The organism is Rhodobacter sp. TJ_12 (assembly GCF_020023995.1).
In the GTDB taxonomy this organism is placed as follows: Bacteria; Pseudomonadota; Alphaproteobacteria; order Rhodobacterales; family Rhodobacteraceae; genus Rhodobacter.
Genome location: NZ_NRRD01000008.1, coordinates 57,672 through 114,514, shown reverse-complemented (window position 1 = coordinate 114,514; position 56,843 = coordinate 57,672). Strand labels below are relative to the sequence as shown.

The 56,843-nt window shown below is 61.2% G+C and carries 51 protein-coding genes (1 of these 51 only partly in view); 17 read left to right on the top strand and 34 right to left on the bottom strand.

Translation table 11 applies throughout. From position 1 onward, the window contains the following. Positions 1–39: 39 nt before the first annotated feature. Positions 40–2,514 carry a penicillin acylase family protein gene (locus CKO11_RS08520; protein WP_223636414.1) on the bottom strand — a complete coding sequence of 825 codons (2,475 nt, stop codon included), beginning with the start codon at positions 2,512–2,514 and terminating at the stop codon, positions 40–42. 131 nt (positions 2,515–2,645) lie between these two features. Between CKO11_RS08520 and CKO11_RS08515 the strand changes: the two genes are divergently transcribed. Beyond that, positions 2,646–3,518: an NAD(P)-dependent oxidoreductase gene (locus tag CKO11_RS08515; protein WP_223636411.1), complete on the top strand. Its 873-nt coding sequence runs from the start codon at positions 2,646–2,648 to the stop codon at positions 3,516–3,518. Positions 3,519–3,586: 68 nt separating this feature from the next. On the opposite strand, the gene ssb is transcribed toward CKO11_RS08515, so the two are convergent. Continuing rightward, a complete protein-coding gene (gene ssb / locus CKO11_RS08510; protein ID WP_223636408.1) occupies positions 3,587–4,111 on the bottom strand; it encodes a single-stranded DNA-binding protein in 525 nt (174 codons plus the stop codon). Between the two features lie 186 nt (positions 4,112–4,297). On the opposite strand from ssb, the gene CKO11_RS08505 reads away from it, so the two are divergent. Continuing rightward, positions 4,298–4,912, top strand: a complete 615-nt coding sequence (locus CKO11_RS08505) for a lytic transglycosylase domain-containing protein (RefSeq protein ID WP_223636404.1) — start codon at positions 4,298–4,300, stop codon at positions 4,910–4,912. Positions 4,913–5,003: 91 nt separating this feature from the next. Here the strand turns inward: CKO11_RS08505 and CKO11_RS08500 are convergent, their stop codons facing one another. Beyond that, positions 5,004–5,561, bottom strand: a complete 558-nt coding sequence (locus tag CKO11_RS08500; protein WP_223636401.1) for a YSC84-related protein — start codon at positions 5,559–5,561, stop codon at positions 5,004–5,006. A 106-nt stretch (positions 5,562–5,667) separates the two neighbouring features. Continuing rightward, complete coding sequence (hemB, locus tag CKO11_RS08495) at positions 5,668–6,666, bottom strand: porphobilinogen synthase (protein WP_223636398.1); 999 nt, start codon at positions 6,664–6,666, stop codon at positions 5,668–5,670. Between the two features lie 141 nt (positions 6,667–6,807). Between hemB and CKO11_RS08490 the strand changes: the two genes are divergently transcribed. The 6 genes from CKO11_RS08490 to CKO11_RS08465 all read left to right on the top strand — a co-directional run bounded on the left by CKO11_RS08490 (position 6,808) and on the right by CKO11_RS08465 (position 14,583). Next, positions 6,808–7,341, top strand: coding sequence for a component of SufBCD complex (locus CKO11_RS08490; RefSeq protein ID WP_223636395.1), 534 nt, complete (start codon positions 6,808–6,810; stop codon positions 7,339–7,341). 53 nt (positions 7,342–7,394) lie between these two features. Beyond that, on the top strand, positions 7,395–10,832 hold the full coding sequence (gene mfd / locus CKO11_RS08485; RefSeq protein WP_223636379.1) for a transcription-repair coupling factor: 3,438 nt from the start codon (positions 7,395–7,397) through the stop codon (positions 10,830–10,832). Positions 10,833–11,105: 273 nt separating this feature from the next. Beyond that, positions 11,106–12,107 carry an ABC transporter substrate-binding protein gene (locus tag CKO11_RS08480; RefSeq protein ID WP_223636376.1) on the top strand — a complete coding sequence of 334 codons (1,002 nt, stop codon included), beginning with the start codon at positions 11,106–11,108 and terminating at the stop codon, positions 12,105–12,107. Between the two features lie 72 nt (positions 12,108–12,179). Beyond that, positions 12,180–13,091: an ABC transporter permease gene (locus CKO11_RS08475; protein WP_223636373.1), complete on the top strand. Its 912-nt coding sequence runs from the start codon at positions 12,180–12,182 to the stop codon at positions 13,089–13,091. Further along, positions 13,084–14,202 carry a glycine betaine/L-proline ABC transporter ATP-binding protein gene (locus tag CKO11_RS08470; RefSeq protein WP_223636370.1) on the top strand — a complete coding sequence of 373 codons (1,119 nt, stop codon included), beginning with the start codon at positions 13,084–13,086 and terminating at the stop codon, positions 14,200–14,202. The genes CKO11_RS08475 and CKO11_RS08470 overlap by 8 nt, the downstream gene beginning before the upstream one ends. A gap of 3 nt (positions 14,203–14,205) precedes the next feature. Continuing rightward, positions 14,206–14,583: a multiprotein-bridging factor 1 family protein gene (locus tag CKO11_RS08465; protein WP_223636367.1), complete on the top strand. Its 378-nt coding sequence runs from the start codon at positions 14,206–14,208 to the stop codon at positions 14,581–14,583. Positions 14,584–14,666: 83 nt separating this feature from the next. Here CKO11_RS08465 and CKO11_RS08460 read toward each other — a convergent pair whose 3' ends face one another. The 3 genes from CKO11_RS08460 to CKO11_RS08450 form a co-directional block, all read right to left on the bottom strand. Beyond that, positions 14,667–15,890 (bottom strand): multidrug effflux MFS transporter, encoded by a 1,224-nt coding sequence (locus CKO11_RS08460; protein ID WP_223636364.1) that lies wholly within the window; start codon positions 15,888–15,890, stop codon positions 14,667–14,669. Positions 15,891–15,977: 87 nt separating this feature from the next. Further along, on the bottom strand, positions 15,978–16,601 hold the full coding sequence (locus CKO11_RS08455) for a DsbA family oxidoreductase (protein ID WP_223636360.1): 624 nt from the start codon (positions 16,599–16,601) through the stop codon (positions 15,978–15,980). After that, entirely contained in the window at positions 16,598–18,133 is a 1,536-nt protein-coding gene (locus CKO11_RS08450) for a class I adenylate-forming enzyme family protein (RefSeq protein WP_223636357.1), read from the bottom strand. Before CKO11_RS08450 ends, CKO11_RS08455 begins: the two co-directional genes overlap by 4 nt. Before the next feature lie 45 nt (positions 18,134–18,178). On the opposite strand from CKO11_RS08450, the gene CKO11_RS08445 reads away from it, so the two are divergent. After that, complete coding sequence (locus CKO11_RS08445) at positions 18,179–18,802, top strand: helix-turn-helix domain-containing protein (RefSeq protein ID WP_223636354.1); 624 nt, start codon at positions 18,179–18,181, stop codon at positions 18,800–18,802. 43 nt (positions 18,803–18,845) lie between these two features. Here CKO11_RS08445 and CKO11_RS08440 read toward each other — a convergent pair whose 3' ends face one another. From CKO11_RS08440 to CKO11_RS08430, 3 genes are all read right to left on the bottom strand, one after another. After that, positions 18,846–19,163 carry a hypothetical protein gene (locus tag CKO11_RS08440; RefSeq protein WP_223636351.1) on the bottom strand — a complete coding sequence of 106 codons (318 nt, stop codon included), beginning with the start codon at positions 19,161–19,163 and terminating at the stop codon, positions 18,846–18,848. A 100-nt stretch (positions 19,164–19,263) separates the two neighbouring features. After that, positions 19,264–19,380 (bottom strand): entericidin EcnA/B family protein, encoded by a 117-nt coding sequence (locus CKO11_RS08435; RefSeq protein ID WP_223636348.1) that lies wholly within the window; start codon positions 19,378–19,380, stop codon positions 19,264–19,266. Beyond that, positions 19,377–21,221 (bottom strand): extracellular solute-binding protein, encoded by a 1,845-nt coding sequence (locus CKO11_RS08430; protein WP_223636345.1) that lies wholly within the window; start codon positions 21,219–21,221, stop codon positions 19,377–19,379. The genes CKO11_RS08435 and CKO11_RS08430 overlap by 4 nt, the downstream gene beginning before the upstream one ends. A gap of 266 nt (positions 21,222–21,487) precedes the next feature. Here CKO11_RS08430 and CKO11_RS08425 point away from each other — a divergent pair, with 266 nt between their 5' ends. Next, positions 21,488–22,261, top strand: coding sequence for a 3-hydroxybutyrate dehydrogenase (locus tag CKO11_RS08425; protein ID WP_223636342.1), 774 nt, complete (start codon positions 21,488–21,490; stop codon positions 22,259–22,261). Between the two features lie 47 nt (positions 22,262–22,308). Here the strand turns inward: CKO11_RS08425 and CKO11_RS08420 are convergent, their stop codons facing one another. From CKO11_RS08420 to CKO11_RS08410, 3 genes are all read right to left on the bottom strand, one after another. After that, complete coding sequence (locus tag CKO11_RS08420) at positions 22,309–23,079, bottom strand: DUF502 domain-containing protein (protein ID WP_223636339.1); 771 nt, start codon at positions 23,077–23,079, stop codon at positions 22,309–22,311. A gap of 66 nt (positions 23,080–23,145) precedes the next feature. Continuing rightward, positions 23,146–24,063, bottom strand: a complete 918-nt coding sequence (locus CKO11_RS08415; protein WP_223636337.1) for a pseudouridine-5'-phosphate glycosidase — start codon at positions 24,061–24,063, stop codon at positions 23,146–23,148. Then, the gene (locus tag CKO11_RS08410) at positions 24,060–24,956 is read right to left on the bottom strand and encodes a PfkB family carbohydrate kinase (protein ID WP_223636334.1); all 897 of its coding nucleotides are present in this window, start codon (positions 24,954–24,956) and stop codon (positions 24,060–24,062) included. The genes CKO11_RS08415 and CKO11_RS08410 overlap by 4 nt, the downstream gene beginning before the upstream one ends. A gap of 320 nt (positions 24,957–25,276) precedes the next feature. Here CKO11_RS08410 and rpsB point away from each other — a divergent pair, with 320 nt between their 5' ends. Together rpsB and tsf are read left to right on the top strand one after the other, a co-directional pair. Further along, on the top strand, positions 25,277–26,038 hold the full coding sequence (rpsB, locus tag CKO11_RS08405; RefSeq protein ID WP_223636331.1) for a 30S ribosomal protein S2: 762 nt from the start codon (positions 25,277–25,279) through the stop codon (positions 26,036–26,038). Positions 26,039–26,133: 95 nt separating this feature from the next. Further along, positions 26,134–27,042: a translation elongation factor Ts gene (gene tsf / locus CKO11_RS08400; protein WP_223636328.1), complete on the top strand. Its 909-nt coding sequence runs from the start codon at positions 26,134–26,136 to the stop codon at positions 27,040–27,042. Between the two features lie 326 nt (positions 27,043–27,368). Here the strand turns inward: tsf and CKO11_RS08395 are convergent, their stop codons facing one another. The 12 genes from CKO11_RS08395 to CKO11_RS08340 all read right to left on the bottom strand — a co-directional run bounded on the left by CKO11_RS08395 (position 27,369) and on the right by CKO11_RS08340 (position 38,929). After that, positions 27,369–28,118: a LuxR family transcriptional regulator gene (locus CKO11_RS08395; protein ID WP_223636325.1), complete on the bottom strand. Its 750-nt coding sequence runs from the start codon at positions 28,116–28,118 to the stop codon at positions 27,369–27,371. 195 nt (positions 28,119–28,313) lie between these two features. Next, entirely contained in the window at positions 28,314–28,754 is a 441-nt protein-coding gene (locus CKO11_RS08390) for a TIGR01244 family sulfur transferase (RefSeq protein WP_223636314.1), read from the bottom strand. Positions 28,755–28,806: 52 nt separating this feature from the next. Next, positions 28,807–29,490 carry an HAD family hydrolase gene (locus CKO11_RS08385; RefSeq protein WP_223636293.1) on the bottom strand — a complete coding sequence of 228 codons (684 nt, stop codon included), beginning with the start codon at positions 29,488–29,490 and terminating at the stop codon, positions 28,807–28,809. Further along, complete coding sequence (locus CKO11_RS08380) at positions 29,481–30,140, bottom strand: phosphoglycolate phosphatase (RefSeq protein ID WP_223636290.1); 660 nt, start codon at positions 30,138–30,140, stop codon at positions 29,481–29,483. Before CKO11_RS08380 ends, CKO11_RS08385 begins: the two co-directional genes overlap by 10 nt. Next, the gene (locus CKO11_RS08375) at positions 30,140–30,691 is read right to left on the bottom strand and encodes a thioredoxin family protein (protein WP_223636287.1); all 552 of its coding nucleotides are present in this window, start codon (positions 30,689–30,691) and stop codon (positions 30,140–30,142) included. The genes CKO11_RS08380 and CKO11_RS08375 overlap by 1 nt, the downstream gene beginning before the upstream one ends. A gap of 15 nt (positions 30,692–30,706) precedes the next feature. Beyond that, complete coding sequence (gene rpe / locus CKO11_RS08370) at positions 30,707–31,393, bottom strand: ribulose-phosphate 3-epimerase (RefSeq protein WP_223636271.1); 687 nt, start codon at positions 31,391–31,393, stop codon at positions 30,707–30,709. 57 nt (positions 31,394–31,450) lie between these two features. Next, on the bottom strand, positions 31,451–32,827 hold the full coding sequence (locus CKO11_RS08365) for a ribulose-bisphosphate carboxylase (RefSeq protein ID WP_223636269.1): 1,377 nt from the start codon (positions 32,825–32,827) through the stop codon (positions 31,451–31,453). Between the two features lie 17 nt (positions 32,828–32,844). After that, positions 32,845–33,909 carry a class II fructose-bisphosphate aldolase gene (gene fba, locus CKO11_RS08360; protein ID WP_223636266.1) on the bottom strand — a complete coding sequence of 355 codons (1,065 nt, stop codon included), beginning with the start codon at positions 33,907–33,909 and terminating at the stop codon, positions 32,845–32,847. Between the two features lie 79 nt (positions 33,910–33,988). Continuing rightward, positions 33,989–34,990 carry a type I glyceraldehyde-3-phosphate dehydrogenase gene (gap, locus tag CKO11_RS08355; protein ID WP_223636263.1) on the bottom strand — a complete coding sequence of 334 codons (1,002 nt, stop codon included), beginning with the start codon at positions 34,988–34,990 and terminating at the stop codon, positions 33,989–33,991. A 9-nt stretch (positions 34,991–34,999) separates the two neighbouring features. Continuing rightward, positions 35,000–36,973, bottom strand: coding sequence for a transketolase (gene tkt, locus CKO11_RS08350; protein WP_411742002.1), 1,974 nt, complete (start codon positions 36,971–36,973; stop codon positions 35,000–35,002). Between the two features lie 76 nt (positions 36,974–37,049). Continuing rightward, positions 37,050–37,928 carry a phosphoribulokinase gene (locus tag CKO11_RS08345; protein ID WP_076483503.1) on the bottom strand — a complete coding sequence of 293 codons (879 nt, stop codon included), beginning with the start codon at positions 37,926–37,928 and terminating at the stop codon, positions 37,050–37,052. Between the two features lie 5 nt (positions 37,929–37,933). Next, positions 37,934–38,929 (bottom strand): class 1 fructose-bisphosphatase, encoded by a 996-nt coding sequence (locus CKO11_RS08340; RefSeq protein ID WP_223636258.1) that lies wholly within the window; start codon positions 38,927–38,929, stop codon positions 37,934–37,936. A gap of 93 nt (positions 38,930–39,022) precedes the next feature. Here CKO11_RS08340 and cbbR point away from each other — a divergent pair, with 93 nt between their 5' ends. The 3 genes from cbbR to CKO11_RS08325 are packed head-to-tail and all read left to right on the top strand — an operon-like array spanning position 39,023 to position 41,377. After that, positions 39,023–39,955, top strand: a complete 933-nt coding sequence (gene cbbR / locus CKO11_RS08335; RefSeq protein ID WP_223636256.1) for a LysR family regulator CbbR — start codon at positions 39,023–39,025, stop codon at positions 39,953–39,955. Between the two features lie 45 nt (positions 39,956–40,000). Next, entirely contained in the window at positions 40,001–40,405 is a 405-nt protein-coding gene (locus CKO11_RS08330) for a carboxymuconolactone decarboxylase family protein (RefSeq protein WP_223636253.1), read from the top strand. Beyond that, positions 40,406–41,377, top strand: a complete 972-nt coding sequence (locus CKO11_RS08325) for a quinone oxidoreductase family protein (protein WP_223636250.1) — start codon at positions 40,406–40,408, stop codon at positions 41,375–41,377. 304 nt (positions 41,378–41,681) lie between these two features. On the opposite strand, the gene CKO11_RS08320 is transcribed toward CKO11_RS08325, so the two are convergent. The 6 genes from CKO11_RS08320 to CKO11_RS08295 are packed head-to-tail and all read right to left on the bottom strand — an operon-like array spanning position 41,682 to position 52,683. After that, on the bottom strand, positions 41,682–43,307 hold the full coding sequence (locus CKO11_RS08320; protein ID WP_223636247.1) for an alpha-D-glucose phosphate-specific phosphoglucomutase: 1,626 nt from the start codon (positions 43,305–43,307) through the stop codon (positions 41,682–41,684). 10 nt (positions 43,308–43,317) lie between these two features. Continuing rightward, entirely contained in the window at positions 43,318–45,327 is a 2,010-nt protein-coding gene (glgX, locus tag CKO11_RS08315; protein WP_223636244.1) for a glycogen debranching protein GlgX, read from the bottom strand. Next, positions 45,324–46,757 (bottom strand): glycogen synthase GlgA, encoded by a 1,434-nt coding sequence (gene glgA, locus CKO11_RS08310; RefSeq protein ID WP_223636241.1) that lies wholly within the window; start codon positions 46,755–46,757, stop codon positions 45,324–45,326. The genes glgX and glgA overlap by 4 nt, the downstream gene beginning before the upstream one ends. 59 nt (positions 46,758–46,816) lie before the next feature. Continuing rightward, a complete protein-coding gene (glgC, locus tag CKO11_RS08305; RefSeq protein ID WP_223636238.1) occupies positions 46,817–48,088 on the bottom strand; it encodes a glucose-1-phosphate adenylyltransferase in 1,272 nt (423 codons plus the stop codon). 10 nt (positions 48,089–48,098) lie between these two features. After that, positions 48,099–50,279 (bottom strand): 1,4-alpha-glucan branching protein GlgB, encoded by a 2,181-nt coding sequence (glgB, locus tag CKO11_RS08300; RefSeq protein ID WP_411742001.1) that lies wholly within the window; start codon positions 50,277–50,279, stop codon positions 48,099–48,101. 7 nt (positions 50,280–50,286) lie between these two features. Then, a complete protein-coding gene (locus tag CKO11_RS08295; protein WP_411742000.1) occupies positions 50,287–52,683 on the bottom strand; it encodes a glycogen/starch/alpha-glucan phosphorylase in 2,397 nt (798 codons plus the stop codon). Positions 52,684–52,830: 147 nt separating this feature from the next. Here CKO11_RS08295 and CKO11_RS08290 point away from each other — a divergent pair, with 147 nt between their 5' ends. Then, positions 52,831–54,426: an alpha-amylase family glycosyl hydrolase gene (locus CKO11_RS08290; RefSeq protein ID WP_223636235.1), complete on the top strand. Its 1,596-nt coding sequence runs from the start codon at positions 52,831–52,833 to the stop codon at positions 54,424–54,426. 87 nt (positions 54,427–54,513) lie between these two features. On the opposite strand, the gene CKO11_RS08285 is transcribed toward CKO11_RS08290, so the two are convergent. Then, entirely contained in the window at positions 54,514–55,560 is a 1,047-nt protein-coding gene (locus tag CKO11_RS08285) for a sensor histidine kinase (protein WP_223636232.1), read from the bottom strand. A gap of 247 nt (positions 55,561–55,807) precedes the next feature. Here CKO11_RS08285 and CKO11_RS08280 point away from each other — a divergent pair, with 247 nt between their 5' ends. After that, positions 55,808–56,125: a hypothetical protein gene (locus CKO11_RS08280; RefSeq protein ID WP_223636210.1), complete on the top strand. Its 318-nt coding sequence runs from the start codon at positions 55,808–55,810 to the stop codon at positions 56,123–56,125. Positions 56,126–56,128: 3 nt separating this feature from the next. On the opposite strand, the gene CKO11_RS08275 is transcribed toward CKO11_RS08280, so the two are convergent. Together CKO11_RS08275 and gmk are read right to left on the bottom strand one after the other, a co-directional pair. After that, positions 56,129–56,650, bottom strand: coding sequence for a gamma carbonic anhydrase family protein (locus tag CKO11_RS08275; RefSeq protein WP_223636207.1), 522 nt, complete (start codon positions 56,648–56,650; stop codon positions 56,129–56,131). Next, positions 56,647–56,843, bottom strand: the end of a protein-coding gene (gene gmk, locus CKO11_RS08270) for a guanylate kinase (RefSeq protein WP_223636451.1). It continues 439 nt past the right edge of the window; 197 of the gene's 636 nt are visible here — the last part of the coding sequence; its start codon lies off the right edge, out of view; it ends in the stop codon at positions 56,647–56,649. Before gmk ends, CKO11_RS08275 begins: the two co-directional genes overlap by 4 nt.

Sequence of the window (56,843 nt, the reverse complement as noted above, 5' to 3'; positions counted from 1 at the left end):
CCGCAATACAGGGTATTAGGCGCCGACCTTCAGAGGCGCCTAATCGCTTTGGCGGACCGGTTCCAGCCGTGTGATCCCTGAAGCGGCTGCCCGGGCCAACTCTGGGTCGAGCGACATCGGCACATATTCGCCGCGCCGCCACAGATCGGCCAGATCGTCATAATGGCGCGATAGCGGATGGCCCGATTGCCCGGTCGAAATCACAAAGACCGAACTGTCGGGATCGGCAAAATCATAAACACCGCGATAGCCCGCGCCGTGGACATTGGCGAAAGGCTCCGCCCCTTTGCCCGCCGTGACGCCACGGTTGAGCGTGAAATCCCCGCCCGAGGTGGATTGCCGAATGTTCATGATCCAGCCCAAAAGGCTGTTGCGCCCCAAGGTGTCGTGCAGATGCACCGCCTCATGCGCATCGCCCCAGCGCCAGCTTTCGATTTGCGGGCCGTAGGTTTCGCTCAGGCTCAACAGCGCAGCATCGAGGGAAATCCGCGCGATATCGGTGCAGGTTTCTCGGGGCGCGGATTGCAGCACATCACACCAGCGCGCCGCGCCATCGGTGTTGCGCAAGACGCGTTCCACAAACAGCGGGCGCAGATGGGTGAATTTTGCGGCCAGCACCGGGCCAAGTTCGTCACGCAACAGACGGCTTTGGAATTCACGCATCCACGCCGCATAGATCAACGGCTCGGGCAGATGCTCGTTCATGTCGCCATCCCACGCGGCCAGCAGTTCCAGCGCGCGCTGGCGGAACCGCTCGGGCGTGCCTTCGGGCGCTGGCTGGCCGGTGAACCACAGATCGGCCCCCACCAGCGGCAACAGCCCCCGTGCGGCGGGCGAGACGGTATCAAGCTGTGCGGCGATGAAGCTTTCGCGCGAATGCACCTCGCGTTCGCCCATCAGCCGGGTCAGCCGCGCGACACGTTCGGTATCGCCCCAATCATGGCTGACATGGTTGGGAAAGGCGCGGTCGGTGACCTTGTTATTGGTGTTGATGACGATCCCGCCCGCGGGCGCGATCACGCGCGGGTTTTGCGCATAGGGCAGGCGGCCCTGCCAGCGGCTTGCCGCCAGCCAGCCGGGCGCGGGCATGCGCCCTTGGGTTGGATGTGCTGCATCGCGTCGGGGCAGGGCGCCCAAGGTGACCAGACCCACGGTTTCCTGATCCGCCAAGGTCAGGTTCATCGAGGGAGCAATCAGCCCTTCGCCCGCCTCGATCGCTGCGGCGACGGTTTTCGATTTCATGATCTCAAGCGCCGCACTCATCGAGGTATCGGCGGGCGAAAGCGCCGACCAGGCAAGGCTCATTACATGGCCGGGGGGCGTGACAGTGCCCAGATCGAAATGGCCCGGCGGCAGGACGGGGCCGTTTTCGCTCCACCGCAGGGTCAGGGTGATCGGGGTTTGGTCTTTCACCTCGACGATCACCCGGCGGGTTCGAAACTCGGCCCAGCCGCTGGGGGTGCGGTAGCGTTCGGGGGTCGCGGGATCGACTTCTTCGACGAACAGATCCTCGTCATCGGCATAAGAGGCGGTGATGCCCCAGCCAAGCTCGGCGCTGCGGCCCGACAAAATGATCGGCACGCCCGGGATCGTGGCGCCGATCACCCCGCCCGAGGCAAGTTCCAGCCGGGCAAGATACCAAAGCGAGGGCGCGCTTAGCGCGACATGCGGATCATTGGCAATCAACGCACCACCGGCGGCCGAGCGCGCAGGCGCGGCGGCATAGGCATTCGAGGCCGCGGCAAATTCAGGCGCCCCAAAGGGCGAGAGCGGGCCTTCGCGATCCGCTTCGGCGTGGCGGCTGTCGCGCGGGGCGGTGGGGAATAGGCTGGCGTAATCGGGCAGCGCCATGACCCCGGTGCCGGGCACCAAGGGCATCAGATCCTCGGCCCAACCTTGCCCCAAAAGTGACAGCCGTGCCTGCAAAACCTCGGTCTGGATTTGCGTCGCCCCCTGCGCCGCCATCAGTTTCAAGATCGCGATGGAATCGGCGGGCGTCCAATAGGGAATTGGCGCATCGAACACGAAAAACTCGGGCGCGCCACGCCCCAAGGCCTGATCGTTCACCGTCTCGACCCACGCGTTGACGCCGCGCGCGTAAGCCTCCAGCGCCAATTGCGCATAGGGGCTTTGCGCGCTGACCGAGGCCATGGCAGCGCCGTAAAGATCCAGCCTGCGCATCAATTCATCGGTCTTGAGCGTGTCGGGGCCGAACACCTCGCTGAGCCGGCCCTGCACGGTGCGGCGCAGCATCGTCATCTGCCACAGCCGGTCTTGCGCATGGGCAAGCCCCAGCGCGAAATAAACATCGGCATCGGTGGCGCCAAAGATATGCGGCACATTTTCGGTCGAGCGCACGATTTCCACCGGCGCCGAGATCCCCGCGAGCCGGTAAGAGGCATCGTAATCGGGCAGCGAGCGCGCGGCGAAATACCAAACCCCGCTGACCCCCAGCACAAAGGCGGCAAGCGCAAAGGTGACAAGACGAACCATCCAGCGAAAGAAGCGATACATCGAAACCCTTTCGAAGGCGCGGCGTTGACGAGACAAGCGTTGACGGGGCAAGCGTTGACGGGGCAGGCGCAGGCGTTACTAAGTCAGGGCAGGCAAAGTTTCAACGCGCAAACGCGTGCAGGGAGGCGAGGATGGCGAAGCTGGCATTTCTGGGGCTGGGGGTGATGGGCTACCCGATGGCGGGACATCTGGCGCGCAAGGGCCATGCGGTCACGGTTTACAACCGCACCGCCGCCAAGGCCGATGCTTGGGTCGCGCACTATGGCGGGGCGATGGCGGCCACGCCCGCCGCCGCCGCGCAGGGGGCCGATTTCGTCATGGCCTGCGTGGGCAATGACGATGATCTGCGCGCGGTGTGTTTGGGCGAGGCGGGGGCCTTTGCCGGTATGGAGACGGGCGCGATCTTTGTCGATCACACCACTGTTTCGGCCAAGGTCACGCGCGAGCTTGCGCAACAGGCCGATGCTTTGGGCTTGGGCTTTGTCGATGCGCCGGTGTCTGGCGGGCAGGCGGGCGCGGAAAATGGCGTTTTGTCGGTGATGTGCGGTGGGGCTGAGGCGCATTATGCGGCGGCAGAGCCGGTGATTGCGGCTTATGCCAAAATTTGCCGCCGTCTGGGTGAAAGCGGCGCGGGGCAAATGGCGAAGATGTGCAACCAGATTGCGATTGCCGGTTTGGTGCAGGGGCTCGCGGAATCGTTGCATTTCGCCGAAAAGGCGGGGCTCTCGATCCCGGATTTGGTCGAGGTGATTTCGCAAGGCGCGGCGGGCAGTTGGCAGATGGCGAACCGCGCCCAGACGATGGCCGAGGGGCAATTCGACTTTGGTTTCGCCGTGGATTGGATGCGCAAGGATCTGGGCATCTGTCTGCAAACGGCGAATGAAACCGGGGCCAGCCTGCCGGTCACCGCGCTGGTCGATCAGTTTTACAAGGATGTGCAGAAGATGGGCGGCAGCCGCTGGGATACGTCGAGCCTGATCGCGCGGCTGCGCAAGCTGGAGTGACGGCGCCGCGCGCTTTGCTTCAAAAAGGGTGTGCATGAAAAAGGGGGCCGATCACGGCCCCCTTGGATTTAGAACGGGATGTCGTCGTCGAAATCGGGGCGCCCGCCGCCCGAGGGCGCACCACCCCCGCCCGAGGGGCCGCCGCCATAGCCGCCGGGACCGTCGTCATAGCCGCCGCCGTAACCGCCCCCGCCTTGGTTGCCGCCACCATAGCCACCACCACCGGCGCCGCCACCGTCACCGCGCCCGCCCAACAGCGTGAGCTCGCCGCGATAGGGGCGCAGAACCACCTCGGTGGTGTAGCGGTCTTGCCCGCTTTGATCTTGCCACTTGCGCGTTTCAAGCTGACCTTCGATGTAAACGGTCGAGCCTTTGCGCAGATATTGCTCGGCGATGCGCGCAAGCGGCTCCGAGAAAATCGCCACGCTGTGCCATTCGGTGCGCTCTTTGCGCTCGCCGGTTTGCTTGTCGCGCCAGGTTTCCGAGGTGGCGATGCGCAGGTTGCACACTTTCCCGCCATTCGAGAAGCTGCGCACCTCCGGGTCGCGCCCGAGGTTACCCACCAAAATCACCTTGTTGACGCTGCCAGCCATAACACTCCCTCGTGCGATTCAGATTTGGCGGCCACCCTACAGAAGGGCGCGGGCGACGGAAAGAGGCTGGCGGGGCAGGGCGTGGGCAAAAGCGTGCCGCCCGCCGCGGCAGTGACCTGCAAGGCTCTGGGCAAAAGCGCCGTACTTTTCTATAGTGCGCGCGATTTTAACGGTTTGGATGGTGGGATGCGCAGGTTTGCCGTAACGTTTGGACTTGGCGCCGTGCTGGCCCTTGGGCCGGTTGCCGCGCCGTTGGCACAGGCCGAAGGGCTTGTGTTGGGGCGGAAATCCTCGAAATCGCAGGCCCATGTACGGGCCAGCCAATTCGCGCTTCTGGATGGGCGGCTGTCAGGGCAATATTCGAATTCCGCGCGGCTGCGCCCCGATACGCCGAAGGTGGGCGGCAGCTCTGCGACGCCGCGCTATAGCGGCAAATATCGCGGCCAATATTTGGGCCATGCCCGTGCGGCGGCGGCGCGCCATGGCGTTCCCGAAGATCTGTTCTTGCGCCTGGTGCAGCAAGAAAGCGGTTGGAACCCCGGCGCGGTCTCGCCCAAGGGCGCGCGCGGGCTGGCGCAGTTGATGCCCGCCACGGCGGCGAAACTGGGTGTGGACCCTGCCGATCCGATGCAAAACCTTGAGGGCGGCGCGCGCTATTTGCGGATGATGTATGACCGGTTCGGCAATTGGCGGCTGGCGCTGGCGGCTTATAACGCGGGCCCTGAAGCAGTGGCGAAATATGGCGGTGTGCCGCCTTACAAAGAGACAAAGAATTACGTCCGCATCATCTATGGAAGCTGACCGCGGTTCCTAAGCTTTGCCGTGTAAGAATAGGAAAAGGCGCGGATATTTCCCGCGCCTTCTGCATTTTCTGGCGTGTCTGAGTCGCGTTTTAGGGCAGGATGCGGGTGTATTTCGTGCCCGCCAAAGAAGCCCCCACGATCAGGCCCGATTGGCCAAAGACCTGCACCACCACGGGGGCCAAGGTCGTCGTCGTATCGGTGCCGATTGCGGCGCCATGATCGGGCAAGGCATAGCGCGCATCGGCGCCCAGTTCCCAACCATCGGCACGACGGAAATCGGCCAATGCCTTTTGCGTCATGAAAAACAGCGCATGGGAATATTGCTGCGCGCCGATCTGGAAGCCGAAGCTGGCTGAGGCGGCGGAATAGTAATCCACCGTCACATTGTTGATGCGCAGCGCACCCCGGCCAAAGGCCCCGCCAACACCAAAGCCCGCCTCGGTCATCACCGGCATGTAAAGCACGCCCACCGATTTTTCGAGCAATTGCTGCGACGAGGGGAAGTTGCGCATCATATAGGCGCGTGTTGCATCGACCCGCGCGTCGATTTTCGCCCCTGCATTCGAGCCCACGCCATTACCGCAGGCCGCCAGCCCAAGGCTTGCGCCGCCCGCCAGAAGAAGGGTCCGTCTGGAAAGATTTGTCATCTGCTCGCTCCGTATGGTGCCGGATTTTCTCCGGTTCGCGCAAGAGATTAGCCCAGCCCGCCGCGCTTGTCATGCCCAAGGCGGCGGGGCGGCGCGCTTTGCGCGGTCAAGCGCCGATCAGCCGGGCCGCTTTGGGGGCAAAATAGGTCAACACGCCATCACAGCCCGCGCGGCGGAAGCCGGTCAGGCTTTCCAGCATCACCTTGTCATGATCCAGCCAGCCGTTTTGCACCGCCGCCATCAGCATCGCATATTCGCCCGACACCTGATAGGCATAGGTCGGCACGCCAAAGGCGTCCTTCACCCGGCGCACGATGTCCAGATAGGGCATGCCGGGTTTGACCATCACCATATCGGCGCCCTCGGCAATGTCGCGCGCGACGTTGCGCAGGGCTTCATCCGAATTGCCCGGGTTCATCTGATAGGTTTTCTTGTCGCCCTTCAACGCGCCAGAAGCCCCCACCGCATCGCGGAACGGGCCATAGAAGGCCGAGGCATATTTGGCCGCATAAGACAGGATCGTGATATCCTTATGCCCCGCCGCCTCCATCGCCGCGCGGATCAGGCCGACGCGGCCATCCATCATATCGGAGGGGCCCAGAATATCGGCCCCGGCCTCGGCTTGGGCGAGCGCCATTTTCACAAGCGCCTCGACGGTTTCATCGTTCAAGATGATGCCGTCACGCACCAGACCATCATGGCCGTTGGCATTATAGGGATCGAGCGCGATATCGGTCATGATCGCCACTTCGGGCACCGCCGCCTTCATCGCGGTGATCACCCGGTTGGTGAAATTGTCCGGCTGCCACGCCATTTCGCAGGTTTCGGTCTTCACCGACGGATCGGTATAGGGAAAGAGGCAAATCGCGGGAATGCCCAGTTCTGCCGCCTCTTCTGCCGCCCTGATCGCGCCCTCCATCGTGCGGCGCATCACGCCCGGCATCGAGGGAATTTCCACATCCGCCCCGGGCACATCGGTGATGAAAATCGGCCAGATCAGGTCCTTCACACTCAGCCGGTGTTCTTGGGCAAGGTCGCGCAGCGCGGCAGAGGCCCGCATCCGGCGCGGGCGGTTGGTGGGGAAGGGCGGGGTGATCAGGGTCATGGCTATCTCCTTCTTGGGACTTCGGTGCCATGGATTGCGGGGGTTCTCAAGCCCCTCGATGTCGCGCCCCAAGGTGCGCCCGGCTTGCAACCGGGCCGTGAATGCGCGAAACCGTAAGCGAACAGTAAAGCGAGCATCCCGTTGAACATCCTGCAAACGGTCTTCGACCTGATCGACATGCGGTCGTTTTCGAACCTGTGGTATTGGATCGCGCTTGCGGTCACTTGGTCGACGGCCTCGCATTGGGTGCTGGGTGTGCCCTTTGACATGGTGGTGCAGGCGCGCCGCAAGGGCGGGCAGGCGGCTGAAGATATGCTGACCCTGACGGCGGTGAATTCGCGCCGGTTGCTCAATATCGGGCGCGAGGCGGGGGTGACGCTAAGCTTTGGCGGCTCGTTTCTTTTGTCGGGCGTTGTGGTTTTGGGCTTTGTCTACGGGTTCGAATTTGCCCAGGCCGTTGCGTTGATTGCCGTGCCGCTGGCGATTGTGGGCGCGATGAGCCTGCGCACCGCCGCGCAGATCGCGCCGATGTTTGAGCAAACGCCCGATCCCGAAGCGGTGGCGCGGATGCTGGCGCGGCATCGGGTGGCGGTGCAGGCGGTCGGGCTGGTCACCATCACCATCACCGCGCTGTGGGGGATGTTTCAAAACCTGCAGCTATCTGTTCTACGTTAAACTATCCCCTGCGCCGCCCATGGTGGCGCGCTTTGGGCTGAAAGACGACCGCGATGGACCATTTTCTTCTTTCCGGCGCCCCCGAGGGCTATGATGCAAAGCTTTTGGCCAAGGAATTGGCGCGCGGGCAAAGCGTCATCCATGTGGCGCGCGATGACCGTCGGATGGAGGCGATGCGCGCGGCCTTGGCCTTTTTCGACCCTACGGCGGTGGTGCTGACCTTCCCCGCATGGGATTGTTTGCCCTATGACCGGGTGTCGCCCAACCCCGATATTTCCGCCGCGCGGATGGCGTGCTTGGCCGCTTTGGCCTCTGGCGCGGTGCCAGGGCCGTTTGTTTTGCTCACCACTTTGTCGGCGGCCACGCAGCGTGTTCCGGCGCGCGACTTGGTGGCCAAATCCAGCTTTTCCGCCCGTGTCGGGCAGCGTATCGATGAGAACTCTCTCAAGCAATTCCTTGTTCGCATGGGGTTTTCGCCGGTTTCCACCGTTTCTGAGCCTGGTGATTATGCGATCCGGGGCGGGATCATCGATATCTATCCGCCGGGCGAGGCGGGGCCGGTCCGGCTGGATCTGTTTGGCGATGTGCTTGATGGCGCGCGCCGGTTCGACCCGGTCACGCAACGCACCACCGAGAAGCTGACCGCGATTGACCTTGCCCCGGTGAGCGAGGTCATTCTGGACGAGGCCGCGATCACCCGGTTTCGGCAGAACTACCGCGTGGAGTTTGGCGCGGGCGGGGCGGAAGACCCGCTTTACGAGGCGGTGAGCGCGGGGCGCAAACAGGCCGGGATGGAACATTGGCTGGGCTTCTTCCACGAGCGGCTGGAGACGCTGTTCGATTACCTGCCCGATGCGACAGTGATGTTGGATGATCAAACCGAACCGCAGCGCCAGTCGCGTTGGGAGGGGATCGCCGATCAGTATGACACGCGGCGCGAGGCGATGACCCGGCGCGACCGGCTCGATACCGTTTACAAACCGGCGCCGCCGGACTTGCTTTACCTTGACGGTGCGGCTTGGGACGCGGAACTGGCGCGCCATCGGGTGTTGACCCTGCAAGTGCTGCCCGCCCCGCCGGGGCCCGGTATTCTGAATGCAGAGGCCGTGATCGGGCGCAATTTCACGCCCGAGAGAAAGCTGGAAAATGTTAGCCTTTTCAGTGCTCTGAAGGACCATATTCAGGACAGGATGAAGGCCGGGCCAGTGGTCATTGCCAGCTGGTCAGAGGGCGCGCGTGAACGGTTGAAAGGTCTTTTGGAAGACGAAGGGCTGACCGGTGCCGTTCTTATAAACGATGCGCGCGGCATCACGGGGCTGAGCCTTGCGGTCTGGGCTTTGGATGCCGGGTTCGAGGCGGAAGGGCTGACGGTGATCTCGGAACAGGATGTTCTGGGTGATCGTCTGGTGGGCAAACCGCGCCGAAAGCGCAAGGCTGAGAACTTCCTGACCGAGGCACAGAGCCTGAGCCCCGGCGATCTGGTCGTTCACGTTGATCACGGGGTTGGGCGCTATAAGGGGCTTGAGACGGTTTCGGCGCTTGGCGCACCGCATGAATGCGTTTTGTTGGAATATGCAGGCGGCGATCGGCTGTATCTGCCCGTTGAAAACATTGAACTTCTTAGTCGGTATGGCCATGAAGAAGGGCTTTTGGACAAGCTGGGTGGCGGCGCGTGGCAGGCCAAGAAGGCGAAGCTGAAGGAACGGATCCGCCAGATTGCCGACCGGTTGATGCGGATCGCGGCGGAGCGGCTGTTGCGGCAAGCGCCGATGCTGGAAGCGCCGCATCACGAATGGGAGGCCTTTGCCGCGCGGTTTCCCTATTCGGAGACCGAAGACCAGATGGCCGCGATCGAGGATGTGGTCAGCGATCTCGGCTCGGGTCGGCCGATGGACCGGCTGGTGGTGGGCGATGTGGGGTTTGGCAAGACCGAGGTGGCGATGCGCGCGGCGTTCATCGCGGCGATTTCCGGCTTGCAGGTCGCCGTTATCGCGCCGACCACGCTGCTGGCCCGGCAGCATTACAAAACCTTTTCGGAAAGGTTCCGGGGCACGGCGCTGACGGTCAAACCGCTGTCGCGTTTCGTATCCGCGAAAGAGGCCAATAAGACCCGCGAAGGGCTTGCCGAAGGCACGGTCGACATTGTTATTGGAACGCATGCGGTCTTGGCCAAAGGTGTAAAATTCCGCAACCTCGGCCTTCTTGTCATTGATGAAGAACAACATTTTGGCGTTCAGCATAAAGAGCGGCTCAAAGAGATGCGCTCGGAAATCCATGTGCTGACGCTGACCGCGACGCCGATCCCTCGAACCTTGCAATTGAGCCTGACAGGGGTGCGCGATCTTTCGATTATTGGCACGCCGCCCGTCGATCGCTTGGCGATACGCACTTATGTGAGCGAATTCGATGTGGTGACGATACGTGAAGCGCTTTTGCGCGAACATTATCGGGGCGGGCAGAGCTTTTACGTTGTGCCAAGAATCTCTGATCTGGCCGAGGTCGAAGAATTCTTGCGCACTCATGTGCCCGAGGTCACCTTCATCACCGCGCATGGCCAAATGGCCGCGGGCGAGCTGGATGACCGAATGAACGCCTTTTACGATGGCAAATATGATGTGCTTTTGGCCACGACCATCGTCGAATCCGGGCTTGATATCCCCACGGCGAACACGATGGTGGTGCATCGCGCCGATATGTTCGGCCTGTCGCAGCTTTATCAAATTCGCGGCCGCGTGGGGCGGGCGAAATTGCGCGCCTATTGCTACCTGACCACGAAGCCGCGCCTGCCGCTGACCCCACAGGCGACCAAAAGGTTGCGGCTGTTGGGCAGCCTCGACAGCCTTGGCGCGGGGTTCAATCTGGCCAGCCAGGATTTGGATCTGCGCGGGGCGGGCAATCTGTTGGGCGAAGAGCAATCGGGCCATATCAAGGAGGTTGGCTACGAGCTTTATCAAGCCATGCTGGAGGAAACCATCTCCAAGCTGAAATCGGGCGAATTGACCGAGGCGGGCGATGACAGCGATTGGTCGCCGCAAATCAACCTTGGTGTTCCTGTCATGATTCCAGAGGCTTACATCCCTGATCTTGATGTGCGTCTTGGGCTCTATCGGCGGCTGTCCAGCCTGACCACAAAGGTGGAATTGGAAGGGTTCGCGGCCGAACTGATCGACCGTTTCGGCACGCTGCCCAAGGAAGTGAACACACTTTTGCTGGTCGTACGGATCAAGGCGATGTGCAAGCGCGCGATGATTATGCGCATGGATGCGGGGCCGAAAGGCGCCACTGTTCAGTTCCACAATGACAAATTCCCGAACCCGGCTGGGCTGGTCGAATTCCTTACCGATCAGCGTGGGCTCGCCAAGATCAATGGCAACAAGGTCGTGGTGCGCCGCGATTGGAAAAGCGATGGCGAGCGGATCAAGGGCGCCTTCGCCATTGCCCGGGATCTGGCGGAAAAGGTGCGCGCGGGCAAGAAGGCCGCGCAAGGCTGAGGCCAACCTGTCCAAAAGCCAGCCGTGGCGGACGCAAGGTCAAGCCCGATAGGGTTGCGCGCTGGGATTGTATCATTTACGAATCTTCTGTCGGCTCTATCCGACCGTGTGCGCCCTTGCGCACCTTGTGACCGGCTGCCCGAATTTGTGGCCGGTTGTCGTGGCCCCGTGCGCTTCGGTGCTTTCCCTGCGGGCCCAAAAAATCAAACGGATTTCCAGCGTAAGCGGCGCGTTGGTTATCGTCAAATGAACGCCGCAGACAGGAGAAAGCCCATGACGAAGCGTCTCGCTTCTGCTTGGCTTGCCGTGCCTTTCGCCGCTTTTGCCGTTCCGGCAATGGCTTCGGAAGAGTGTGGCCGGGTGAGCATTGCTGAAATGAACTGGGCCTCGGCCGGGGTTGCGGCCCAGGTTGACAAGATCATTCTTGAAGAAGGCTATGGTTGCACCGTCGAGCTGGTTGCCGGCGACACCATGCCGACCTTCACCTCGATGAACGAAAAGGGCGAGCCGGATATGGCGCCCGAATTGTGGGTTAACGCGGTGCGCACGCCGTTGGACGCTGCCGTCGGCGAAGGCCGGATGGTGATCGCGGCGAAAATTCTGGAAGATGGCGGCGTCGAAGGCTGGTGGATTCCGAAGTATATCGCCGAAGAACATCCGGAAATTGACTCGGTTCAAGCCGCGCTGGAACATCCCGAACTGTTCCCCGCGCCCGAAGATGCCTCGGTCGGGGCGGTGCACAACTGCCCGTCGGGCTGGAACTGCCAAATCTCGACCGCCAACCTGTTCCGTGCGCTGGATGCCGAAAGCAAGGGCTTCACCTTGGTCGACACCGGCTCGGCGGCCGGGCTCGATGGTTCGATCGCGAATGCCTATGAACGCGAACAAGGTTGGTTCGGCTACTATTGGGCGCCGACCGCGATCTTGGGCAAATACGAGATGGTGCCGCTGCCGTTTGGCGTGGAAACCGACAAGGAAGAATGGGACAGCTGCACCGCCGTTCCGGACTGCCCCGATCCGAAGGTCAATTCTTATCCGGTCTCGGACGTGTATACGGTCGTGACCAAGGAATTTTCGGAAAAAGCTGGCGTTGCAATGGATTACGTTTCGAAGCGTAAGTGGTCCAACCAAACCGTCGGCAAGATCCTCGCTTGGATGGATGACAACCAAGGCACCAATGAGGATGCGGCTTACTACTTCTTGGAAACCATGCCCGAGCTGTGGCAATCGTGGCTTCCCGAAGATGTTGCCAAGCGCGTTGCCGACGCGCTTTGATCACCTGTGATCTTTGCGGCCGGGTCCCGTTGGGCCCGGCCGTTTCCTGCTAGATAAGCTGAAAGGAACGGGATGGCCGCGACTTGCTGGAGCTTGCCCGATGCCCTGTGCCGTTTTCCGGCATTAGACAATGGAACACTGCGCGAAGTGCGCAAGACTGTCGACGGGGGGTTTCGTGACCTCGTCAGAAACTATTCCGACTGGATCGATGCGGCCACTGCGCCGCTTCAGGTGTTTTTGAACACGCTTGAGCGGACCTTCACCAGCACGCCTTGGCTGATTGTGCTGATTGTGCTTTTGGTGCTGGTCTGGGCGTCTTCGCGCAGCATGAAGATCGTCGGTGGGACCGCGATTGCCATGGTGCTGATCGGCTGGATGGGTCTTTGGGAAGATACGATGGTGACGCTGGCGATGGTGTCGGTTTGTACCATCCTTGCCGTGATCCTTGGGTTGCCGATCGGGATCATTGCCGCCCGGTCTGACCGGATGCAGCGCCTTGTGAACCCGGTGCTTGATGTGATGCAGACGTTGCCAAGCTTCGTCTACCTGATCCCGGTTGTTGTGATCTTTGGCATCGGCAAGGTGCCCGGCGTGATTGCCGTTGTGATCTATGCGGTGCCACCGATGATCCGCCTGACCAATCTGGGCATTCGCATGGTTGATTCCGAGGTTCTGGAAGCGGCCGAGGCGTTTGGCTCTTCACCGCGCCAAAAACTGTGGAACGTGCAATTGCCGCTGGCGCTGCCTGCGCTGATGACCGGGGTGAACCAGACCATCATGATGTCGCTGTCGATGGTGGTGATCGCCTCGATGGTGGGGGTTGGCGGCCTTGGCAAGAACGTGCTTCAGGCGATCAACAACCAGTTCTTCACGATGGGTTTTTTGAACGGTTTTGCGCTGGTCGCGATTGCCATCGTCTTCGACCGGGCCTCGCAGGCCTTTGGTCACCGTCTGCAAAAACACCGTGAGGTGCGCCATGACTGATGCAGCCACGAACACGGCCGATCTGCAGGCCAATACCGATGACGACGAATTTGTTCCGGCTGGCCCCGGCATCGAAATCAAGAACCTTTACAAGATCTTCGGCCCCGACCCTAAGAAATGGATTGGGGCGGTCAAAGGCGGTATGGGCAAAGAAGAGCTTAACCGAAAGCACGGCCATGTGCTGGGGTTGACCGATATTTCTTTGTCGATGCCGCCGGGAAAGATCACCGTGATCATGGGGCTTTCTGGGTCGGGGAAATCGACCTTGATCCGCCATGTGAACGGGCTGATCGACCCCACCGCGGGGGAGATCATCTGCGACGACGCCGATGTGTGCCAGATGTCGGTCGAAGAGCTGCGGAACTTCCGGCGCGCCCGCACGGCGATGGTGTTTCAGAAATTCGCGCTGTTGCCGCATCGCACGGTTTTGGAAAACACCTGCTATGGGCTCGACATCCAAGGTGTGCCGCGTGCCACCTCGGAACCCGTTGCCCGGCGCTGGATCGACCGTGTCGGCCTGAAGGGCTTTGAGGATAACTATCCCTCGCAGCTTTCGGGCGGGATGCAGCAACGGGTGGGCCTTGCGCGCGCCTTGGCGACCGATGCCGATATCTTGCTGATGGACGAGGCGTTTTCGGCGCTGGACCCGCTGATCCGGCTCGATATGCAGGCGGTTTTGCTGGAACTGCAAGAAGAGCTGCAAAAGACCATCGTCTTCATTACGCATGACCTAGACGAGGCCTTGCGCCTGGGCGATCGGATTGCGATTTTGCGCGATGGGCGGCTTGAACAGGTCGGCTCCGGGCAGCAGATCGTGCAACATCCGGCGAATGACTATGTCTCGGCCTTTGTGCGCGAAGTGAACCGGGGTAGGGTGCTGCAAGCTGCCACAGTTGCGCGGCCGCTTCCGCAAGATAACCTACCCGATATGCAACTGCCCGGGAAAATCGTTCTGGAAGAGGCGGCACGGCGCATGATTGCGGCCGGCGCTTCGCAGGCATTGGTGGTGGGCGCGCGCAACAAACCGCGCGGCGTGTTGAATGTGTCCGACGTTTTGACCGCGATGGTGCAGCCCACCGAGACCAACTCTTCTCAACCAAAAGGAGGTTAGAGAATGGACGCGGAAGACCCCGATCATTGGTTTGACGAAGCTGTCGCGACCTTTGGCGATCGGCTTTCGGCGGCGCGTGATGCCGCCATGCACAGCCGCGCTTCGCTGGCAGAAAAACTGGGCGTGGCGCCCGACATCTATGACAGCTGGGAGGATGACTCGGCGATGCCGCGCGCCAACCAGATCCAGATGCTTTCGGGCATGCTGGGGGTGTCGCTTGCTTGGCTGCTGACGGGCGAAGGCCCTGGCATTCCGGCCCCGCATGATGCCGCACAGGCAGAGGCGGAACTGGAGCGTCTGACCGAAGATCTGCATGCGACGCAGGCGCGGATGGAGCAGCTTGAAGAGCGCGTCCGCCAAATGATGATGCGGCTTGAATAAAGCCTAAAAAACACCATCGTTTCAAAATATTACGGCGCGGCCCTTAACTAGGTCGCGCCGTTTTTCATGGCCTGTTTGTGGGGTTAGCTCGGATCGTCAGTATAACCCATAATCAAGAAAGCCAGCGCCGAGCAGGTCAGCGTTGCGATCACCAAAGGCAGGGGTGTGCCGTTGAACAAAAGCCCCACCGGCACCGCGATCACCACTGCCCCCACGGTCGAAATCGCCGAAACGACCGAGGCGGTCATGCCCGCCAAATGGCCCATATGCTGCATCGCTAGCGCGTTCAGATTGCCAAAGGTGATGCCCGCCATCATGAAAACGGTGATCGACCAGAAAAACAGGAACACGAACCCGGTGGGCGGGGCCACCGCGCCGGTCAGCACCAAGATCAGCATTGTCGCCGAGGAGATGATCTGCAACAAATACGCCCCGCGCACGATCCGGCGCATGCCCAGACGCATCACGAAAAACGCGTTGAAGGCATTGCCCGTGCCCGCGATCACCGCCATCAGCGCGAACCAGCGTGGGAAGCTTTCGACAACATCAAAAGCGGCGAAAACTTGCTGCGCGCTCGACAGCATGGCGAACATCTGCCCAAAGCCAAGCGTCAGGACCAGTATATAAAGCCGCACCTCACGATGGCCCAAAACCTCTTTCGCACCCGCGATCAAATAGGTCGGATGCAGCGGGCGGCGCTTTTCACGCGCAAGGGTTTCAGGCTGGCGCAGGCTGAGCCAGGTCAGCCCGATCAGCGCAAACAGGATGAAGGCGTAAAATACCCCGCGCCACCCGGCAAAGCCGATGATCACCTGGCCCGCCGAAGGGGCGAGCGCGGGCACAAGGATAAACACCATCATGATGAAGGCGGTGACCTTGGCCATTTCGCGCCCAGCATAAAGATCGCGCACCAGCGCCATCGGCACGATGCGCGGGGCCGCTGCGCCAAAACCTTGCAAAAACCGTGCTGCCAGAAGCACTTCGAGGCTGTCGGCCTGCGCCCCGATGAAAGCGCCAATGACAAAGACCACCGCGCCAAGCAACAGCGTCAGCTTGCGCCCGATCGCATCGGAAAGCGGCCCGGTCAGGAATGTGCCCACCCCCATCCCGCCAACGAAAGAGGTCAGCACAAGCTGCGCGCGGTTCACCGCCTCAGGGCTGAGCGATTGCGCGATCTCGGGCAGCGCGGGCAGCATCGCATCAATGGAAAAGGCGACAGTGGCGGCCAAAAGCGCCATCATCGCAGTGAATTCATACATCGGCAGGCGGCGCACCGGCGCGGTGTCCGGGGTCTGGGGGTCGGTCATTCAGGTGCCTTTCGGGAGTGGCGCCACCTTAGCGCAGCGGGCGCGGAAGGCCAGAGGTGCGGGCGGGATTTCCGGTGCTTTGCGCGGTCACTGTGCCGTGATCTCGTCGATCACGTTTTGCCAGAACTCCGCGCTTTGCGCCCCTGTAACGGCATGTTGATTGGCAATGATAAAGGTCGGCACGGCGGTGATGCCGCGCTCGCGCGCATGCGCCTCTTTCGCGGCGATCGTGTCGAGATCGGCATCGCTGGCCAGCAGCCGCACCACAAGCGTAAGGTCCAGCCCGACCTCGGTGGCCAGATCGCACAGCACGTCATGGCTGCCGATGTTGCGGCCCTCGCGCCAATAGGCGCGCATCAATGCGGCCATCATCGGGCTTTGGCGCCCCTCGATCCCGGCCCAATGCACCAGCCTGTGCGCGTCGCGCGTGTTGGGCACCCGGCTGATCCCGGGCAGATTGAACTTCACCCCATTGGCCCGGGCTGCCTCGATTATCGGCACGTCAGCGCGCTCTGCCTCTGGGCCGAACCGCGCCTTGAGCCATGCGATACGCTCCATCCCTTCGGGCGGCAGGCTGGGGTTCAACTGGAACGGATGCCACGCTATGACAAAGGGATGATCGGGCCGTGCCTCAAGCGCACGGTCCAGTGCCGCTTTGCCAATGTAGCAATAGGGGCAGCTTGGATCTGCGAATATATCTAGCGAAATCATTTTGTTGCGCCCCTTTGTTGTAGCGGTGGCCATGTCGTGCGCAGGGTCTTGCGATCGATCTTCCCATTGCGATTGTGCGGCAGGCTGTCGAGATGGCGCAACTCGCGCGGTTGCTTGTAGCGCGCCAGATGGGCCTGCGCATGGGCGGTCAGTGTCTCTGCCGTGGCTGCCCCCGTATAGGCCAGCGCGATGATCGAGGTTTCTTCAGAGACACGCAATTCTACCGCCGCGACTTCGCCCGCGTCCGGGCAGGTCGCCATCGCGGCTTCGACCTCAAGCGGGCTCACGCGGAAGCCGCCCGCATTCATCATGTCATCGTCGCGGCCCTGATAGGCAATCGCGCCTTCCGGGGTCATGCGCACCATATCGCCGGTGCGGAACCAGTGACCATCGGCGCTGAATTTCGCCTGTGCCTCGGCCTCGGCGCCGACATAAGTCAGAAACAGGCCCGGGTCACTGGCATGCACTGCCAATTCACCGGGCACGCCGCGCGGCACGGGGGTGCCCGCCGCATCCAAAACGGCGATGTGGCGGCCCGGCTGCGGCCAGCCCATCGCGTCTGCGGGGGCCGGATGATCGGGGCAAGACGAGATGAAAGTGGAACATTCCGACATGCCAAGCGCTTCGTAAATCGCGGTTCCGGTGGCCGCGCGCCAATGGCTGCGGGTGCGCGCGGGCAGGGCCTCGCCGGCGCTCAGCCCATGGCGCAAACGGGGCAAATCAAGCTGTGAATGGTGCTTTAGAATCTGTCGGTAAACACCTGGCACGGCAGCGAATATCGTTGCATCAAAGCGTTTGAGCAAAAGCGGCAGCGTCGCCGGGGCGACGCCCTCTGCCGGGATCAAGGCGGTGGCCCCAATGGACCATGGGTCCATCAAACCCGTGCCCAAAGTATAGGTCCAGTTGAACGCGCCCGCATGCAAAAGGCGGTCGCTTTCCCCCAAGCCATACCAACCGCTATGCATCATCTGCCGCGCCCAGATCGCGCGATGCGCATGGGCGACGGCGCGGGCCGTTCCAGAGGTGCCAGAGGTGAACACGATATAGGCGAGATCGTCGGGGGCCCCCATCCGATAATCGCATGGCGGCAGCGTTTCAAAGTCGCGCAGCGCGGCCTCGGGGATAATCTTTGCCGGTGCGTCAGGCAGTGCGATCCCGTCGCCCGCAAGCACTGCCGCCGGGGTGATTTGCGCCGCCATCTTGGTGATCTCTTCGCGCGTCAATTGGGCCGAGGTCGGCACTGGCACCAGACCCGCGGCAATCGCCCCCAAAAAGGCCACGGGAAATTCGGGCGTGTTGCCCAGCCGCAAAAGCACCCGGTCGCCGGGGCGCAGCCCCGCCGCCAAAAGCCCCGTGCCCGCGCCGCGCACCGCCGCAGACAACCGACCATAGGACCACCGCTCTGCCCCGGTCGGGCGCAAAATCTGTAGCGCGGATTTTTCGGCCAGCCGATCAGCATGAGCCAGAACATGGGCCGCCATGTTGAAGGCAGCCGGCGGGGCGGGGAAGGATGATACATGGACAGACAGCATGGCCCCTGCTACGCCGCAAGAGATTATGTTGCAAGCGGGGGCGCGATGGGAGAGAGGGACGAGACACGGCTCATTCGCATCGCGCGCGAAAACGGTGCCGATGATCAAGCCGAACCGGTGGATCTGGCGGATCGGCTTCGCGAATTGCGCCGGGCGCGCGGCTGGACCTTGGAACGGGCGGCCTCCGCCACGGGGCTGGCGCGGTCAACCCTGTCAAAGATCGAAAACGGGCAGATGTCGCCCACCTATGACGTGCTGCGCAAGCTGGCCGAGGGGCTGGAAATCACAGTGCCGCAATTGTTTACGCCCCCGTCTCGGTCTCAGGTCACGGGCCGGATGGCGGTGACGACCGCCGGCGCGGGGCTGGCGCATCCGACCACTACCTATGAGCATGAATTGTTGGCCGATGGATTGCGGATGAAAAAGATGCTGCCCTATCGGGCCCGCATTCGCGCGCGCCGGTTTGAGGAATTTGACGGCTGGGTGCGCCATGATGGCGAAGAATTCTTGTTGGTGCTGACCGGGATCGTAACGCTTTTCACCGAGTTTTACGCCCCGGTGGAGCTACGCCGGGGCGATAGCGCCTATTACGATGCGACGATGGGCCACAATCTGATTTCAACCAGCACCGAAGATGCAACGGTGCTTTGGGTCACCTCGCTTAGCTAAAGAAAAGGCGCGCCAAACCAATGTATTGCACGCCAAACTTTACTTAGCTGTCATCGCCAAAGCGGGTATCGTCGTCATATTCGTCTTCGCCATCGGGCACGTATTTATGGCTGAGTGCGATCGAATGATTGTCATGGCGCGGGTCCATGATCACATCCGAGGGCAGCTCCCCCGTCAGCCATTCGCGAATTTCGGCGCGTGCCTCTTCGGGCTCTTGCTCGGTGACCTTGGTGATATAAGCGATGAAGGCGCGCTGATCGCCGTCGATTTCGTCAAGCTCGGCCTCCTCGGCCTCGGGCCAGCGGTCGATGATCGCCTCGTAAAATGCGGGCCAATTTTCTTGAACATGATGCCATTTCATGGCGGTCTCCTTGATCGCGCGGCCTTTCGACAGGCCGATCTTGCGCCGCAAATCACGGCGTGAAAAGGGAAATCGTGGTCTGGGGGCGGGGCGCGCGGCGTCAGAACCAGCTTTGCACGGTGCGCGCGCCGCCCGACACATCGTCGCCGATGCCCGCAACCGTATTGCACCCGCCCAAGGCCAAGGCCATAGCGGCCAAAAGGATCATTTTTTTCATGGCTCTGCCTCATTCCACCAAGCATCGGGCGTAACGCCCGGCCAATCTCCATATAGCGGAATTTGCGCCGGGGTGTGAAGGCTTCGGCTGTGCGCAACGCGCGCGACCGGCGAAAACCAGACTGGGATTACATAGCGCCCTGCCGTCAGCACCCGGTCCAGCGCGCGCACGGCGGCGGTGAAATCTTCGGTGGTGCGCGCCGCCAGCATTGCCTCAATCATCGCCTCGGCGGCGGGGACATTCATGCCCATCAGGTTGCGCGAGCCGGGCTCGGTCACGCCTTGCGCGCCCCAGTAGAAATATTGCTCATTGCCGGGCGAAAGCGAGGTGGCGACCCAAAACCACGTCATGTCAAAATCATAGGCCGTCTTGCGGGCCTGAAATTGCGCGTCATCCACCACCGTGACGGTGGGGAAAATCCCCAAAACCCGCAGCGCCTCGACATAAATATGGACAATGGATTGCGCTTCGGAACCCTGTGGCAGCACGATTTCAAAGCGAAACGGCGTTCCCTCGGCGTTTTTCAGCACGCCATCGGCATCGGCGGTCCAGCCCGCCTCTGCCAGCAGTTTCAGCGCGGCACGGGCGTTACGTCGGTTTGATAGTGAACCATCTGACGTCGGAAAAGTATAGCCTTCAACCACTCCGGGCAAAAGTTCACCCTCAAACGGTTTTAGCAGGGCGGCCACCTTACCCGTGACGGGCCCCGGTTGCATCGCCAATGTCGAATTGCCGAAATAGGATGAAATCCGGGGCTCGACCCCGCCTGTCAGCGTGGCGTTGATGAATTCGAAGTTGAAGGCGCGGATCAACGCCTCGCGCACGCGCCAATCGGTGAAAATTGGTTTGCGGGTGTTCATCACCAGCCCCTTCATGCCCGAAGGCGTGGCGCGCGGGATCTCGCTTTGCACCACGCGCCCCTCGGTCACGGCGGGGAAGGTGTAGTCTTGTGCCCATTTGACCGGATTGCCTTCGCGATACAGGTCCAGATTACCGGCCTTGAACGCCTCGAACATCGCATTGGGATCGCCGAAATAATCCCAGCGCAGCGTGTCGATATTTTGCAGCCCCTGCGTCAGGGGCAGATCGCGCGCCCACCAATCGGGGTTGCGCTTCAACGTAATCGAGCGGCCAAGATCGACACTTGCCACCACATAGGGGCCAGATCCCACCGGCACCATCTGGGTTTCAGTTGCAAAATCATGGCCTTGCCATTGCGCTTTTTGCAAAACCGGGCGCATCCCCATGATCAGCGCCAATTCCCGGTTCTGTTCGGAAAAGGTGATCCGCAGGCTGCGCGGGCCGGTTTGTTCAATCGTTTCCACCTTGGCCCAGGCGTTTTGATAGCGCGGCGAGCCTTGCGTGCCGAGCGTTTCATAAGACCAGATCACATCTTCGACCGTCACCGGCGCGCCATCGGAAAACCGCGCTTCGGGGCGCAGGGTGAATTCGACCCAGCGCCGCGCCGGGTCCGTTTCCACGCTTTCGGCCAAAAGACCATACAGCGTGAAAGGCTCGTCATAGCTGCGCAGCATCAGCGTTTCGACCACGTAGGCGCCGATGCCTTGGGCGGGCCGCCCGGCCAGCACCCAAGGGTTGAGGGAGTCGAACCGACCCGATTCGCCCATGCGCAAACCCCCGCCCTTGGGCGCGTTCGGATTGGCATAGGGCAGGTGCGTAAAGCCCGCAGGCAGCGCGGGGGTGCCATACATGGCCAGCCCATGTGCCGGGCCGGAACCGATTCCCTGCGCGGGCTCCGCTTGGGTATTTCCCGCCCAGAGAATCGGTGATACGGCCAAAGCCAGCAGGCCAAGGCTGCGGAAAAAGACCGATCCCACCATCGCAACAATCCTTGTTTTCCTGTGTTTTCAGCGCTCAAGCTACCTTGCCGTCGGGGCAGAGGCAAACTTTTCCCTTGGAGTCGCGCGCAAGCAGGATTATAAAGGTCTCACTGCTCGATAGGTTTCTTGCCTGTATGAAACCTGCCTCATGACTTGACGCCCGCTTCGTGCGGGCGTCTTTTTTTTCCTCTTCCCGATTGCGAGAGTTGCGGAACCGCGCCGCACCGTTACTTGTTTCTCAAAGGCATTTCAGAACGGAGAGAGACATGAGCCTGAAGGGCAAAACCGCTATCATCACCGGATCGAACTCGGGCATTGGGCTTGGCGTGGCGCGCGAATTGGCGCGAGCTGGGGCGGATGTGGTGCTCAATTCCTTCACCGACCGCGATGAAGATCACGCGCTGGCCGCCGAGATCGCCAAGGAATTCGGTGTGACCGCGCGCTATATCAAGGCCGATATGTCCAAAGGCGCCGAATGCCGCGCGCTGATTGAACAGGCGGGCCGGTGCGATATTTTGGTCAATAATGCGGGCATCCAGCATGTCGCCCCGGTTGATGAATTCCCGGCAGAAAAATGGGATGCGATCATTGCGATCAACCTGTCTTCGGCCTTTCATACCACCGCCGCCGCGTTGCCGATGATGCGCAAGGCGGGTTGGGGTCGGGTGGTCAATATTGCCTCGGCGCATGGGCTCACGGCCTCGCCTTTCAAATCGGCCTATATTGCCGCGAAACACGGAGTGGTGGGGCTGTCGAAAACCGTGGCGCTGGAAACCGCGGAAGAGCCGATCACCTGCAATGCAATCTGCCCGGGCTATGTGCTGACGCCCTTGGTCGAGGCGCAGATCCCCGATCAGATGAAGGTGCATGATATGGACCGCGACACGGTGATCCGCGAGGTGATGCTGACGCGCCAACCGTCGAAGGAATTCGCCACGGTCGAGCAATTGGGCGGCACGACGGTCTTCTTGTGCTCGGATGCTGCCGCGCAGATCACCGGCACGACGATCTCTGTCGATGGCGGCTGGACTGCGCTTTAATCAAAAGGGGGCCGACAGGCCCCCTGATCCCCCGTATCGGCAGCCCGTCAGGCCGCTTCGGTGTCTTTGGGCGATTTGACGACGATCTTCTTTTCTGTTTTCCAACCCGTGCGTTGCTCGACGATCTTCTTGTCGCTCGGGTAAACAAGCCCGGCCGAAATCACCAGCTTCGCCGCATCTTCCACCGACATGTCAAGATAGGTGATTTCGCTTTCGGGCACGAACAGCAAAAAGCCCGAGGTCGGGTTCGGCGTGGTCGGCAAAAAGACCGAGATCAGCGCGTCATCCTCGGGCCCGGAGGCCGCCACCTCGCCCTTGGCTTTGGAGGAGACAAAGGCAATCGCCCGCAGCCCCTTGCGCGGATATTCTATGATGCAGGCGCGGTCGAATTTCGTTTCGCCGGTGCTCAGCACGGTTTCGGCGATCTGTTTCACCCCGTTGTAGATCGAGCGCACGATCGGCGTGCGATCCACCAGCCCCTCGCCAAAGCGAATGACGGCGCGGCCGATGAAGTTGCGTGCCAAGGCCCCGACGGTGAGCGTGAACAGCAAGAAGATCAGCACCCCCACGCCGCGCAGATTGGTGCCGACATAGGTTTCGGGCCGCAGATGTTGCGGGATAAAGGGCAAAACCCAACCATCGACCATGCCCGCGACCGACCACATCAGCCAGATCGTCAGCGCGATGGGGGCAATCACCACCAGCCCGGTCAGGAAAGAGGCGCGCAAACTGGCCAGAAAGCCCTTTTTTTGTGGATGCGGCGCAAGGTTGAGCGCAGAGGGATCATGCTCGGGCGGGGGGTCGTTCGGGAGGGTCATCTTGTGTCCGACAAAAGTTGGGCGGTGCCTATCAGGTAGGCACGGCCAATCACAAACGCAATGCACTCACATCGGTGCATCGGCGATTTCACGCGCAATTGCGCTGGCCAGTCGCGCATTGTTCAGAACAAGGGCAATATTGGCCGCCAAAGACCGCCCTTCGGTCAATGCGTAAATCCGCGCCAACAAGAAGGGCGTGACCTCTTTGGCGGCGATGCCTTGGGCCGTGGCGTCCGAAAGGGCGGCCTCGATCACGGGCACGATTTCTTCACGCGGAATCTCGGCTTCGGCCGGGATCGGGTTGGCCACCAATTGCCCGCCGTTCAGGCCCATCCGCGCGCGCATCAGATGCGCGGTTGCAATCTCGGCGGCACTGTCGGCGCGCAGCGGCGCTTTCAGCCCCGAGCGGCGCGACCAAAAGGCGGGCAGCTCGTCTTGTCCAAAGGCGATGACCGGCACGCCATGGGTTTCCAGCACCTCCAGCGTCTTGGGCAGGTCCAAGATCGCCTTCGCGCCCGCCGCAACGACGGTGACCGGGGTCTGGCCCAATTCCAGCAGGTCGGCGGAAATGTCGAAACTGTCTTCGGCGCCGCGATGCACACCGCCAATGCCGCCGGTGGCAAAGACCGAAATCCCCGCCAGATGGGCGCAGATCATCGTCGCAGCCACCGTGGTGGCCCCGGTTTGGCCGGTGGCCAGACAAAACCCCAGATCGGCGCGCGACAGCTTCATCGCATCGGGCGTTTGTGCCAGTTTTTCAAGTTCTTGCGGCGACAGGCCAATGTGGATTTGGCCGCCCATCACGGCAATGGTGGCCGGCGTCGCGCCGGCGGCGCGCACTTCGGCCTCTACCGCTTGGGCGGTTTCGTAATTTTGCGGCCAAGGCATGCCATGGGTGATGATCGTGCTTTCAAGCGCGACGACGGGGCGGCCTGCGTCAAGCGCGGCGCGCACCTCGGGGGCAAAGCAAAGCGGCAAGGTCATGTGTGTTTATCTCCGGAAACGTAGCGAGCGGCGGCATCCAGTGCGCGGCTCAGGGCTTCGGCGCGCGCCGCCCCGGCGCGCTCGGCCACCAAATGGGCTGCCATGAACGTATCGCCCGCGCCGGTGATGCGGGTGACCAAAACAGGCGGCGGGGCCGCAGCGATCACGCCTGCACCGGCGCAGCCATCGGCGGCGGGGGCGGCCCCGTCGGTCACCAGGACCCGTGCCGCGCCGCGTGCCAAAAGCGCCTCGGCAGCGGCTTCCGCGCTGGTGAAATCGCCCTGACACAGGATGCCTGCCTCTTCGCGGTTGACGTAAAGCGTCGCGCCGGGGTGGGCCAAAAGCGGCGTCAACCGTTCGGCCTTGCCGGGGCTGGCAGGGGCGACGCGCAGATCGGCTTGGGCAAACAGCGGCGCGCGGGCGATTTCGGCCAACAGATGTTCGGTCAAATTGCCATCCAGCGCCACCGGCCCGCCCCAGGGTCGTTCTGCGCAACCCAGCCGCCCATCTTCCAGCGGGCGCAGGATTTTGGCCCCGGCGGCTTCAAGGCTATGGGCATCGGCCACCGCGGCAATCAGCCCATTCGCGCCCTCAATCGCCATATAGCGATCGGTGGGCAGATCGTCAGAGCGGTAAAGATTGCTGCAATCGATCCCCATCAACTCCGCCGCATGAATCAGATCATCGCCGGGCCCGTCGCGGCCAATTGCGGTCAAGATCGCGGGGCGCAGGCCAAAGCGGGTCAGCGTCATGGCAATATTCATCGCCACGCCGCCGGGCAGGCGGGTGATCCGGCCCGGCACATCAGAACCGGCGCGCATATGATAAGGCGCACGGCCAATGATGTCCCACAAAACGGAGCCAATGCACAGGATGTCGGGTTGGGCGGTCATGCCCCTTGGTGCGATGGATGCGCGCGCGACGCAAGAGCGCATCTGGGGCGTGGCTTGCAAATCCGTTAGACGATCTGTGCAACGCGCAGCACAGACCACACCCACCGGGATGGCCCAACCCTGAAAAAAGGGGGCCGAACCGCGTGTTGGCAAGGAAAGTCGCGCAAATTGGGGCAGGGGGCTTGCCATAGCAGGGGCAATGCCCTAAAGGGCGCTCACTTCACAGGCGGAGGCGGGCCAGCGGCGGGAGACATCCCCGTTTGGTCCACCGGTTGGGGGCAACCCTGAATTCCTCCGCTCAGGCGCAAACCGGAAAGGAAATGGACATGGCGCTTCCTGATTTCTCGATGCGTCAGCTTTTGGAAGCTGGCGTTCACTATGGTCACCAAACCCAACGTTGGAACCCGCGTATGGCGGAGTTCATCTATGGCGACCGTAACGGCATCCACATCATCGACCTGACGCAAACCGTCCCGATGCTGGACGCCGCGCTCAACGTGGTGCGTGAAACCGTTGCCAAAGGCGGCCGTGTTCTGTTCGTCGGCACCAAGCGTCAAGCTTCGAAAGCCGTCGCCGAAGCCGCTGAAAAATGCGCGCAATACTACATGAACCACCGCTGGCTCGGTGGCACGCTGACGAACTGGAAAACCGTTTCCCAGTCGATCGCGCGTCTTAAGCACATCGACGAAGTGATGGCCTCGGGCGCCGAAGGCCTGACCAAGAAAGAGCGTCTGGGCATGGAACGCGAGCAGGCCAAACTGCAAGCCTCGCTTGGCGGCATCCGCGAAATGGGCGGCCTGCCGGACCTGCTGTTCGTGATCGACGTGAACAAAGAAGACCTCGCCATCGCCGAAGCGCAAAAGCTGGGCATCCCGGTCGTGGCCGTGGTGGACACCAACTGCTCGCCCAAAGGCGTGGATTACATCATCCCGGGCAACGATGACGCCGCGCGCGCCATCGCGCTTTACTGCGATCTTGTCTCGCGCGCCGCGCTTGACGGGATGACCGCGCAAATGGGCGCCGCCGGTGTCGATCTTGGCGCGCTGGAAGAAGCGCCCGCCGAAGAAGCCGCCGAGGCCTGATCTTACGCACACACGCCCCGGGGCACCCGGGGCGTCACGCGATTGACATCGGGCGGGGGTAACCCCGCCCAAACCCAATTCAGAGGAGAAATCCCATGGCGATCACCGCTGCGATGGTGAAAGAGCTGCGCGACACCACTGGCGCCGGCATGATGGATGCGAAAAAAGCGCTGACCGAATGCGACGGCGATATGGATGCCGCTGTCGATTGGCTGCGCACCAAAGGCCTTGCGAAAGCGGCCAAGAAAGCCGACCGCGTTGCCGCCGAAGGGCTTGTTGGCGTGGCCGTTTCGACCGGTCGCGGCGTTGCGATCGAAATCAACTCGGAAACCGACTTCGTCGCCAAGAACGAAGATTTCCAAGCGCTGGTGCGCGATGTCGCCAAAGTGGCGCTGGAAACCGGCGATTCGGTCGATGTCGTGAAAGCCGCCGCGCTGAACGGCAAGACCGTGGATGAAGTGATCGGCGAAGCGATTGCCCGCATCGGCGAAAACATGACCTTCCGCCGTCTGCATGTGCTCGAAGGCGACACCATCGTGTCCTATGTCCACAATGCCGCCGCGCCCGAAATGGGCAAGATCGGCGTGCTGGTGGCGATGAAGGGCGATGCGGCGAAAGCCGCCGAGATTGGCAAGCAATTCGCCATGCATATCGCGGCGACTGCCCCGATGGCGCTGGATGAAGCCAGCCTCGATCAAGACGTGGTTGCGCGCGAGCTGAAAGTGCAAACCGAAAAAGCGCTGGAAGAAAACGCCACCGCCGCGAAGCCGAAGCCCGAGCAAGTGATCCATAACAACATCATTCCGGGCCGGATGAAAAAGTTCCTCGAGGAAGTGACCCTCGTGAACCAGAAGTTCGTGGTCAACCCCGATGTGACCGTGGCGCAAGCCGCGAAAGACGCGGGCGTGGAAATCACCGGCTTTGCCCGTCTGGCCGTTGGCGAAGGCGTGGAAAAGAAAGAAGACGATTTTGCCGCCGAAGTGGCGAAAATGGCTGGCGCGTAAGCGACCCGCAAACCCTGTCTTGCAGCGCCGCCCTTCGGGGCGGCGTTTTGCATTGTTTGGCCACCGAGCGGGCGGTTCACAGGTCACACCCCTGTCTGAGCTTTGGTGCGTATCTGTTTGGCTAAAAATAAAAAACGGCCCGAACGGCGAGTATAAGCCGTCCGAGCCGTTCCGGAAAACCGGTTGGGTCACGCCGGACCAATAATCGGCTGCACCCCTGTTCCTGGCCGAAGCCACCACTCACGGAACACGCTCACCATAATAAATCTTGCGCCATGGTGACCAGTGGGGGATTCCTTACCTTGTCGCAATTGTCGCAGCTGCGGTCACAGCGCGGTGACGAAAAGCTGCTTTTGCAGCGTCGCCTTAAGCACCGCCTGCGCGGTGGTTTCCACCTCCAGCGCCTCACGCGCGAGCCGCAGGTGTTTTTCCACCGTGGCGGTGGACACGCCCATGATCTGCGCGATATCGGCGGCGGTTTTGCCATCGCCCACCCATTCCAGCACTTCACGCTGACGCGCGGTCAGGCTGCGGCGCGAGGTCGGGAAGGGCATGCCACTGATTTTGAGATGCAGCACTGAATTCAGCACCCACAATTCGCGCCCATGCGCCGCCCAGATCGCATCCACATCGTCTTGCGTCAGCCCCGGACGCGCACAAAGCCCGATCGCCCCTTTGGCACGCGAGGAGGTATCGGGAAAGCCGATGGAATAGCCCGCGCGCACATCAAAGCGGTGGTTCAGCGCCAGCACCTTTTGCTCGCCAGCGCTAAGCTCGCCGCGCTGCGCGCGTTCGGCAACCAGACGCCACGATTGTGCGCCCACGCAATCGGCCGCCCATCGCACCATCGGTGCTTCGAAAAACAGCTTTTCGCCCAAGAACACCCGAAGATAATCCGGATCGTGGTTGGACAAGATCAGGGTATCATCCAGATTGCCGTGAATTTGCGGCGTCAGGAACCGGGTGAAGCCATAGATCAAGCGATCGAAGCCAAAGCTGGCCATACGCTCGCAATGTAGGGCCCAGATCCCGGCGATGTCTTCGCCTTGGAGCAGGCGCTCGAAGTGGCCGAGCATGGTCTGTTCTTGATTCTCTGGTGCAGGTTTCACGGCCCTACAGTGCCATGTCCGCCATGGCCCAAGCAATCAAAAGCCAACATTCGGCCGGGGCGCGGTCACTAAGTCGCAGAAAACTGCAAATTGCATAAACCTTTGGTATAAGGCGGTAAAAATTATCAAAATCAGTGTCTTGCGCGGTTGAGCTGCCCGCGATTAGCGCGACGCAGCCGCCATGGCCTTGGCGCGCAAAAGCGGCACCAGACCGGAATGATCGTAGCCCGCCTGCGCGGCAGCAGAGAGAATCTCTTCCACCGGGCGCTGTCCGGCCTGCGCCAAAGCCCAAAGATGTGACGAACGGGTGCCCGAGCGGCACCAAGCTAGGACCGGATGCGGGGCCACCGCCACCGCGGCTTCAAACGCCTCGGCCAGTGCGGAGGTCAGCAGTCCGGGTTCATAGGGCAGGAACAGATAGCGCAACCCGGCTGCCTCGGCTGCGGCGGCAAAAGCCGCATCGCGCAGGGATTCGGGCACTTCGTCCTCGGGGCGGTTGTTGATCACCGTGCGAAAGCCCAACCTTGCGGCCTCGTCCAGATCCTCAAGCGCGATCTGGGGGGCAACAGCGAAATCGGGGGCGAGGTAGCGCAAATCAAGCATCGAACATCCTTTCCGCGACAAACTGGCGCGCATGGACGAAAGATGCAAGGGCTCAGGGCAAGTCGGGAATGTCTTGAGTGGCCGCCTGCGTCAAATCCGGGCGCAACCAATCGGCGGTGCTGAAATCATCACCTGTCGTATAGGCGGAAGGGGTCAGCACGACGCGCAGCCCGGCGGCCTTGGCGGCAGCCAGCCCGGCCCGGCTGTCTTCAAAGGCGATGCAATCCTCGGGCGGCAGATCCAACAGATCGAGCGCGCGCAGATAGACATCGGGGGCGGGTTTCTTTTGCGCCACCTCATCACCGGCACAGACCACCTCAAACACGGCAGTCGTCGGTTTGCCAAAGGTCGCATGGATCAGCGCATCGACATTGGCGCGGGTGGTGGTGGTGGCAATCGCCACGCGCAGCCCCGCGGCATGGGCGCGGGCGATCAAATCTTGCACACCAGGCAAAAGCGGCACCGCGCCCGAGGCGATGATCTCCACATAACGCGCGGTTTTGGCTTTGTGCAGATCGGCAATCTCGGCATCCGTGGGCCCGTGGCCAAGCGTGGCGCGATACTTTGCCATGCGTTCCTTGCCGCCGGTGGTGCGCAACAAGTCGCGATAAGTCTCATGGCTCCAGTGCCAATCAAGCCCCTGCGCGGCGAAGGTCTCGTTAAAGGCTTGGCGGTGCACTTCTTCGGTTTCCGCCAAAGTGCCATCCACATCGAAAATCAGCGCTTTCAGGGGCATGAAAATTTCTCAATTATACCATGCAGCATTTTGTAATCATTGAAGCTTACGGTGTGCGGCATGTCATGCACCGGGGTCTTGCGATAGCCTTCTGTGTAAAGCACAAAGGGTAGGTTTGCGTTTTGCGCGGTTTCGGCATCGACCTCGCTATCGCCCAGATAGACGGCTTTTTCCGCCCCCAAACGGCGCTGCGCTTCGTGCACCATTTCCGGGTCGGGCTTGCGCGTGGGCAGGCTGTCGCCGCCCAGCACAAGATCGAACATATCCTCCAAGCCCACATGCGCAATCGCGGCAAGCGCGGGGGCAAGCGGCTTATTGGTGGTGACGGCCATCTTGTAGCCCTCGGCCTTCAGCGTTTCGAGCGCCGCGCGCACGCCGGGATAAAGCGTGTTTCCCGCCACCTCGGTCTCATAGCGTTTGACCAGCTCGATATAGATGTCCTCAAAGAGCGGCCCATCTGGGTCTTGCCCCGCACTTTGCAACAGGCAGCGCACCAGATGCGGCGCGCCTTTGCCGACATAGCCGCGCACTTCCTCCACGCTGAGCGCGGCATAGCCGCGTTCCACCAGAACCGCATTTGAGACGCTATGGATCGCGGGCACCGAGTCGATCAGCGTGCCATCAAGGTCAAAGATCAGGGCGGGGCGCATCAGCTTTTCCATTTGATCGAACAGCCCATCGCGGCGACCTGATCGCGCGGGCCTTGGCCGGTCGCGGCGACCATTTGCATCGCCTCATAAAGTTCGCGCTTGGCTTCGGGCGGGGCCGGGTTGCGGCCCGATGCATCCAGCCGCCCACGGTATTGAAGCTCATAATCAGCGTTGAAGCCAAAGAAATCCGGCGTGCAGATCGCGTCATAAGCCTTTGCAACGGCTTGGCTTTCATCGTGTAGATAGGGGAATTTGAAGCCGCGTGTTTGCGCCATTTCCCGCATTTTGTCGACCCCATCCTCGGGATAGGTTTCCGCGTCGTTCGAACAAATGGCCGCCACGCCGATCCCTTGCTCCATCAGCGCTTCGGCCTCGGGTTGAAGCCGGTCCAGCACCGCCAGAACATAGGGACAGTGGTTACAGATAAACATGATCAGCGTGCCTTTTGGCCCGCCGACCTCGTCCAGTGTCCAAAGCTTGCCATTGGTATCGGGCAGGGTGAAGCTGGGGGCTTTCCAACCGAAATCGCAGACGGGGGCGTGGACGGCCATTCTAGTCTCCTTGGTTTAAAGCGCGGCTTGCGCGGCCGCGCGGATCGCGGCGATGTTGGCACCATAAACCTCGGGCGTCGAGACCGAGCCGCCTTTGAACACGGCAGAGCCCGCCACAAAGACATCGGCCCCGGCCGCCGCCATCAACGGCGCGGTTTTCGGGTCCATGCCGCCGTCAATCTCGATATGCACCGGACGATCGCCAATCATCGCGCGCAGTTTGCGCACCTTGGCGGTCATATCGATGTATTTTTGCCCACCAAAACCGGGGTTCACGGTCATGATGCAGACCAGGTCGGTGATGTCGAGAATATGCTCGATCGCCTCGATCGGCGTGCCGGGGTTCACCGCGACGCCCGATTTCATGCCCGCGGCGCGAATGGCCTGCATGGTGCGGTGAATATGCGGCCCAGCTTCGACATGGGCGGTCAGCACATCGGCACCGGCCTGAGCATAGGCGTCGATATAGCTATCGACGGGCGAAATCATCAAATGCACATCCATCACGGTTTTGACGTGTTTGCGGAAGGCCGCCACGGCGGGCGGGCCAAAGGTGAGGTTCGGCACGAAATGGCCGTCCATCACATCCACATGCACCCAATCGGCGCCTTGCGCCTCAATCGCCTGAATTTCACGGCCAAAATCGGCGAAATCAGCCGAGAGGATCGACGGCGCGATCTTGATGGAACGGTCGAAGGTCATGTCGGTTCTCCAAAGGGGATGGGGCGGGGGCATTCCCCCGCCCGATTGATATGCGCTTTACGCCACGCCGAGCGCTTCGCGCCAGCCCGGATAAAGCTTGTCAGAATCATGCGCGAAGCTTTCAAAGGCGCGGGCCAGTTCCTTATGCTCTTTCGCATAGGTGACCAGATCGACACCCGATTTCCACGCATCATGCGCCTGACGCAGCGATTTCGCCCCCGCGGTGCCGCCATCAAGGTGACCAAAGGCGCCGCCGCCCGAGGTTTGGATCACGTTCGAATGGCCAAGGTTGTCAAAGAAGCCCGGCAGACGCAGCGCGTTCATGCCGCCCGAGATGATCGGGGTGGTCGGCTTCATGCCCAGCCATTCTTGATGGTAATAGGGGCCCATCGCGGCATCATCGGTCAGCATGAAAGCCATGATCTTGTCCGATGCATCGCCTTCCATCTTACCGTAGCCCATGGTGCCGGTGTGGATGCCCGAGGCGCCTTGCAGACGCGACATTTTCGACAGCACGAAGGCGGTGTAGCCGCGCATCGACTGCGGCGAGGTCACCGCACCATGGCCCGCCCGGTGATAGTGCAGGAACTGCTGCGGGAACGAACGGCGCGCGGTGGTGATGGCGGCCGGGCCGGTCACATAGCCATCGACCAAGAAGGCAACGTGGTCGGCGTTTTCGCCAAAGGTTTCAAGGATATATTCGCCGCGCGCCACCATTTCATAATGGTCATCGGCGGTGATATTGGCCGAGAAAAGCTTGGCTTCGCCGGTTTCGTCTTGCGCGCGTTTCATCGCATCCGCCACCAGACGGATGGTTTCTTTCAACGGCGCAAAGGTTTGGTTGCCTTGCGGTTCGTCGTTTTTGATGAAATCGCCGCCCAGCCAGAATTCATAGCAGGCATCGGCAAAGGGCTGCGGACGCAGGCCGAGTTTGGGCTTGATGATCGTGCCCACGACCATGCCGCCGTCATTCACATCGCGGCCCAGAACACGCCACATATCGGCAATGTTCATCGAGGGGCCATCGAACAGGCGCAGATAAGCGGGCGGCACGTAGAAGTCGTGCATTTTGGCGTATTCGACATCGCCCATGCCTTGGTTGTTGCCGATCGTCAGCGTCAGGAACGAGCACAGCATCGCGCGCCCGTCGATGATGTTGCGGTCAAAAAGCTCGACCGGATAAGCGATTTTCATCAGCTCTTTATCGGGGTCGATTTCATAGACAAGCGCATCGACACCACGGGTGAAATCGTCGGTGGTGGACACTTCGACGTTGGTCCCGGTGGAGCTTTCGGCGGCGAAGTGGGCGGCCGTTTCAAGGTAGCCGTAGCCCGCCTTGGGCTTCATGATATAGGCGCAAAGCACGTGGCGCCCGCCAGCAATCAGATCGGCTTCGTTCAGGTCAAGCCGGGCATAACGGTTGGACTGATCCATGATGAGGGTCCTTTCGATCAGTTGGTTTTGGGCGCAAGCGAACCGTCAGCATAACGCTTCGCCATGTCATCCATCGGGATGACCTTGATCTTAGAGGCATGGCCCGCCGTTCCAAAGGCCTCAAAACGGTCGCGGCACAGATCGCGCATCGCATCCATCGCCGGTTTGAGGAATTTGCGCGGGTCGAATTCGGCTTTGTTTTCTTCCGCCACGCGGCGGAACTGGCCGGTCATCGCCATGCGGCAATCGGTGTCGATATTGACTTTGCGCACGCCCATTTTGATGCCGCGCACGATTTCCTCGACCGGCACACCAAAGGTTTGCGGCATCGCACCACCATGGGCGTTGATGATGTCTTGCAGCTCTTGCGGCACCGAGGAAGAACCATGCATCACAAGGTGGGTGTCGGGCAGTTTTTTGTGGATCGCCTCAATCACCGACATGGCCAGAATTTCGCCATCGGGCTTGCGGCTAAATTTGTAAGCGCCATGCGAGGTGCCGCAGGCAATGGCCAGCGCATCCACTTGAGTTTTCTTCACAAAAGCAACGGCCTGATCGGGGTCGGTCAGCAATTGGCTGTGGTCAAGCTTACCCACGGCGCCGTGGCCATCTTCGGCCTCGCCTTCGCCGGTTTCCAAGCTGCCCAAAACGCCCAACTCGCCTTCGACCGAAGCACCCACCCAATGCGCCATGCTGGCCACGCGTTCGGTGATATCGACGTTATAATCGTAGCTGGCCGGGGTTTTCGCATCGCCTTCAAGCGAGCCATCCATCATCACCGAGGTGAAGCCGTGGCGGATTGCGGTCATGCAGGTGGCTTCGTTATTGCCGTGGTCTTGGTGCATACACAGCGGAATATCGGGGTAGATCGCGGCCAGCGCCTCGATCATTTTCGCCAGCATGATATCGTTGGCGTAATTGCGCGCCCCGCGAGAGGCTTGGATGATCACGGGCGCGTCACAGGCCTTGGCGGCCTCCATGATCGCAAGGCCCTGTTCCATGTTGTTGATGTTGAACGCCGGCACGCCGTAGGAATTTTCCGCTGCGTGGTCAAGAAGTTGGCGAAGGGTGATCAGTGCCATTCATATGTTCCTTTTGTGCGTGGCCCGTCCGGGCCGACATGTCTTGGTGTCGGGGGCCGGCCAGGGCCCCCGGCGTTCATCAGATCAGCTTGCCCATCGCAACGGCGGTATCCGCCATGCGGTTGGAAAAGCCCCATTCGTTGTCATACCACGACAGGATGCGGACCATTTTGCCCTCCATGACCTTGGTCTGGTCCATGTGGAAGACCGAGGAATGCGGGTCGTGGTTGAAGTCCGACGACACATTCGGCAGGTCGGTGTAACCGAGCACGCCTTTGAGCGGGCCATCGGCGGCCGCGCGCACAGCGGCGTTCACTTCTTCCACCGTGGTGTCGCGTTTGGCTTCAAACACCAGATCCACAACCGAGACGTTCGGCGTGGGCACGCGGATCGCAACGCCATCAAGCTTGCCTTTGAGTTCGGGCAACACCAGACCCACGGCTTTGGCAGCGCCCGTCGAGGTCGGGATCATGCTCAGCGCGGCGGCGCGGGCGCGATACAGATCTTTGTGCATCGTGTCGAGCGTCGGCTGATCGCCCGTGTAGCTGTGGATCGTGGTCATAAAGCCTTTTTCGATGCCAATCGCATCGTTCAGAGCTTTGGCGACCGGGGAAAGGCAGTTCGTGGTGCACGACGCGTTGGAAACCACCATGTCCTCGGCGGTCAGCGTGCTGTCGTTCACGCCAAAGACGATGGTTTTATCCGCGCCGTCGCAAGGCGCCGAGACCAGCACCCGTTTCGAGCCGTTTTCCAGATGCGCGGAGGCTTTTTCTTTGGTGGTGAAAATGCCGGTGCATTCCATCGCAATATCGACATCACCCCAGGGCAGCTCCGCCGGGTTGCGGATTGCGGTCACTTTGATTTTGCCCCGGCCCACATCAATCCAGTCTTCGCCCGTTGTGACGGTCGCCGGAAAGCGGCCATGCACACTGTCGAAGCGCAGCAGATGGGCGTTGGTTTCCACCGGGCCAAGATCGTTGATCGCGACCACTTCAATGTCGGTGCGGCCCGATTCAATGATCCCGCGCAGCACGTTGCGGCCAATGCGGCCAAACCCGTTGATGGCAACTTTAACAGTCATTATCTTCCCTCAGATCATATTCTTGGCTTCAGCAACAATGGCTTCGGCGGTGATGTTGAAATGTTGATAAAGCGCGGGCGCGGGCGCGGAGGCGCCAAACCCCGTCATGCCGACAAAGGCATCTTGCGGGCCAAGGAAGATATCCCAGCCCATCCGCAGCGCGGCTTCACAGCCCACACGCGGCGCGGTGCCCAGCACCTTTTCGACGTAATCGCGCGGTTGCGCGGCGAACAGCTCAAAGCACGGGGCAGAGACCACAGCGGCGCGAATGCCCTCGGCCTCCAATTGATCCGCCGCCGCAAGCACGATTTCGACCTCTGAGCCCGTGGCGATCAGCGTCACCTGACGGTCGTCCGGATCGCGCAGCAGGTAAGCGCCGCGTGCGGTCAGGTTTTCGGCGGTATGCGCGGTGCGCACCGTCGGCAGCCCCTGACGCGAGAGCACCAGCAAAGAGGGCGTCGCGGTTGCGGTCATGGCGATTTCCCACGCCTCGGCGGTTTCCACGGCATCCGCCGGACGGAGCACATTCAGGTTTGGGATCGCACGCAGCGAGGCGAGATGTTCCACCGGCTGGTGCGTCGGCCCGTCTTCGCCCAGACCAATGCTGTCATGGGTCATGACATAGGTCACCGGCACCCCCATCAGTGCCGACAGGCGGATTGAGGGGCGGCAGTAATCGGCAAAGGCCATGAAGGTGCCGCCGTAGGGGCGCAGGCCGCCGTGCAGCGCGATGCCGTTCATCGCCGCCGCCATGCCATGTTCGCGGATGCCGTAATGGATGTAGTCACCGCCAAATTCGCCGGGCTTGACCGAGGTCATGCCCTTGGAGCGGGTCAGGTTCGAGCCCGTCAGGTCCGCAGAGCCGCCAACCGAGAAGGGCAGGGTGGTGTTGACCACCTCAAGCGCCATTTCGGAGGCTTTGCGGGTCGCGACCTTGGGCTTGTCGGCGCTTAGCTTCGCCTTGTAGGCGGCGATGGCAGCCGGAAGCGCCGAGGTATCCCCGGCCTCCGCCTTGTTAAAATCGGCGCGGGCCGCGTGGCCGGCAAGCCGCGCCTCCCAGTCTGCCCGCGCCGAAGCCCCCCGTTTTGCAACCCGGCCCCAGGCTGCATAGACATCGGAAGGGATTTCGAAAGGTTCGTAAGACCAGTTCAGCGCCTTGCGCGCGGCGGTGATTTCCTCGGCGCCCAGCGGCGCGCCATGCACATCATGCCCGCCTTGTTTGTTGGGCGCGCCAAAGCCGATGATGGTGCGGCAGGCAATCAAAGACGGGCGCGGGTCGTTGCGCGCTTCTTCGATGGCGGCGGCAATGTCATTGGGCGCATGGCCATCGCAGGCCACCACATGCCAGCCAGAGGCGGCGAACCGCGCCATCTGATCGGTCGAGGTGGACATGTCGGTGTCGCCATCGATGGTGATCTTGTTGTCATCCCACATGACGATCAAACGGCCCAGCCCCAAATGGCCCGCCAGATCAATCGCCTCGTGGCTGATGCCTTCCATCAGGCACCCGTCGCCTGCAATCACATAGGTAAAATGATCAACCAGATCATCGCCATAGCGGGCGTTTTTCATACGTTCAGCCAGCGCCATACCGACCGAGGTGGCAATGCCCTGACCCAGCGGCCCCGTCGTCACCTCGATGCCATCGGCATGGCCATATTCGGGGTGGCCTGCGGTGCGCGCGCCAAGCTGGCGGAAGTTCTTAAGCTGCTCGATATCCATATCGTCATAGCCGAGCAGGTGGTGGATCGCGTAAAGCAGCATCGAGCCGTGACCGGCAGACAACACGAACCGATCTCGGTCGGGCCATTTTGGCGCTTTTGGATCAATCGTCATGAAGCGGTTGAACAAAACGGCGGCGACATCGGCCATGCCCATCGGCATGCCCGGATGGCCGGATTTGGCCTTTTCGACCGCATCCATGGCCAGCGCGCGCAGCGCATTTGCCATCCGCACCTCTTGCGACAGTTCGAAATCTTTCATGGCACGCCTCCCTGATATGCCATTCGTCACGGGCGGGCCCGAAGGCCCAGCCCAAAATTTTCAACTTTTCAGTGGTTTACGCGCGGGCGCGCCGGCCCTCGGCGACCAGCCGTTCGATCAGCGGCGTCAAGATCAGCTGCATCGCCAGATCCTGCTTGTTGCCCGGAATGACGATCGAGTTTGCCCGGCTCATCCAAGATCCGTTGATCATCGAGGTCAGATAGGGGAAATCGATCCCACGCGGGTTGCGGAAGCGGATCACGATCAGGCTTTCATCCGGCGTCGGAATCCAGCGGGTGATGAACGGGTTCGAGGTATCAACGACCGGCACACGCTGGAAGTTGATGTCGGTTTGCGAGAATTGCGGCACGATGCAATGCACATAGTCATGCATACGGCGCAAGATCACATCGGTCACCGCCTCGGTCGTGTAGCCGCGGCTGGCACGGTCGCGGTGGATTTTTTGGATCCATTCGAGGTTGATCACCGGCACGACGCCAATTTTCAGATCGGCATGTTTGGCGATATCGACCTCGTCATTGGTCACGCAGCCGTGCAGGCCTTCGTAAAAGAGCAGATCGGAATCTTCCTCAAACGGGGCCCATTCGGTGAAATGGCCCGGTTCCACGCCATATTTGGCCGATTCATTGGCATCGTGCACATAGTGGCGCGAGCGGCCCTTGCCGGTTTCGCCATATTCGCGGAACACACGCTCCAACTCATCCAGCGCATTCGCCTCATAGGAGAAATGCGAGAAGGTCGCATCGCCCTCGGCGTAGCGGCGCTCCAGCTCGGCCTTCATATCGGCGCGGTTGTAGCGGTGAAAGGAATCCCCCTCGATTGAGATGGCATTGACGCCTTCGCGGCGGAAGATTTGATCGAAGGTCGCTTTGACGGTCGAGGTGCCAGCGCCCGACGAGCCGACGACGGAAATGATAGGATATTTTTTCGACATGGAACTTAGCTCCGGAAAAGACCACGGGTGTTGAAGAGCGCAGAGGTCTCTTCCCCGGGCAGGTCGTGATAGGCGGCGACGCGGGCAACTTTGGCGCCACAGCCGAAGACGAAAGGCGTGCGCGCATGCAGCCGGTCGGGCAGGGCGGTCAGCACCTCTTCACAGCCATCGGTGGCCCCGCCCCCCGCTTGCGTGATCAAAAACGCAATCGGCGCGCATTCATACACATGGCGCAGACGGCCGCGTTCATAGCCCTTGCGGTCATCGCCCGGATAAAGAAACACGCCGCCGCGCATCAAAATGCGGTGGGTTTCCGCGACAAGCGAGGCGATCCAGCGCATGTTGAAGTTTTTGCCGCGCGGACCTTCGGCCCCGGCCACAAGGTCATCGATAAAGGCGCGGATCGGCGCGGGCCAGTGGCGATAGTTCGAAGCGTTGATCGCATATTCGGTCGTGTCTTGCGGTAGCGGCTTGATATCGGCCACGCGACGGAAGCTGTTGGTATCAAGATCCAGCACCCAATGCTTCACACCATCGCCAAAGGTGCACACCAGCGCGCATTGCGGCCCGTAGATGATGTAACCGCCCGCAAGCTGTTCATGGCCTTGGCGCAAGAACGTCGCGTCGCCATCTTCCTTCGCCGGAAAGATCGAGAAGATCGTGCCAATCGACACGTTCACATCGATATTGGACGAACCATCCAGCGGGTCAATCGCCAGACCCAAGCTGCCGTCGCCAAGGCTTACCACTTCGTCTTGTTCTTCAGAGGCATACCACGCAACGGCGGTATCGCTTAGCGCTTCGCGGAACAAATCATCGGCAATCACGTCGAGCGCTTTTTGCCCGTCGCCGCCGGCGTTGGTGCCCACACCTGCGGCGAGATCGGTCTCGACGCCGTTGCGGGAAATGATGCGGGCGACCTGGGCCCCCACCGTGGCGAGGCGTGTCATCACCTCTGCCATTTCCGGGGTTAACCCGAGGTCTTCTAATTCGATCGCCATGGCCCCTCCTGCCAGTTGGATGGCCGGACGTTGCGCCGGAAAGGGCTTTATGCAAATTTGAAATTCAGCAAGCCGCTTTCAGGAAATTTTAAAATGGTCCGTCTCGACAGCATCACACTCAAGCAGTTGCGCGCCCTGCAAGCGGTGGCAAAAGGCGGTTCGCTTACCGCAGCCGGCCATATTCTGGGCCTAACGACCCCCGCCATTCATACGCAAATCAAAGGCTTAGAGGAAGCTGTTCAAGTTAGACTGTTGCAGCGAGCCGCCGATGGCGGCGGATCGGAGTTAACCGAAGCCGGGCTGACGTTGTTGGAGACGGCACGGCGGATTGACGACGCTTTGTCACAGGGGGGCGCCAATCTGGCAGCGCTATCACGTGGCAAGGCGGGGCGTGTGACGCTGGGGGTTGTGTCGACCGCCAAGTATTTTGCGCCGCGACTCGTTAAAGCGTTGAGCCTGTCGCATCCCGATATCGAGGTCGCTTTGCGGGTCGGAAACCGCGCCGCGACGATTGAGGGGCTGGAGCGTGGCGCCTTTGACATTGCGATCATGGGGCGCCCGCCGCGCCGCCCGCCGGTGCAGGCCGAGCCTTTGGGCGTGCATCCGCATGGGCTGGTGGCCGCGCCGGATCATCCGCTGGTGGGGCAGGGGCTTTGGATCGAAGCGCTGTTCGACGAAATCTTTTTGGCGCGGGAAAAAGGCTCGGGCACGCGCATCTTGATGGGGCGTTGGCTGGACCGGATCGGTGATGGGCGGCCCTATGAAACGCTGGAGATGGACAGCAATGAAACGATCAAACAGGCGGTGATGGCGGGGCTTGGGATCGCCTTTCTCAGCCTGCATACCGTCACCGAAGAGCTGGCCTCGGGGCGGCTGGTCGAATTGCAGGCGCCTGCGCTGCCGATTGTGCGGCACTGGTTCATGGTGCGCCGCGATGACGAGGCGCCGCGCCCGGTGGCGGCCCGGCTTTGGGCCGCGATTGCCGCGCTGGACGGCACCTATCTGCCGATGTTGCCCGATGATTGACGCGTGGGGCCGCGCCCGGCATTCTGATGGCGAAGGGAGACATCCATGGCCACTGTTACCGCGCCGTCAGAGCCGGAATCCGATCCGCGGGTGAAGGCGGTTTTTGACGATATCCGCGCCACCCGCGGCACGGATTTCATCAACAATATCTGGCGCTATCTGGCGTTCGATCCGGGGCTTTTGGAAGCGACTTGGACGGATGTGAAAGCAGTGATGGCCACGCCTTCGGCGCTTGATCCCAAAGTGAAAGAGCTGATCTATGCTGCGGTGTCTGTCGCCAATGCCTGCGATTACTGCACTCATTCGCATCTGGCCGCGGCGCGAGCCAAAGGGGTAAGCGAAGCGGAGATCGCGGATTTCTTCCGTGTCGTTGCCTCGGCGGGCAAGACCAATCATCTGTTGAATGCGCTGCGCGTCCCGGTGGATGACGCGTTTCGCAAGGAGAGTTGAATGAGCTATGCGATGGTCGTTTCTGCGCCCGGTGGCGTGGAGAATTTTCGCCGCGTGACGCGCGATATACCGCAGCCCGGGCCCGGCGAAGTTACCTTAAGGCAGATGGCTATCGGTCTGAACTACATCGATGTTTACTTCCGTTCTGGTCTTTATCCGTGGCCCGTTTCTGACGATTTGATCCCCGGGTCCGAAGGCGCTGGCGTGGTTGAAGTGGTGGGCGAAGGTGTCGATCTGGCGCCCGGCACGCGGGTCGCTTATACGCTGCCGAATGGGGCCTATGCCAGCCATCGGGTGATTGCGGCGGATCAATTGGTGCCCATTCCGGATGACATCAGCGATGAAACCGCTGCTGCCGTCATGCTCAAGGGGCTGACGGTGCATTACCTGATCCAGCATTCCTTTCCGGCGCGCGAAGGCGATACGGTGCTGTTTCATGCGGCGGCCGGTGGTGTCGGACTTTTGGCCGGGCAATGGCTCAATGCCTTGGGCGTGCGCGTGATTGGAACGGCGGGCGGACCCCAGAAATGCCTGCTGGCCAAGGCGCATGGTTATGATCATGTGATCGATTACCGCACACAAGATTTTGTGGAAGAGACGCTGCGCCTTACCGAGGGAAAGGGTGTTCAGGCGGTTTATGACTCTGTCGGCGCGGTTACCTTGGTGAAGTCGCTTGATGTGTTGGAACGGTTTGGGACGCTTGTCAGCTTTGGACAGAGTTCGGGGCCTGCGCTGGAGTTCCGCGTCAACGATCTCGCGCGCGGATCGCTCAATTTGACGCGACCGACCCTGTTTCATCACACCGCACGGCCCGGATGGTTGCACTCGGCCAGTGCGGATCTGTTTGCGATGCTACGCAGCGGTGCGGTCAAAGTCGAAATCGGTCAACGCTTCGCTTTGGAAGATGTTGCAAAAGCGCATGTTGCCTTGGAGGCACGTAAAACCACCGGTAGCACTGTTTTGTGCCCATAATCCGTTTCGCGCCTTCGTAACGGTGAATGCACACTGACAGCACCTTAGGCTATAGTCGTTGACATAATACTGATTATAGGCCTTGTGATTTGCAGGAAACTAACAAAATCAATGCCCTTACCGACAAACCCTCGAAGGATTATCAACCACAGAAAACACCTCAATGGCCAGATGAATAAATTTGTCTAAGACCGACCGCCCGACGAATTGAAGGACTACTTTTGCGCGGGCGCCGAGGGCCACACAACGTTGCAAAAGATCAATATCGAGCCGGTTTCCCTTGTGACTAGGTCGCTCGATGGGATCAGGTGATCACATCCGGTCCTTTGCGGCCCGTCCGCGCCCGGATTCCGACGATTTCTTCGGTGGCTGCGATGATCGGTGCAAGCGCGGCCTGCGGATCCTCGGTCAAACCGTCTGGGCCGGGCGCATAGCGTTCCAGATAGACGCGCAAGGTCGCCCCTTCGGTGCCGGTCCCCGACAGGCGCAGAACGGCGCGGGATCCGCCCTCAAACAAAATCCGGAACCCCTGACCTTCGGAGATCGCGCCATCGACCGGATCTGTGTAGCTGAATTCATCTGCGCTTTCTATCGCAAGGCCTTGGACCTGCTTGCCTTTTAAGCTTTCAAGTCGGTCACGCAAATCACCCAGCATAGCGGTTGCAGTCTCGATCGGAAGAACCTCATAATCATGGCGCGAATAGTAATTTCGCCCGTAGGTCTCCCAGTGATCGGCCATAATTTCGGCCACGCCCATACCCCGCGCAGCGATGATATTGAGCCACATCAGCACTGCCCAAAGCCCATCTTTTTCGCGCACATGGTCAGAGCCGGTGCCAAAGCTCTCTTCCCCGCACAGGCTCACGCGGCCAGCGTCCATCAGATTCCCGAAAAACTTCCAGCCGGTCGGAGTTTCATAGCAGGCGATGCCCAGGCTTTCGGCCACCCGGTCCACGGCGGCAGAGGTTGGCATCGAGCGCGCAACGCCCGACAGGCCCGCCGCGTAGCCCGGCACCAGATGCGCATTTGCCGCGATCACGGCCAGACTGTCAGAGGGCGAGACATAGATCCCGCGCCCAACGATCATATTGCGGTCACCATCGCCATCGGAGGCGGCGCCGAAATCGGGCGCCGCAGGCCCCATCATTTCATCCATCAACTCATGCGCCCACGTGGGGTTCGGATCGGGATGCATACCGCCGAAATCCGGCAAAGGCTGTTCATGCACCACCGTGCCCTTGGGCGCGCCGAGCCGGTTTTCGAAAATCTCAACGGCATAAGGGCCAGTGATGGCACACATACTGTCCATCCGCATCGTGAAACCTTCATGAAAAAGGCCCCGCAATGCTTTGAAATCGAATATCTCTTCCATCATATCAGCGTAGGCTGCGACGGGATCGACGACCTCGACCACCATTGCGCCCAGATGGCTTTCCCCGACCATTTCGAGGTTCAGATCCGGTGCCTCCATCTTCTGATAAGAGTCGATTTCTTGCGTGCGCGCAAAAATCGCGGCGGTCACAGACTCCGGCGCGGGGCCGCCATTGGCCATGTTATATTTCACCCCGAAATCCTCTTCCGGGCCGCCGGGGTTGTGGCTGGCCGACAAGATCAGCCCGCCGTCCGCCTTGCGGCTGCGGATCAGGTTAGAGGCCGCCGGGGTCGAAAGCCACGCCCCCTGCCCCACGATCACCCGCGCCGCACCGTTCGCGGCGGCCATTTTCAGGATGCATTGCGCGGCCTCGACGCCGAAATAGCGCCCATCACCGCCCAAAACGAGCACTTTGCCCGCAACGCCACCGACCGCGTCAAAGGTGCTTTGCACGAAATTTTCCAGATAGCCGGGCTGCATGAAGATCGAGGTCTTCTTGCGCAGGCCCGACGTGCCGGGTTTCTGGCCCTCGAACGGGCGGGTCGGATGGGCGGTCATGGGCATTCTCCTACCGGGCAGTCGATCGGATAAACAGTTGAACAGATTGAGCGAAAACGCAAGTCACCGGCTCAGGATGGTTGCCTTCCGGGGCCTCTGGCTGTGCGGTGTCCAGCACCCGCCGCCAGCGGCCTGCAGGCAAGGTCACCTCCAGCGCGGGACCGGTATTGCAGATGATGAAAAACGCTTCATGCGCCACCTGCCCCGCCGGCCCTTCGGCGGCGCCGCGAATTTCGGCGCACAGGCAGCGGGCATGAGCATCATGCCAATCTTGGGTCGAGGGCTCTTCACCCGAGGGCAAGCGCCAGATCAAATCGCGCATCCCGTCTTGGGCGCGGACGCGCGCATGTAAAAACCGTGTTTGGCGCAGCCCCGGATGGTCATGGCGCAGCTTCGCCAGCCGTGCCACAAACGCGATCAATTCTGGATCGGCGTTCGGCCAATCGACCCAGCCGATCGGGTTGTCTTGCGCATAAGCGTTGTTATTGCCGCTTTGCGAATTGCCCAATTCATCGCCCGCCAAAAGCATCGGCACGCCTTGCGACAGCATCAAAGTGGCAAGCATTGCGCGTTTGCGCGCGGCCTGTTCCTCGGCGGTTTCCAGCGCTTGGGAATAGTTCGCATTATGCCCGTCACGGTTGTTTTCGCCATTGGCCTCGTTTCTTTTTTCATTAAAGGAAACAAGGTCCTGTAAGGTGAAGCCATCATGGGCAGACAGGAAATTAAGCGAGCTTGTCGCTGCCCGCCCGCGGTGGTCAAAGATCTCGGCAGAGCCCGCAATCCGGCGTGCGATTTCCGGAATTTGCCCCGCATCCCCGCGCCAAAACTGGCGCACCCCATCGCGAAATCGGTCGTTCCATTCGATGAACGGATGCGGAAAATCGCCCAGCCGATAGCCGCCGGGGCCAATATCCCACGGCTCGGCAATCAGCTTCACACTTCCCAGCACCGGGTCTTGCCGGATCGCGCTGAGCAGCGGTGCCCAAGCTTTGAACCGGCCCGAGGAGCCGCGCCCCAAAGTGGCGGCCAGATCGAAACGGAATCCGTCGACCCCCATTTCCTCAACCCAATGGCGCAGCGAATCCGTGACCAGGCGCAACACCATCGGATGGGCAAGGTTCAGCGTGTTGCCCGTGCCGGTTTCGTTCACGTAAGCCCGCCCGCCCTCGGCCAGCCGGTAATAGGAGCCGTTGTCGAGCCCGCGCAGGCTCAAGGTCGGGCCGGAGCCATCCCCCTCGCCCGAATGGTTGAAGACGACATCAAGGATCACCTCGATCCCGGCGCCATGCAGCGCACGGACCATGTTGCGGAACCCTTCGCGCGTGCCGTAGCGGGGCTCTGGCGCAAAGAAGCTGATCGGCTGATAGCCCCAGTAATTGCGCAGCCCCTTTTCGACCAGAAACCGGTCATCGATGAAAGGCATCACCGGCAACAGTTCGACCGCGGTGACCCCCAGCTTTTTCAGATGGGCAAGGATCGGCGGGCTGGCAAAGCCTTCATAGGTGCCGCGCAGATGGGCGGGCACATCGGGGTGCTGCATGGTCAGCCCGCGCAGGTGGGCTTCATAAATAAAAGTATGAGACCAAGATCTTGCAGGCCGTTCCCAATGTGGCTTGACGAATTCGCACACCACACTTCTGGGGGTTGCGGGGGCGGAATCGCGCCGATCTGGCCGGTTTGTGCCAACCCCGCCTTGCATCAACGTGTGCCACACCACCGGCGCACTCAGCGCCCGGGCATAGGGGTCGATCAACAGCTTGGCGGGGTTGAAGCGATGTCCGATTTCGGGCGCCCAAGGGCCATGCACGCGGTAGCCATATTGCGCCCCCGGTCCAACCCCGCGCACGAACCCGTGCCAGATATCGCCCGAACGTTCGGGCAATGTGATCCGCAGTTCCTTGCCATTTTCAAACAGGCACAGATCCACCCGTTCGGCATGAGCCGAAAACAGCGCGAAATTGGTGCCGCCGCCGACGGGGACAGCCCCCAAAACGGTGTCCCTGCCCGGCCCGATCCTCATTGCGCCAGCAGCCGGTCATAAAGTGCGGCATAGCTGGCCGCCGAAGCGCCCCAGCCCAGCTCTGTCTTCATGCCGCGCTTGACCATCGCCGCCCAAGTCTTGCGATCGGCATAAAGGCTGCACAGCCGCCGCGTCGCTTGACGCAGCGCCAATGCATCGACCGGGTGAAACACCACCCCGGTTGCGGCTTTGGCGGCAAGGCTTGCGGGCGTCGCGCCGATCACCGTATCGGCCAAGCCCCCAACAGCGGCCACCAAGGGCACGCAGCCATAGCGCAGCCCGTAAAGCTGGGTCAGCCCACAGGGTTCAAACCGCGACGGCACCAAGATTGCATCGCCCCCCGCAAACATCCGATGGCTAAGGTTTTCATTATAGCCGATATGCACGCCCACCCGGCCCGGGTAGCGCAGCGCCAGATCGCGCACCATTTCCTCGGCCCAGTGATCGCCAGACCCCAGCAGTGCCAAGCCTCCGCCTGCGGCGACCAATTCTTCGACGGCGGCGGGAATGAGGTCGATCCCCTTTTGCGCCGTCAGGCGCGACACAAGGATTGCCAAGGGCCCAGACAGCTTTTTATCCAGATGAAATTCATCCAGCAAGGCCTTGCGTGCATGAGATTTTCCGGCAATCTTGCTGGCCGAAAACGGTTTGCAGTCGGGGTCATTTTCCGGGTCCCACAGGGTTTCATCGATCCCGTTGAGTATGCCCATAACCACGCCGGACCGTGCCGCGATCACGCCTTCCAGACCCTGCCCGTATTCGCCGCGCATCAATTCTTCGGCATAGCGCGGGCTGACGGTGGTGATCGCATCCGCCGTGGTCAGCCCCGCTTTCAATGTGGAAATATCACCCCAAAATTCGAACCCGTCGCGATGAAACGCCTCGCGCGGAAGCCGCAGCGCACCCAGCTTTTCCGGCCCGACACGGCCTTGAAAGGCCATATTGTGAATGGTGATCACCGAGGGCACCGCAGCCCCGGCATAGCGCAAATAGGCGGGTGCAAGCCCGCCTTGCCAATCATGGGCATGCACCACATCGGGGCGCCAATCGCCCGCGCCGTCGCGCGCCACCATCGCCGCCGCCCAGCACAGGGCGGCAAACCGCTCGGCATTGTCCCAGTAATCGCCGTGGGGGCCGGAATAAGGGCCGCCGTCCCGGTCGAACAGGTGATCGGCCTGCAGCGCCATCACCTCCATCGCGCCATGTTTGCCCAGATGGAGCCGCGCCGGGCCGCCAAACAGCGCCGCATCTTCCCAAACGACCTTCGTCTTGCCCAGCTTGGCCAAAAGGCCGCGATAAGCGGGCAACATCACCCGCATCTGCCAGCCCTGCCCCGCAAGGGCTTCGGGCAGCGCACCGACCACATCGGCAAGCCCGCCCGTCTTGATCAGCGGCACCGTCTCGGAGGCCACGGACAAAACGCGTTTCATGTCACCCCTCATCCTTGTTTGCAGGGCCGCGACCGGCCCCGCCTTGCTGCGTGCGATGCCTAGCTTAGGATCGCGGCGCGCCGGTCCAGCATCGGTTGGGTGATCAATACGATCCCCCCTTCGGTGCGGCGGAACCATTTCGCGTCTTCTTCCGGGTCTTCGCCCACGACAAGCCCTTCGGGAATGATCACGCCGCGGTCAATCACGCAGCGCGTAAGCTGCGCCTTGCGGCCAATTTCCACATAGGGCAGCGACACAACATGATCGAGCAGCGAATAGGAATGCGACCGGCAGCCGGTGAACATCAGCGAATTGCGCACCTCAGACCCCGAAACGATGCAATCGCCCGAAATCAGCGAACTAACGGCCGAGCCGCGCCGGTTTTCCTCGTCATGGATGAATTTCGCGGGCGGCACGATTTCCGCATAGGTCCAGATCGGCCAAGCATTGTCGTATAGGTCAAGCTTGGGCGTGAAATCCGTCAGATCGATATTGGCCTGCCAAAACGCATCGATCGTGCCCACATCGCGCCAATAGGGTTCGGTTTCGAGCCCCGAAGTAACGCAGCTTTCCGAAAAGCGATGCGCCATCGCCTTGCCGTTTTTCACAATCGACGGGATCAGGTCATGGCCGAAATCATGGCCCGAATTCGGGTCTTCGGCATCGCGGATCAGCAATTCGCGCAGCAAAGACCAGTCAAAGACATAAATCCCCATCGACACAAGCGTTTGATCGGGGTCTTCGGGCAGGCCCGGCGGGTCGGCCGGTTTTTCGATGAACCCATTGATGCGCCCGGTGGTGTCCACCGCCATGCAGCCAAAGGCCGAGGCTTCTGCGCGCGGCACCGTCAAACAGCCAATGGTGACATCGGCTTTGCTTTCGACATGCTGGCGCAGCATCACCTCGTAATCCATTTTATAGATATGGTCGCCGGCCAGAATGATGACGTATTTCACGTCATAATCTTCCACAATATCAATGTTTTGCGCCACCGCATCGGCGGTGCCCAAATACCATTTGCTTTCATCCACGCGCTGCGAGGCGGGCAAGATATCCAAATATTCGTTCCGTTCCGCGCGGAAAAAGCTCCAGCCGCGCTGCATGTGACGAATAAGGCTGTGGGCCTTGTATTGCGTTGCAATCGCCATCTTGCGAATGCCGGAATTCAGCGCATTTGAAAGCGCGAAATCGATGATCCGTGTCTTGCCGCCGAAGTAAACGGCAGGTTTGGCCCGCCGATCGGTCAGTTCCTTCAGGCGGCTTCCCCGTCCGCCCGCGAGCACGAACGCCATGGCTTGCGACGACAGCCTCTGGTTCGGTTGCGGTTTCATAGTCTCTCCCCTAGTGGTTTGCCTCCAGCGGCATGAACATCACCACCGCCAGCGGTGGCAGGTAGACCTCGGCGCTAACCCGACGTCGCGCCGTTGCTATGTCATCGGCCTCAATGGCCCCAAGGTTGCCCCAATTGGCCCCGCCGTAATAGCCGCTGTCCGAATTGAAAATCTCACACCAGGTGCCGTCTTGGGGCAAACCGATGCGATAGGTGCGGTCGATTGGCGTCAGGTTTGCCGCCACGACCACGGGCGCGGCACCGGGTGCGCGGCGCTCGAACACATAGACCGAGGCTTCGGCATCATCGGCCTCGATCCAGTCGAACCCTGCCGGGTCGCAATCGCCCCAATGAAGCGCGGGGGTTTCGCGGTAAAGCTTATTCAGATCGCGGACCATCGATTGCATGCCGCGATGCAAGGGCTCGTCCAACAGGTGCCAGTCCAGCGCGCCCGCATAGGCCCATTCCTTGCCCTGCGCGAATTCCTGCCCCATGAACAGAAGTTTCTTGCCCGGATGCGCCCATTGCAGCGCGTAAAAGGCACGCAAGTTGGCGAATTTCTGTAACCCGTCGCCGGGCATCTTGCCCAGCATCGAGCCTTTGCCATGCACCACCTCGTCATGGCTGATCGGCAAGATGAAGTTTTCGCTGTAAGCATATGACGAAGCGAAAGTAAGTTCGTTATGATGCCAGCGGCGATGGATCGGGTCGCGCTGGAAATAGCGCAGGCTGTCATTCATCCAGCCCATGTTCCATTTGAACCCAAAGCCCAAGCCATCATTGTGCACGGGCCGGGTGACCCCCGGGAACGCGGTGCTTTCCTCGGCCACGGTCATGATGCCCGGCGCGCCGCCATAGGCCTCGGCATTCATCGATTTCAGAAAATCGATGGCTTCCAGATTTTCGCGCCCGCCATATTGGTTTGGCACCCATTCGCCCGCCTTGCGCGAATAGTCCCGGTAAAGCATCGAAGCCACCGCATCCACCCGAAGCCCATCCAGATGGTATTCTTCCAGCCAGAAAAGCGCATTGGCGAGCAGGTAGTTTTTCACCTCGCGCCGCCCGTAATTGTAGATCAGCGTGTTCCAGTCTTGGTGGAACCCCTCTTTCGGATCCGCATGTTCATAAAGCGCCGTGCCATCGAAATGGCGCAGACCATGATCATCGGCCGGGAAATGACCCGGCACCCAATCCAAGATCACGCCAATGCCGCGTTGATGCGCGGCATCGACCAGCGCGGCAAATTCCTCGGGCCGGCCATGGCGGATCGTCGGCGCGTAAAGCCCGACCGGTTGATAGCCCCACGAGCCGTCAAACGGATATTCGGTGATCGGCAAAAGCTCGATATGGGTAAAGCCCATATCGACCACGTAATCGATCAATTGGCTGGCAAGCTCATGATAGCTGAGCGGTCGCCCACCCTCGTCCCAGACCCGCCGCCACGAGCCCAGATGCACTTCATAGATGCTGACCGGGGCGTGAATATCTTGCGCCTTTTGCCGGTGCGCCAGCCATGCGCCATCGCCCCAGATATGCAGATCCAATTCCCGCACCTGCGAGGCGGTCTGCGGCGGATGTTCCGCGCCAAACCCCACCGGGTCGGCCTTAAGCGGCTGCACCACACCATCGGGGCCCAAAATCTCGTATTTGTAGACTTCGCCCGCCATCAGGCCGGGGATGAAAATCTCCCACACGCCGGTCGCGCCGCGCTTGCGCATCTGGTGGCGCCGCCCGTCCCATGTGTTGAAATTCCCCACCACCGAGACGCGCTTGGCCGCCGGTGCCCAAACGGCAAAATGCACCCCGCGCAACCCTTCGTGGGTGATCACATGTGCGCCCAGAACCTGCCACAGGCGGCGGTGCGTCCCCTCGCCGATAAGATATTCATCGATCTCGCCCAGCACCGGACCGAAGCTGTAGGCATCGTCGAAATCCCAGGTCGCATGGGCGTTGCGCGCGCGCAGACGGTATTTTCCGCCTTTCCATTTTCCAATGAAAAGACCGTGGGTTACATGCTCAAGCTCAACTTCTTGTCGGCCATCGGAACTGATCGCCCAAAGATTATCGGCACCGGGCACCAGTGCGGCGATGCGGCCCCCTTGCTTGGTGTCGTGCCAACCCAGCACGGCAAAAGGGTCCTCATGCCGGCCTTCGGCCAGCGCTATCGCCTCGTCGCGCTCGATCATTGGCATTCATCCCTCACAGTGCGGATTCGGTGTCCCAGATATCCGCCATGTAACCACGGATCGCACGGTCCGACGAGAAGAAGCCCATCCGCGCCGTGTTCAAAACCGCCATCCGCCACCAGCGGTCCGGATCGGCAAAGGCTTGATCCACCTCGGCCTGCGCCGCGCGATAGGCCTCGAAATCCGAGGCCACAAGGAAATAGTCGCTGTGCCACATATTGTGCACCAGCCCATGATAGCGGCCGGGTTCTTCGGGGCTGAACCGCCCTTCTGCGATCATTTGAAGCACATCTTGCAGCGCTTGGCTTTGCATAATCGCGTGGCGCGCGTGCTCTGGGTCTTTGCGCCGCTCCATCACCTCTTCGGCCGTCAGCCCGAACAGAAAGAAGTTCTCGGCCCCGACTTCTTCGCGAATTTCCACATTCGCGCCATCCAGCGTGCCGATCGTCAGCGCGCCGTTCAGCGCGAACTTCATATTGCCGGTGCCCGAGGCTTCTTTGCCAGCGGTCGAAATCTGTTCACTCAGATCCGCCGCCGGAATAAGCCGTTCGGCCATCGAGACATTATAGTTCGCCGGATAGATGATTTTCAGCCGGTCCCCGACATAAGGATCATTGTTGACCACCTTGGCCACATCATTGATCAGCCGGATGATCTCTTTCGCGGTCTGATAGCCGGGCGCCGCTTTGCCACCGAAAATCTTCACCCGCGGCACAACCTCGGCCATCGGGTTCGAGCGGATCGCATGCCATTCGGCAATCGTCTGCAAGATGTTCAGAAGCTGGCGCTTGTATTCGTGAATGCGTTTGACCTGAATATCAAACAGCGCATCGGGGTTCACCTGAATCTCTTGCGTTTCATAGATCCAGTCTGCCAGCGCAATCTTGTTGGCCCGTTTCGCCTTCGCAAAATCGTCTCGGAACGCCTTGTCTTCGCTATATTTTTCAAGCTTGCGCAGGCGCTCCAGATCGGCTTCCCAGCCCTCGCCGATGGTTTTCGTCACCAAGGTCGACAGCGCCGGGTTCGCCATCCGCATCCAGCGGCGCGGCGTCACGCCATTGGTCTGGTTGATGATCCGGCCCGGGTGCAGCATGTGCAATTCTGGAAAGAGGTTCTTTTTCACCAACTCGGTATGCAGCGCCGAAACGCCATTGACCTTATGCGCGGTGATAAAGGCCAATTCGCCCATCCGCACCTCGTGATGTTTCACGATCCCCACATAATGCGGGCGCGAGGGATTCATGCGCAAATGCCATGCATCGATGGCCTCGATGATCTGCATATGCCGCGGCAGGACCGAGCCCATCAAGTAAGTGGCCCAGCGTTCCAGCGCCTCTGGCAGCAGCGTATGGTTGGTATAGCCCAGACATTGCACCGCAATTTCAATGGCTTCGTCAAATTCCATCCCATGCACATCGCTTAGCAGCCGGATCAGTTCCGGCCCGGCAATGGCGGGATGGGTGTCATTCATCTGGATCGCGACATGTTTGGGCAAATCGGTCAGCGCATAGCCCTTGGCCAGATGGCGGCGCAAAATGTCATGCAGCGCGGCGGCGGTCAGGAAATATTCCTGTTTCAGCCGCAATTCCTTGCCCTGAAAGGTCGTGTCATCGGGGTAAAGCACGCGGCTCAAGGTGCGCGCCAAGGCCTCGGGTTCGGCGGCGGCGGCGTAATCGCCGTGGTTGAACCGGGCCAGGTCGAACATCGTCGTCGGCTTGGCCGACCACAGCCGCAGCGTATTGCCCCAGCGCCCGTGCCAGCCGATCACCGGCATATCGAAAGCCTCGGCCAGAACCGTTTCCGCCGGATGCCAAGTGGCCTTGCCGCCCGCCATTTCGACCGTGCCTTTGAAGCCGATCTCATAGCTGACTTCTGGGCGTTCAAACTCCCACGGATGGCGCTGTTTCAGCCAATCTTCGGGCGCTTCAACCTGACGGCCGCCCTCAAACCGCTGTTTGAAAAGCCCGTGTTCATAGCGAATGCCATAGCCGTAGCCCGCACAGCCCAAGGTCGCCATGCTTTCCATATAACACGCTGCAAGCCGCCCGAGCCCGCCATTGCCAAGCGCGGCATCGGGCTCGTCTTCGACCACATCATGCCAATCTTGGCCCAGCCCCTCGATCGCGTCGCGCGCGACCTCATGCATGCCAAGGTTGATCGCGGCATCTTCCAAAATCCGCCCGATCAGGAATTCCATCGACAGGTAATAGACCCGCTTGCGCCCCTCTTCATAGGTTTGCCGCGTCGCATCGAACCACGGCTCGACGATGTGATCGCGCAGCGCCAAGCTGAGCGCCATACGCCAATCGTAAACCGAGGCATGATCGGGGTCTTTTCCCATCGAATAGGTCAGATGGCGCAAGATTTCCGCCCGGAAGGCCTCGACACTGGGGGCATTCACATCTTTCACGTTTCTTGTTCCTTGGCCAAACCCTTTCCCCTTTGATGGGGCGCGCCCCCGCCGCCGTCAAGCCGTAGCCGGTGTGAACGGCCCCGAGTCATTGCCGCGGCGCGGAATAACCCTATGCTTGCCTCATATCTTTGCAGGGAGATGACGATGGGCAGCAATTGGTGGCGTGGTGCGGTGATCTACCAGATTTATCCGCGTTCTTTTCAAGACAGCAGCGGAAATGGCATCGGCGATCTGAAGGGCATCACCGCGCGGCTGGATCATGTCGCGCGTCTGGGGGCCGATTCGATCTGGCTAAGCCCGATTTTCACCTCTCCCATGGCCGATATGGGCTATGATGTGGCCGATTATCGCGACATCGATCCGATCTTTGGCACTTTGGCCGATTTCGATGCCTTGGTGGCGCGCGCGCATGATCTGGGGCTCAAGGTCATCATCGATCAGGTGCTCAGCCATTCCTCCGACCGGCACCCGTGGTTTACCGACAGCAAAAAAAGCGGCGCGAAAAAAGACTGGTATGTTTGGGCCGACCCAAAGCCCGATGGATCTCCGCCGAACAATTGGCAATCGGTTTTTGGCGGCTCGTCTTGGGAATGGGCGCCCGAGCGCGGGCAGTATTACTTGCACAATTTCCTCATTTCCCAGCCCGACCTGAACCTGCGCAACCCGGCGGTGCAAGATGAGATGCTGGCGGTCTTGCGCTTCTGGCTTGACCGGGGCGTGGACGGGTTCCGGCTCGATACCGTCAATTATTATATGCATGATGATCAGCTGCGCGATAACCCCGCGATGACGCCCGATCCGGACCGCTGGCCACCGGTTTCCACCTATGACATGCAAGATCATGAGTATGACAAGAATAGGCCGGAAAACCTTGATTTCCTTGCGCGAATGCGCGCCCTGCTGAACGAATACGATGATCGTTGCCTGGTCGGTGAAGTGGGCGAGGCCCCGCATCGCGCGGTGCAGATCATGGCCGATTATACCTCTGGCGAAGATCATCTGCACATGGCCTATAGCTTCGACATGTTGGGGCCGAAATTCAGCCCGGCACATTTCCGCAAAGTGATTATGAGCTTCTTTGAGGGGGCTCCTGACGGGTGGCCCTCATGGTCTTTTTCGAACCATGACGTGCAACGCCATGTGACCCGCTGGGCCCATGCTGGCGCCCCCGACGCGGTGGCGAAACTGGCGATTGCGATGCTGGCCTCGTTCGAGGGGACGATCGGCATTTATCAAGGCGAAGAACTGGGCCAAAGTGAAACCGATTTGCTTTACGAAGAGCTGACCGACCCGCCCGGTCTGCGGTTTTGGCCCGAAAACAAGGGCCGCGATGGCTGCCGCACGCCGATGGTTTGGGATGGCAGCGAAAACGCGGGTTTCAGCAATGCCAAACCTTGGTTGCCGGTGAAGGCGCCGCAAGCGGCGCGCAATGTGGCCGCGCAGGAAAATGATTCTGGTTCAGTGTTAAACTATTATCGCGCCATGCTCGCTTTCCGGCGCGCTACGGCGGTGCTGCGCAGCGGGCGCACGGCGTTTCTGGACCTGCCCGATCCGGTCTTGGGCTTCACCCGCGGCACTGATGGCGACACGCTGACCTGTCTGTTCAACCTTGGCCCCACCCCGGTCGACCTGCCCGGAATGACCGGCACGCCGGTGGGGCCCGCACTGGCGGCCAAGGTCACGGAAACCGGCGTGCAGCTTGGCGCCAATGGCGCAATCTGGCTTCAGGGCAAGGCGTAATTTTCATTTCAAGATATGGGCTTGCGGACGTTTTTTACCACCGCAAGCCCACGCCGATGCGGGGGGCTTCCCTGCCCGCCAAAACCGTCAGGCAAGCGGCAAAATGACAATGAACCGGCTGCCAGCGCCTTTTTCACTTTCCACTTTCAACCGCCCGCGATGGCGCGAAATGATGTGTTTGACGATGGCAAGGCCAAGCCCGGTGCCGCCCTGTTCGCGCGAGCGATGCGTATCGATGCGGTAAAACCGTTCGGTCAGCCGGGGCAGATGCAACGGGTCGATCCCTTCGCCCTTGTCGGCCACGGTGACCTGAAGCGCCGGGCCGCGCAGCACCGCCTCATAGTCCAGCCGCGCCACGCTCAACCGCACCTCGCCGCCGCCGCCGCCATATTTGATCGCATTCTCGATCAAATTGGTGAAGACCTGCGTCAGCTGATCCGGGTCGCCGGGGATCTTTAACCCCTCGGTCAGCCCCTCGCGCAAAAGCGCCACCTGCCGCGCCTCGGCCACTGGCGCCAGCGCCTGCATCGCGCCGCGCAACACCGCACCCAGATCCACCGCTTCGGTCGGGCGGCGCCGTTCCTCCGATTCGACCCGGCTCAGCGACAAGAGATCGCCCACAAGACGGTTCATCCGCCCCGCTTCGCGCTCCATGATCGCCAAGAATCGGTCCCGCGCGACCGGGTCATCCTTCGCGGCGCCGCGCAGGGTTTCGACAAAGCCCATCAAGGCCGTCAGCGGCGTGCGCAATTCATGGCTGACATTGGCCACGAAATCGCGCCGCATCGCCTCGGCATTTTCCACGGCGGTAATGTCTTCAAAAGCCAGCACCACAGCCGCCTCGGCCCGATCTTGCGGCTCCAGCGCGGCCACGGTGACCTGCACCAACCCCTCGCGCCCGGCCGGACCGACGCGCAGCCGGACCTGTTGGCGCGCGCCGCCGCCGATCACGGTTTCCACCGCATCGATCAGCGCCGGTTGTCGCAAAACCGTCACCAATGCCCGATTTGTCAGCCCTTCGCCCAAAAGCGCCTCAGCCCCAGCATTGGCGTGCACCACACGCTGAGCGCGAGAAACGATCAATATTGGAAACGGTAACACTTCCGCGAATGTGATTGTTGACGAATCCGGCAAATTCCGTTCCCTTCGTGGCGATCCGATGCTTGACCTGCGTCAACTTCGAGGAAACCATACACCTATTCAAGGCCGTGTGCACGGACGAGGGGGCTAAGTCGGTGCAATGAGGCGGTCACGACCTGAAAAATCGGTGGGTCAACCACCAGACCAAATGGATGGAGCGATGCCCCCGCCTATCGACGAGCAAAACCGAAAACCGCAGCCAGCGGCCGCAGCACAGTCTTTGACCGGACGGCGCATTCTGGTGGTTGATCCCTCCCAAGCCCTGCCGCGCGCCTTGCGCGGTGTGCAAGGCGCCTCGATCACCATTGCGCGCATGCCGATGCTTACGGCAGAGTTGATCCAACGTGTGGAGCCCGATGTGGTGCTGGCCCCGCTGTTCAGCCCCGATCACGATATTCTGGATCTGGCGCGGTTATTGGATCGCGTGGGCTATGCGGGGCCGTTGCGCGCCTATGCGCCGCCCCTGCCCAACACCGCGATCGTGCGCGCCGAGGTGCAGCAGATCTGGGGGGATCGGGATTTCGAAATCCTCGAAGTGCCCGGCCCCGCGGGCGCATAAAGCTTACAAAACGGGCCGTAAGCCTTTGGCAAACCGGGCAGCATTGGCGCGGTAACGCGCGGCCGAGGCCAACAGCTTTTGTTGTGCGGCATCATCAAGTTGGCGCACAACCTTGCCCGGCGCGCCCATCACCAGACTGCCATCGGGGATCTCTTTGCCTTCGGTGATCAGCGCCCCCGCACCGATCAGACAGCCGCGCCCGATCTTCGCCCCATTGAGCACGGTCGCGCCCATGCCAATCAGTGATCCTGCCCCAATCGTGCAGCCATGCAGCATCGCCTTGTGGCCGATGGTGCAATTCTCCCCAATCACCAGCGGAAAACCCATATCGGTGTGGCAGACCACGTTTTCTTGCACATTGCTGCCCGCGCCCACGCGAATTTCTTCATTATCGCCGCGCAGCGTGCAGCCAAACCAGACCGAGGCCGCATCTTCCAAAACCACCTTGCCGATCAGATTGGCATCGGGGGCGACCCAAGCCCCCTGCCCCAAAATCGGCGCCACGCCGTCAAGTTCGTAGATCATCGCGCCTCAAACTCCCCGTTCAGGCCGCGCACGAATTCGGTCAGCCCGGGCTGGCGCACGGCGCGCGCGCGTTCGGCGCGCAAGATCGTGGTGATCTCTTCCTCGGCCACATCGACGTCGCGGTTGATCACCACGTAATCATATTCGCCCCAATGGCTGATCTCGTCACGGCTTTTTGCCATACGGCCCGCGA

What these genes read in the sequence shown, in the direction of transcription:
- CKO11_RS08365 (WP_223636269.1), bottom strand. Translation starts at nt 32,827, where the DNA reads ATGGATCAGTCCAACCGTTATGCCCGGCTTGACCTGAACGAAGCCGAT.
- CKO11_RS08515 (WP_223636411.1), top strand. Translation starts at nt 2,646, where the DNA reads ATGGCGAAGCTGGCATTTCTGGGGCTGGGGGTGATGGGCTACCCGATG.
- CKO11_RS08415 (WP_223636337.1), bottom strand. Translation starts at nt 24,063, where the DNA reads ATGACCTTGCCGCTTTGCTTTGCCCCCGAGGTGCGCGCCGCGCTTGAC.
- mfd (WP_223636379.1), top strand. Translation starts at nt 7,395, where the DNA reads ATGGACCATTTTCTTCTTTCCGGCGCCCCCGAGGGCTATGATGCAAAG.
- ssb (WP_223636408.1), bottom strand. Translation starts at nt 4,111, where the DNA reads ATGGCTGGCAGCGTCAACAAGGTGATTTTGGTGGGTAACCTCGGGCGC.
- glgA (WP_223636241.1), bottom strand. Translation starts at nt 46,757, where the DNA reads ATGAAACGCGTTTTGTCCGTGGCCTCCGAGACGGTGCCGCTGATCAAG.
- CKO11_RS08340 (WP_223636258.1), bottom strand. Translation starts at nt 38,929, where the DNA reads ATGGCGATCGAATTAGAAGACCTCGGGTTAACCCCGGAAATGGCAGAG.
- tsf (WP_223636328.1), top strand. Translation starts at nt 26,134, where the DNA reads ATGGCGATCACCGCTGCGATGGTGAAAGAGCTGCGCGACACCACTGGC.
- CKO11_RS08290 (WP_223636235.1), top strand. Translation starts at nt 52,831, where the DNA reads ATGGGCAGCAATTGGTGGCGTGGTGCGGTGATCTACCAGATTTATCCG.
- gap (WP_223636263.1), bottom strand. Translation starts at nt 34,990, where the DNA reads ATGACTGTTAAAGTTGCCATCAACGGGTTTGGCCGCATTGGCCGCAAC.
- tkt (WP_411742002.1), bottom strand. Translation starts at nt 36,973, where the DNA reads ATGAAAGATTTCGAACTGTCGCAAGAGGTGCGGATGGCAAATGCGCTG.
- CKO11_RS08395 (WP_223636325.1), bottom strand. Translation starts at nt 28,118, where the DNA reads ATGCTCGGCCACTTCGAGCGCCTGCTCCAAGGCGAAGACATCGCCGGG.
- CKO11_RS08320 (WP_223636247.1), bottom strand. Translation starts at nt 43,307, where the DNA reads ATGACCGCCCATCCGACCCGCCCGTTCGAGGGCCAGAAACCCGGCACG.
- glgB (WP_411742001.1), bottom strand. Translation starts at nt 50,279, where the DNA reads ATGCCAATGATCGAGCGCGACGAGGCGATAGCGCTGGCCGAAGGCCGG.
- CKO11_RS08500 (WP_223636401.1), bottom strand. Translation starts at nt 5,561, where the DNA reads ATGACAAATCTTTCCAGACGGACCCTTCTTCTGGCGGGCGGCGCAAGC.
- cbbR (WP_223636256.1), top strand. Translation starts at nt 39,023, where the DNA reads ATGGTCCGTCTCGACAGCATCACACTCAAGCAGTTGCGCGCCCTGCAA.
- CKO11_RS08345 (WP_076483503.1), bottom strand. Translation starts at nt 37,928, where the DNA reads ATGTCGAAAAAATATCCTATCATTTCCGTCGTCGGCTCGTCGGGCGCT.
- CKO11_RS08435 (WP_223636348.1), bottom strand. Translation starts at nt 19,380, where the DNA reads ATGAAAAAAATGATCCTTTTGGCCGCTATGGCCTTGGCCTTGGGCGGG.
- CKO11_RS08430 (WP_223636345.1), bottom strand. Translation starts at nt 21,221, where the DNA reads ATGGTGGGATCGGTCTTTTTCCGCAGCCTTGGCCTGCTGGCTTTGGCC.
- CKO11_RS08475 (WP_223636373.1), top strand. Translation starts at nt 12,180, where the DNA reads ATGGCCGCGACTTGCTGGAGCTTGCCCGATGCCCTGTGCCGTTTTCCG.
- CKO11_RS08450 (WP_223636357.1), bottom strand. Translation starts at nt 18,133, where the DNA reads ATGCTGTCTGTCCATGTATCATCCTTCCCCGCCCCGCCGGCTGCCTTC.
- CKO11_RS08275 (WP_223636207.1), bottom strand. Translation starts at nt 56,650, where the DNA reads ATGATCTACGAACTTGACGGCGTGGCGCCGATTTTGGGGCAGGGGGCT.
- glgC (WP_223636238.1), bottom strand. Translation starts at nt 48,088, where the DNA reads ATGAAACCGCAACCGAACCAGAGGCTGTCGTCGCAAGCCATGGCGTTC.
- CKO11_RS08380 (WP_223636290.1), bottom strand. Translation starts at nt 30,140, where the DNA reads ATGCGCCCCGCCCTGATCTTTGACCTTGATGGCACGCTGATCGACTCG.
- CKO11_RS08440 (WP_223636351.1), bottom strand. Translation starts at nt 19,163, where the DNA reads ATGAAATGGCATCATGTTCAAGAAAATTGGCCCGCATTTTACGAGGCG.
- CKO11_RS08505 (WP_223636404.1), top strand. Translation starts at nt 4,298, where the DNA reads ATGCGCAGGTTTGCCGTAACGTTTGGACTTGGCGCCGTGCTGGCCCTT.
- hemB (WP_223636398.1), bottom strand. Translation starts at nt 6,666, where the DNA reads ATGACCCTGATCACCCCGCCCTTCCCCACCAACCGCCCGCGCCGGATG.
- CKO11_RS08330 (WP_223636253.1), top strand. Translation starts at nt 40,001, where the DNA reads ATGGCCACTGTTACCGCGCCGTCAGAGCCGGAATCCGATCCGCGGGTG.
- rpsB (WP_223636331.1), top strand. Translation starts at nt 25,277, where the DNA reads ATGGACATGGCGCTTCCTGATTTCTCGATGCGTCAGCTTTTGGAAGCT.
- CKO11_RS08410 (WP_223636334.1), bottom strand. Translation starts at nt 24,956, where the DNA reads ATGACCGCCCAACCCGACATCCTGTGCATTGGCTCCGTTTTGTGGGAC.
- CKO11_RS08480 (WP_223636376.1), top strand. Translation starts at nt 11,106, where the DNA reads ATGACGAAGCGTCTCGCTTCTGCTTGGCTTGCCGTGCCTTTCGCCGCT.
- CKO11_RS08465 (WP_223636367.1), top strand. Translation starts at nt 14,206, where the DNA reads ATGGACGCGGAAGACCCCGATCATTGGTTTGACGAAGCTGTCGCGACC.
- CKO11_RS08420 (WP_223636339.1), bottom strand. Translation starts at nt 23,079, where the DNA reads ATGACCCTCCCGAACGACCCCCCGCCCGAGCATGATCCCTCTGCGCTC.
- CKO11_RS08455 (WP_223636360.1), bottom strand. Translation starts at nt 16,601, where the DNA reads ATGATTTCGCTAGATATATTCGCAGATCCAAGCTGCCCCTATTGCTAC.
- CKO11_RS08425 (WP_223636342.1), top strand. Translation starts at nt 21,488, where the DNA reads ATGAGCCTGAAGGGCAAAACCGCTATCATCACCGGATCGAACTCGGGC.
- CKO11_RS08390 (WP_223636314.1), bottom strand. Translation starts at nt 28,754, where the DNA reads ATGCTTGATTTGCGCTACCTCGCCCCCGATTTCGCTGTTGCCCCCCAG.
- CKO11_RS08460 (WP_223636364.1), bottom strand. Translation starts at nt 15,890, where the DNA reads ATGACCGACCCCCAGACCCCGGACACCGCGCCGGTGCGCCGCCTGCCG.
- CKO11_RS08375 (WP_223636287.1), bottom strand. Translation starts at nt 30,691, where the DNA reads ATGGCCGTCCACGCCCCCGTCTGCGATTTCGGTTGGAAAGCCCCCAGC.
- CKO11_RS08325 (WP_223636250.1), top strand. Translation starts at nt 40,406, where the DNA reads ATGAGCTATGCGATGGTCGTTTCTGCGCCCGGTGGCGTGGAGAATTTT.
- fba (WP_223636266.1), bottom strand. Translation starts at nt 33,909, where the DNA reads ATGGCACTGATCACCCTTCGCCAACTTCTTGACCACGCAGCGGAAAAT.
- CKO11_RS08520 (WP_223636414.1), bottom strand. Translation starts at nt 2,514, where the DNA reads ATGTATCGCTTCTTTCGCTGGATGGTTCGTCTTGTCACCTTTGCGCTT.
- glgX (WP_223636244.1), bottom strand. Translation starts at nt 45,327, where the DNA reads ATGAGGATCGGGCCGGGCAGGGACACCGTTTTGGGGGCTGTCCCCGTC.
- rpe (WP_223636271.1), bottom strand. Translation starts at nt 31,393, where the DNA reads ATGACCTTCGACCGTTCCATCAAGATCGCGCCGTCGATCCTCTCGGCT.
- CKO11_RS08470 (WP_223636370.1), top strand. Translation starts at nt 13,084, where the DNA reads ATGACTGATGCAGCCACGAACACGGCCGATCTGCAGGCCAATACCGAT.
- CKO11_RS08385 (WP_223636293.1), bottom strand. Translation starts at nt 29,490, where the DNA reads ATGCCCCTGAAAGCGCTGATTTTCGATGTGGATGGCACTTTGGCGGAA.
- CKO11_RS08445 (WP_223636354.1), top strand. Translation starts at nt 18,179, where the DNA reads ATGGGAGAGAGGGACGAGACACGGCTCATTCGCATCGCGCGCGAAAAC.